The 50,938-nt window shown below is 46.3% G+C and carries 46 protein-coding genes, 2 tRNA genes and 1 riboswitch; of the genes, 38 read left to right on the top strand and 10 right to left on the bottom strand.

Annotated features, from left to right (window positions below):
• The 17 genes from ARB69_RS08890 to ARB69_RS08810 form a co-directional block, all read left to right on the top strand.
• Nucleotides 1-1,402 (top strand): complex I subunit 5 family protein (locus ARB69_RS08890; protein ID WP_055152692.1); only part of this gene is annotated, 1,402 nt, incomplete at its 5' end.
• Nucleotides 1,403-1,414: 12 nt separating this feature from the next.
• The gene (locus tag ARB69_RS08885) at nucleotides 1,415-2,887 is read left to right on the top strand and encodes a complex I subunit 5 family protein (protein ID WP_055152690.1); all 1,473 of its coding nucleotides are present in this window, start codon (nucleotides 1,415-1,417) and stop codon (nucleotides 2,885-2,887) included.
• 129 nt (nucleotides 2,888-3,016) lie between these two features.
• Nucleotides 3,017-5,047 (top strand): complex I subunit 5 family protein, encoded by a 2,031-nt coding sequence (locus ARB69_RS08880; protein WP_025657858.1) that lies wholly within the window; start codon nucleotides 3,017-3,019, stop codon nucleotides 5,045-5,047.
• Between the two features lie 460 nt (nucleotides 5,048-5,507).
• Nucleotides 5,508-6,332: an arylamine N-acetyltransferase family protein gene (locus ARB69_RS08875; RefSeq protein ID WP_055152688.1), complete on the top strand. Its 825-nt coding sequence runs from the start codon at nucleotides 5,508-5,510 to the stop codon at nucleotides 6,330-6,332.
• A gap of 1,005 nt (nucleotides 6,333-7,337) precedes the next feature.
• Complete coding sequence (locus ARB69_RS08870) at nucleotides 7,338-7,730, top strand: hypothetical protein (protein ID WP_025655705.1); 393 nt, start codon at nucleotides 7,338-7,340, stop codon at nucleotides 7,728-7,730.
• Between the two features lie 6 nt (nucleotides 7,731-7,736).
• Nucleotides 7,737-8,240 carry a hypothetical protein gene (locus ARB69_RS08865; protein WP_055152686.1) on the top strand — a complete coding sequence of 168 codons (504 nt, stop codon included), beginning with the start codon at nucleotides 7,737-7,739 and terminating at the stop codon, nucleotides 8,238-8,240.
• Between the two features lie 24 nt (nucleotides 8,241-8,264).
• Complete coding sequence (locus ARB69_RS08860) at nucleotides 8,265-10,688, top strand: ATP-dependent Clp protease ATP-binding subunit (RefSeq protein WP_055152684.1); 2,424 nt, start codon at nucleotides 8,265-8,267, stop codon at nucleotides 10,686-10,688.
• 383 nt (nucleotides 10,689-11,071) lie between these two features.
• On the top strand, nucleotides 11,072-13,768 hold the full coding sequence (gene hpdB, locus ARB69_RS08855) for a 4-hydroxyphenylacetate decarboxylase large subunit (protein ID WP_055152682.1): 2,697 nt from the start codon (nucleotides 11,072-11,074) through the stop codon (nucleotides 13,766-13,768).
• Nucleotides 13,769-13,794: 26 nt separating this feature from the next.
• A complete protein-coding gene (hpdC, locus tag ARB69_RS08850) occupies nucleotides 13,795-14,052 on the top strand; it encodes a 4-hydroxyphenylacetate decarboxylase small subunit (protein WP_050640828.1) in 258 nt (85 codons plus the stop codon).
• Between the two features lie 26 nt (nucleotides 14,053-14,078).
• Nucleotides 14,079-15,017, top strand: coding sequence for a 4-hydroxyphenylacetate decarboxylase activase (gene hpdA / locus ARB69_RS08845; protein WP_055152680.1), 939 nt, complete (start codon nucleotides 14,079-14,081; stop codon nucleotides 15,015-15,017).
• 38 nt (nucleotides 15,018-15,055) lie between these two features.
• A complete protein-coding gene (locus ARB69_RS08840) occupies nucleotides 15,056-15,784 on the top strand; it encodes a YczE/YyaS/YitT family protein (RefSeq protein WP_055152678.1) in 729 nt (242 codons plus the stop codon).
• Nucleotides 15,785-15,834: 50 nt separating this feature from the next.
• The gene (locus tag ARB69_RS08835) at nucleotides 15,835-16,257 is read left to right on the top strand and encodes a bacteriohemerythrin (RefSeq protein ID WP_055152676.1); all 423 of its coding nucleotides are present in this window, start codon (nucleotides 15,835-15,837) and stop codon (nucleotides 16,255-16,257) included.
• Nucleotides 16,258-16,356: 99 nt separating this feature from the next.
• Nucleotides 16,357-17,169, top strand: coding sequence for a tetratricopeptide repeat protein (locus tag ARB69_RS08830; protein ID WP_055152674.1), 813 nt, complete (start codon nucleotides 16,357-16,359; stop codon nucleotides 17,167-17,169).
• Nucleotides 17,156-18,166 (top strand): DUF4037 domain-containing protein, encoded by a 1,011-nt coding sequence (locus tag ARB69_RS08825; RefSeq protein WP_025655712.1) that lies wholly within the window; start codon nucleotides 17,156-17,158, stop codon nucleotides 18,164-18,166. The genes ARB69_RS08830 and ARB69_RS08825 overlap by 14 nt, the downstream gene beginning before the upstream one ends.
• A 14-nt stretch (nucleotides 18,167-18,180) precedes the next feature.
• Nucleotides 18,181-18,798 carry a DUF4125 family protein gene (locus ARB69_RS08820; protein ID WP_055152672.1) on the top strand — a complete coding sequence of 206 codons (618 nt, stop codon included), beginning with the start codon at nucleotides 18,181-18,183 and terminating at the stop codon, nucleotides 18,796-18,798.
• Nucleotides 18,799-18,920: 122 nt separating this feature from the next.
• Entirely contained in the window at nucleotides 18,921-19,571 is a 651-nt protein-coding gene (locus tag ARB69_RS08815) for a Crp/Fnr family transcriptional regulator (RefSeq protein WP_025655714.1), read from the top strand.
• Between the two features lie 17 nt (nucleotides 19,572-19,588).
• Entirely contained in the window at nucleotides 19,589-20,263 is a 675-nt protein-coding gene (locus tag ARB69_RS08810) for a Crp/Fnr family transcriptional regulator (RefSeq protein WP_055152670.1), read from the top strand.
• A 107-nt stretch (nucleotides 20,264-20,370) separates the two neighbouring features.
• Here ARB69_RS08810 and ribE read toward each other — a convergent pair whose 3' ends face one another.
• From ribE to ribD, 4 genes are read right to left on the bottom strand one after another with little or no spacing between them, the layout of a single operon-like run.
• The gene (ribE, locus tag ARB69_RS08805) at nucleotides 20,371-20,835 is read right to left on the bottom strand and encodes a 6,7-dimethyl-8-ribityllumazine synthase (protein ID WP_055152712.1); all 465 of its coding nucleotides are present in this window, start codon (nucleotides 20,833-20,835) and stop codon (nucleotides 20,371-20,373) included.
• A 1-nt stretch (nucleotide 20,836) separates the two neighbouring features.
• Nucleotides 20,837-22,060, bottom strand: a complete 1,224-nt coding sequence (locus tag ARB69_RS08800; RefSeq protein ID WP_025655716.1) for a bifunctional 3,4-dihydroxy-2-butanone-4-phosphate synthase/GTP cyclohydrolase II — start codon at nucleotides 22,058-22,060, stop codon at nucleotides 20,837-20,839.
• Between the two features lie 13 nt (nucleotides 22,061-22,073).
• A complete protein-coding gene (locus ARB69_RS08795) occupies nucleotides 22,074-22,709 on the bottom strand; it encodes a riboflavin synthase (RefSeq protein ID WP_055152668.1) in 636 nt (211 codons plus the stop codon).
• The gene (gene ribD / locus ARB69_RS08790) at nucleotides 22,691-23,794 is read right to left on the bottom strand and encodes a bifunctional diaminohydroxyphosphoribosylaminopyrimidine deaminase/5-amino-6-(5-phosphoribosylamino)uracil reductase RibD (RefSeq protein WP_055152666.1); all 1,104 of its coding nucleotides are present in this window, start codon (nucleotides 23,792-23,794) and stop codon (nucleotides 22,691-22,693) included. The genes ARB69_RS08795 and ribD overlap by 19 nt, the downstream gene beginning before the upstream one ends.
• Before the next feature lie 134 nt (nucleotides 23,795-23,928).
• Nucleotides 23,929-24,043, bottom strand: a riboswitch (FMN riboswitch).
• Nucleotides 24,044-24,436: 393 nt separating this feature from the next.
• Here ribD and ARB69_RS08785 point away from each other — a divergent pair.
• The 5 genes from ARB69_RS08785 to ARB69_RS26670 all read left to right on the top strand — a co-directional run bounded on the left by ARB69_RS08785 (nucleotide 24,437) and on the right by ARB69_RS26670 (nucleotide 32,197).
• Nucleotides 24,437-26,650 (top strand): NlpC/P60 family protein, encoded by a 2,214-nt coding sequence (locus tag ARB69_RS08785; RefSeq protein ID WP_055152664.1) that lies wholly within the window; start codon nucleotides 24,437-24,439, stop codon nucleotides 26,648-26,650.
• Nucleotides 26,651-27,062: 412 nt separating this feature from the next.
• Nucleotides 27,063-28,052 (top strand): Rpn family recombination-promoting nuclease/putative transposase, encoded by a 990-nt coding sequence (locus ARB69_RS08780; RefSeq protein ID WP_050640815.1) that lies wholly within the window; start codon nucleotides 27,063-27,065, stop codon nucleotides 28,050-28,052.
• A gap of 355 nt (nucleotides 28,053-28,407) precedes the next feature.
• Nucleotides 28,408-30,942 (top strand): ribonucleoside-diphosphate reductase subunit alpha, encoded by a 2,535-nt coding sequence (locus ARB69_RS08775; protein ID WP_055152662.1) that lies wholly within the window; start codon nucleotides 28,408-28,410, stop codon nucleotides 30,940-30,942.
• Between the two features lie 27 nt (nucleotides 30,943-30,969).
• The gene (locus ARB69_RS08770) at nucleotides 30,970-32,013 is read left to right on the top strand and encodes a ribonucleotide-diphosphate reductase subunit beta (RefSeq protein WP_055152660.1); all 1,044 of its coding nucleotides are present in this window, start codon (nucleotides 30,970-30,972) and stop codon (nucleotides 32,011-32,013) included.
• 13 nt (nucleotides 32,014-32,026) lie between these two features.
• Nucleotides 32,027-32,197: a hypothetical protein gene (locus ARB69_RS26670; RefSeq protein ID WP_154253362.1), complete on the top strand. Its 171-nt coding sequence runs from the start codon at nucleotides 32,027-32,029 to the stop codon at nucleotides 32,195-32,197.
• Here ARB69_RS26670 and ARB69_RS08765 read toward each other — a convergent pair.
• Both ARB69_RS08765 and ARB69_RS08760 read right to left on the bottom strand, forming a co-directional pair.
• Entirely contained in the window at nucleotides 32,194-32,742 is a 549-nt protein-coding gene (locus tag ARB69_RS08765) for a DUF2284 domain-containing protein (protein WP_055152658.1), read from the bottom strand. The two genes, ARB69_RS26670 and ARB69_RS08765, sit on opposite strands and share 4 nt — an antisense overlap.
• A 109-nt stretch (nucleotides 32,743-32,851) precedes the next feature.
• Nucleotides 32,852-33,481 carry an AAA family ATPase gene (locus tag ARB69_RS08760; RefSeq protein WP_055152656.1) on the bottom strand — a complete coding sequence of 210 codons (630 nt, stop codon included), beginning with the start codon at nucleotides 33,479-33,481 and terminating at the stop codon, nucleotides 32,852-32,854.
• A 295-nt stretch (nucleotides 33,482-33,776) separates the two neighbouring features.
• On the opposite strand from ARB69_RS08760, the gene ARB69_RS08755 reads away from it, so the two are divergent.
• The 5 genes from ARB69_RS08755 to ARB69_RS08735 all read left to right on the top strand — a co-directional run bounded on the left by ARB69_RS08755 (nucleotide 33,777) and on the right by ARB69_RS08735 (nucleotide 36,791).
• Nucleotides 33,777-34,877 carry a DUF3810 domain-containing protein gene (locus ARB69_RS08755; protein ID WP_055152654.1) on the top strand — a complete coding sequence of 367 codons (1,101 nt, stop codon included), beginning with the start codon at nucleotides 33,777-33,779 and terminating at the stop codon, nucleotides 34,875-34,877.
• 174 nt (nucleotides 34,878-35,051) lie between these two features.
• Nucleotides 35,052-35,123 (top strand) — tRNA-Glu (locus tag ARB69_RS08750).
• A 6-nt stretch (nucleotides 35,124-35,129) separates the two neighbouring features.
• A tRNA-Cys gene (locus tag ARB69_RS08745) sits at nucleotides 35,130-35,200 on the top strand.
• Nucleotides 35,201-35,367: 167 nt separating this feature from the next.
• Entirely contained in the window at nucleotides 35,368-36,243 is an 876-nt protein-coding gene (locus ARB69_RS08740) for an MBL fold metallo-hydrolase (RefSeq protein WP_050640809.1), read from the top strand.
• Nucleotides 36,244-36,488: 245 nt separating this feature from the next.
• On the top strand, nucleotides 36,489-36,791 hold the full coding sequence (locus ARB69_RS08735; protein ID WP_050640808.1) for a DUF6506 family protein: 303 nt from the start codon (nucleotides 36,489-36,491) through the stop codon (nucleotides 36,789-36,791).
• 99 nt (nucleotides 36,792-36,890) lie between these two features.
• On the opposite strand, the gene ARB69_RS08730 is transcribed toward ARB69_RS08735, so the two are convergent.
• The gene (locus tag ARB69_RS08730) at nucleotides 36,891-37,766 is read right to left on the bottom strand and encodes a LysR family transcriptional regulator (protein WP_055152652.1); all 876 of its coding nucleotides are present in this window, start codon (nucleotides 37,764-37,766) and stop codon (nucleotides 36,891-36,893) included.
• A gap of 126 nt (nucleotides 37,767-37,892) precedes the next feature.
• On the opposite strand from ARB69_RS08730, the gene ARB69_RS08725 reads away from it, so the two are divergent.
• The 6 genes from ARB69_RS08725 to ARB69_RS08700 all read left to right on the top strand — a co-directional run bounded on the left by ARB69_RS08725 (nucleotide 37,893) and on the right by ARB69_RS08700 (nucleotide 43,840).
• On the top strand, nucleotides 37,893-39,359 hold the full coding sequence (locus ARB69_RS08725) for a UbiD family decarboxylase (RefSeq protein WP_025655725.1): 1,467 nt from the start codon (nucleotides 37,893-37,895) through the stop codon (nucleotides 39,357-39,359).
• An 11-nt stretch (nucleotides 39,360-39,370) separates the two neighbouring features.
• Entirely contained in the window at nucleotides 39,371-39,943 is a 573-nt protein-coding gene (locus ARB69_RS08720; protein ID WP_050640806.1) for a UbiX family flavin prenyltransferase, read from the top strand.
• A gap of 89 nt (nucleotides 39,944-40,032) precedes the next feature.
• Entirely contained in the window at nucleotides 40,033-40,764 is a 732-nt protein-coding gene (locus ARB69_RS08715; protein ID WP_050640805.1) for a DUF554 domain-containing protein, read from the top strand.
• 104 nt (nucleotides 40,765-40,868) lie between these two features.
• Nucleotides 40,869-41,228: a hypothetical protein gene (locus ARB69_RS08710; RefSeq protein WP_055152650.1), complete on the top strand. Its 360-nt coding sequence runs from the start codon at nucleotides 40,869-40,871 to the stop codon at nucleotides 41,226-41,228.
• 332 nt (nucleotides 41,229-41,560) lie between these two features.
• On the top strand, nucleotides 41,561-42,856 hold the full coding sequence (locus ARB69_RS08705; protein WP_055152649.1) for an amidohydrolase: 1,296 nt from the start codon (nucleotides 41,561-41,563) through the stop codon (nucleotides 42,854-42,856).
• Between the two features lie 273 nt (nucleotides 42,857-43,129).
• Nucleotides 43,130-43,840, top strand: a complete 711-nt coding sequence (locus tag ARB69_RS08700; RefSeq protein WP_055152646.1) for an HAD family hydrolase — start codon at nucleotides 43,130-43,132, stop codon at nucleotides 43,838-43,840.
• 86 nt (nucleotides 43,841-43,926) lie between these two features.
• On the opposite strand, the gene ARB69_RS26665 is transcribed toward ARB69_RS08700, so the two are convergent.
• Nucleotides 43,927-44,091 carry a hypothetical protein gene (locus ARB69_RS26665; protein ID WP_154253363.1) on the bottom strand — a complete coding sequence of 55 codons (165 nt, stop codon included), beginning with the start codon at nucleotides 44,089-44,091 and terminating at the stop codon, nucleotides 43,927-43,929.
• A 308-nt stretch (nucleotides 44,092-44,399) separates the two neighbouring features.
• Here ARB69_RS26665 and ARB69_RS08695 point away from each other — a divergent pair, with 308 nt between their 5' ends.
• Entirely contained in the window at nucleotides 44,400-44,960 is a 561-nt protein-coding gene (locus ARB69_RS08695) for a YdeI/OmpD-associated family protein (protein ID WP_050640801.1), read from the top strand.
• Between the two features lie 101 nt (nucleotides 44,961-45,061).
• Here ARB69_RS08695 and ARB69_RS08690 read toward each other — a convergent pair whose 3' ends face one another.
• Both ARB69_RS08690 and ARB69_RS08685 read right to left on the bottom strand, forming a co-directional pair.
• Nucleotides 45,062-46,867 (bottom strand): BlaR1 family beta-lactam sensor/signal transducer, encoded by a 1,806-nt coding sequence (locus ARB69_RS08690; protein WP_070102376.1) that lies wholly within the window; start codon nucleotides 46,865-46,867, stop codon nucleotides 45,062-45,064.
• Between the two features lies 1 nt (nucleotide 46,868).
• Nucleotides 46,869-47,255, bottom strand: coding sequence for a BlaI/MecI/CopY family transcriptional regulator (locus tag ARB69_RS08685; protein WP_055152644.1), 387 nt, complete (start codon nucleotides 47,253-47,255; stop codon nucleotides 46,869-46,871).
• A gap of 330 nt (nucleotides 47,256-47,585) precedes the next feature.
• Between ARB69_RS08685 and ARB69_RS26660 the strand changes: the two genes are divergently transcribed.
• The 4 genes from ARB69_RS26660 to ARB69_RS08665 all read left to right on the top strand — a co-directional run.
• On the top strand, nucleotides 47,586-47,738 hold the full coding sequence (locus ARB69_RS26660; RefSeq protein WP_154253364.1) for a hypothetical protein: 153 nt from the start codon (nucleotides 47,586-47,588) through the stop codon (nucleotides 47,736-47,738).
• Between the two features lie 185 nt (nucleotides 47,739-47,923).
• A complete protein-coding gene (locus ARB69_RS08675) occupies nucleotides 47,924-48,754 on the top strand; it encodes an AraC family transcriptional regulator (protein ID WP_050640893.1) in 831 nt (276 codons plus the stop codon).
• A 96-nt stretch (nucleotides 48,755-48,850) separates the two neighbouring features.
• Complete coding sequence (locus tag ARB69_RS08670; protein ID WP_050640798.1) at nucleotides 48,851-49,468, top strand: DUF4867 family protein; 618 nt, start codon at nucleotides 48,851-48,853, stop codon at nucleotides 49,466-49,468.
• Between the two features lie 114 nt (nucleotides 49,469-49,582).
• Nucleotides 49,583-50,938, top strand: a 1,356-nt coding sequence (locus tag ARB69_RS08665) for an L-fucose/L-arabinose isomerase family protein (RefSeq protein ID WP_055152708.1), incomplete at its 3' end; no start/stop codon positions are given.

The following is a 50,938-nucleotide window of genomic DNA, read 5'->3' as shown; positions in this document are numbered from 1 at the left end:
GAAAAAGATGTCCTGGGCGGCGGTGGCAGCCCTGGCCCTGACCGTAGTGTCTGTGGCCCTGCTGCTGGTTTCCTATGGCCGGGGGAGCGGGGCCGGGCTTACGCTGCTGACCCTGACAGAGGGCCTGGACATCACCTTCCGGCTGGATGGCCTGGGCGCTTTTTTCCTGGGATTTATTGCATTCATCTGGCTGCTGGGGGGCATCTTTTCGGTGGAATACCTGCACCATGAACACCATAAGCGGCGGTTCTGGGGCTTTTACCTGCTGACATTGTGTGCGCTGCAGGGCTTAAGCCTTGCGGGGAACCTGGTGACGATCTATCTGTTTTTTGAAATGATGACCCTGGTGTCCATGCCCCTGGTTCTGCATACCCAAAGCCACGAGGCGGTGATGGCGGGGCTGAAGTATCTCTTTTACTCCATGTGCGGGGCCTACATGGCGCTGTTCGGGGTCTTTGTGTTTTACCACTTTGGGACCAGCATGGATTTTCTGCCCGGGGGCGTGATGGACCCGGCGGTGCTGGCCCAGAACGGGACCATCCTGCACCTGGGGCTGTTCTTCATGATCCTGGGATTCGGGGTGAAGGCCGGTATGTTCCCCATGCAGGCGTGGCTGCCCACGGCCCATCCGGTGGCTCCGGCCCCGGCTTCGGCCGTGCTCTCGGCCATCATTGTAAAGGGCGGGGTCCTGGAGGTGCTGCGCTCGGTGTATTACATTGCGGGGGCGGAGTTTCTGCGGGGGAGCTGGGTGCAGTATACCTGGCTGGTGCTGGCGCTCTTTACCATCTTCCTGGGCTCCATGCTGGCCTTTAAAGAGCCGGTGTTTAAGAAGCGGCTGGCCTACTCGTCCGTGAGCCAGGCTTCTTATATTATGCTGGGCATGGCCATCTTAAATCCCGTGGCCCTGACCGGGTCCCTCCTGCATGTGTTATTCCATGCATTTATTAAGACGGCCCTTTTCTTAAGCGCAGGGGCGGTCATTTACCAGACCGGATATACCAGGGTGGACCAGCTCCGGGGGATCGGGAAAGAGATGCCTGTGACGCTGTGGTGCTATACCTTTGTGTCCCTGGCCCTAATCGGGATCCCTCCGGCCAGCGGATTCATCAGTAAATGGTATCTGGCGGAAGGGCTTTTGGAGAGCGGGGTCAGGACCTTCTCCTGGCTGGGGCCGGTGGTGCTTTTGGTGAGCGCGCTGCTCACGGCGGGGTACCTGCTTCCGGTTACCATTGACGGGTTTCTGCCCGGCAAAGATTATAACTACCAGGAAGGGAAGAAACGGGAGCCTTCGCTTAAGATGGTGCTGCCCCTTTTCATCCTGGCCGCAGGGGCGCTGCTCATGGGCGTGTTTCCGGGCAGCCTGATTACATTTCTTGGAAACATAGCGGCAGCGGTCGTATAAGGAGGTGGGGACATGAACGAAACGTTTTTAATCATAGCCGTGGTTTTTCCGATCGTGACAGCGGTCTTTATTCCGCTCATTCCGTTTCGGAAACGCGCGCACATGGAAGTCTATATCGAAGCCGTGGTCCTGCTGACTTCGGCCCTTGTCCTCCTGCTTTTGTTTAACCGGCCGGGGGAACTGGTGCTGCTGCAGTTTTCAGAGAAGGTGTCCTTTGCTTTGAAAATCGACGGGATGAGCATGGTGTTTGCGGGTCTGGTCTCGGTCCTGTGGCCCATTGCCACCTTGTATTCCTTTGAGTATATGTCTACGGAAGAGCGGGAGCAGCCGTTCTTCATGTTTTATACCATGACCTATGGGGTGACCCTGGGCATTGCTTTTTCAGCCAACATCGTGAGCATGTATTTCTTCTACGAGATGCTGACCCTGGTGACCATCCCGCTGGTGCTCCATACCTTTACCCGGGAAGCGGTCCTTGCGACCAGGAAATATATTTATTTCTCCATCGGCGGGGCGGCCCTGGGCTTCATGGGGCTGGTCTTTTTGGTCCGCTGCGGGGGCCCCGGCGGGTTTACCCTGGGGGGGATCCTCCAGGGGCATACGGCAGGCCTTGGGATGGACCTGGTGCTGCTGCTCTATGTGGTGGCGTTTTTAGGCTTCAGCATCAAGGCGGCCATGTTCCCTTTTTATTCCTGGCTTCCGGATGCGGGCGTGGCGCCTACGCCGGTGACCGCGCTGCTGCATGCGGTGGCGGTGGTAAAGGCGGGGGCATTTGCCGTGATCCGGCTGACCTATTACTGTTTTGGCACGGAGCTTCTGCGGGGGACCTGGGCACAGAACGTGGTAATGGCCCTGGCCATGTTCACGGTGGTGTTCGGCTGCAGCATGGGCGTGAAGGAGACGCACATGAAGCGGCGGCTGGCCTTCTCTACGGTGAGCAACCTGTCCTACATCATCTTTGGGGCCACGATCATGACGCCGGCGGGCCTTTTAGGCGCGCTGTGCCATATGGTGTTCCATGCGGTCATGAAGATCAGCGCTTTTTTCTGCGCCGGATCCATCATGCACCAGACCCACAAGCACTATATCTATGAGATGGACGGCTTTGGGCGGAAAATGCCCTGGGTGTACGGGGCCTTTACGGTGTCGGCCATCGGGATGATGGGGGTGCCCGGGGGGTGCGGGTTCATCAGTAAATGGTACCTGGCAAAGGGGGCCTTAGAAAGCGGGAACCACCTGGCCTGGATCGGGGTGGGGTGCCTGCTGGTGTCGGCGCTTTTGACGGCCATCTATATGATGACCATCGTGGTAAGGGGCTTCTTCCCGGAGAAAGGGTTTGATGAGAAGGCCCTGGCGGGGGTGAAGGACCCCAGCTGGCAGATGGTCCTGCCCCTGCTGCTGTTTTCCCTTGCGATCATCGGGTTCGGGCTGTACAGCACGCCGCTTACGGATTTCCTGGCGAAGGTTGTGACGGGCGTGTATTAGAGTGGATAACCGGAAGGCTTTTGTGAAAAGGCCGGTGTGTTTTTGAAGACGGTAACCGGTGAATTTGAGGAAGCAGTAACCGGTGGATTACAGGAGGTTGAGAATGAGGTATTTTAGGAGGTGGCACGCATGAATGGAATCCAACTGGCAGTCCCGGTGTTTTATCCCATGGCCGGGGCGCTGCTGACCTATCTGATCGGGAGGAAATCCAAGGAGGGACGGAATTACTTTGCGGATTTCATCGTCATTACGGAATTCCTGCTGCTGCTCTATGGGGCATTGCGCCTGCAGGGGAGCGAGGGCATCCTGGAGGGGATCTGCGGGATGGGCCTGCATTTCAGTATGGACGGCTTCCGGGGGATCTACGCGGTGGTGGCCGGGTTCATGTGGATGATGACCATTGTATTTTCGCGGGAGTATTTCAGGCATTACCGGAACCGGAACCGGTATTACTTGTTCCAGCTGGTGACCCTGGGGGCTACCGTGGGAGTTTTCCTGTCCGCGGATTTATATACCACGTTTCTGTTTTTTGAGATCATGTCCTTTACGTCCTACGTGTGGGTTGCACAGGATGAGAGGAAGGAATCCTTAAGGGCCGCCCAGACTTACCTGGCAGTGGCGGTGATCGGGGGCATGGTGCTGCTGATGGGGCTGTTTCTGCTCTACACGTCCGTGGGCACGCTGGAGATCGGGGCGCTCTATGAGGCCTGCCAAAGTTATCCGGATAAAAGGCTGCTTTATATAGCCGGGGGCTGCCTGCTGTTCGGGTTCGGGGCGAAGGCGGGCGCCTTCCCGCTCCATATCTGGCTGCCCAAGGCCCATCCGGTAGCGCCGGCGCCGGCTTCCGCCCTGCTGTCCGGTATCCTGACTAAGGCGGGGGTATACGGGATCCTGGTGGTCAGCTGCTACATGTTCTACGGGGACGAAAAGTGGGGCAGCCTGATCCTGGCCCTGGGCGTGGTGACCATGTTTGGGGGCGCGGTGCTGGCAGTCTTTTCCGTGGATTTAAAGCGCACCCTGGCGTGCTCGTCCATGTCCCAGATCGGGTTTATCCTGGTGGGGACGGGGATGCAGTGCCTGCTGGGGGAGGAAAACGGGCTGGCAGTGCACGGGACCTTCCTGCACATGATGAACCACTCCCTGATCAAGCTGGTGTTATTCATGGCGGCGGGCGTAGTGTTTATGAACACGCACCAGCTGAACCTGAATGAGATCCGTGGGTTTGGGCGAAAGAAACCGTTCTTAAACCTGGCCTTTCTGATGGGGGCCTTAGGGATCGGGGGCATCCCGTTCTGGAACGGGTATATCAGCAAGACCCTGCTCCATGAGAGTATCATCGAGTATTCCAAGGCCCCGGTGTTTGTGTTTGTGGAATGGATGTTCCTGATCAGCGGGGGGCTGACGGTGGCGTATATGCTGAAGCTGTATGTGTCGGTGTTCTGGGAGAAGAATGCGGATCCGGCAAGGCAGGCGGAATTTGACGGCATGGGAAAGCACTACATCAATAAGCAGAGCATGGCGGCGATTGGCGTGAGCGCGGCAGTCCTGCCGGTGCTGGGGATGACGCCGGTGAAAACGATGGAAGCGCTGGCAGGTGCGGCCCAGGGCTTTATGCGGATGGAAGGGGAGGCACATATCCCCCACTTCTTCAGCATGGAGTGTTTAAAAGGGGGGCTGATCTCAATCGCCATCGGGGCCCTGGTGTATCTGCTGGTGATCCGGAGGGTGTTCCTGCGCAAGAAGGAAGGGGGCGCCAGCACCTATGTGGATGCGTGGCCGAAATGGCTGGACCTGGAGAACCTGGTGTACCGTCCGCTGATCCAGGGGGTGCTGCCGTTTATCGGGATCTTTGTGTGCCGGATCGGGGATTCGCTGGTAGACGGCCTGGTGGTGGCGCTTAGGAAGACGCTGTATAGGGATCGGAAGATTCCTTACCGTACGGGGTCGCTGCCGAAAGTGGACACGGCCATTGGGAAGCTGCTGGACCAAGGCGCGGCGTACTTAAAGAAGCAGGAGGAGAATGTGTCATACCGTAGGAAGCTGGGGATCCGTGCGCTGGAGAGGAAGGAAAGCCGGGATATGATCCGTTACAGCCTTTCATATGGGCTGCAGCTGGCGGGGATTGGGATGATCCTGATCCTGGTGTATCTGCTGCTGTAGGGCAGTGTGAAAAGTTATGGTGTTATAGGAGAGCAAACCGGGAGAACAGGCTGGAGAGTGTCTGTTTTCCCGGTTTGTTTCGTCAGGAGGGTATCTACATCCTTTGTTAAAAGGCCATTCCATATCTCGATACGTATTCCTTACAGTCACACAAGCGATGCTGCTTCCGCTGTTTGTGTGCAATATTCACTAGGCAATTATTGATATTTTATTTACATTAAAAGCAAGTGTAAATTGATGAGAAGCTGATGGTGGCAGGAGTACTTTTTTATAATAGTATACCTGATGCAGCAAGGCAGCCGGCAGGAATAAATGGGTGAAGGCCATTTATTATAAAGGGAAACAATGAAACAAGATTAGAGCGTCCTTGATAATTCATAGCGTCTATCTGACCGCCCTGCTCACCCGGGCACATGAATTATCAAACATACTCTGTCAGAGAAAGGAATGGTAGCAGAAGATGAGAGAAGTAAAAGAAGTTGTTAAGAAGTTTACTCCGGAAGAAATTAAAGAATATCTGAACCGTATAGGAATGTCTCCGGTAGAAAAACCTACCAAAGAGGCGCTGGATGAGATAATCTATCGCCAACAATGTTCACTTCCATTTGAAAATTTAGACAGTTTTGATTTACATAAGGAAGTGTGCCTTGATCCTGACTACGTATTTCAGAAAATTATTCGGGGAAAAAGAGGCGGATACTGCCTGGAACTGAATGGGTTATTATATCGTCTGCTCATTAGTCTCGGGTACGATGCAAGATTATGTTTTGTAAGGGTTTTACTGGGATCGGATGACTTTACGACTTGGGCGGATCACAGAGCGATAATCGTAACTCTTGATGGAGCAGAATATTTCTGCGACGGCGGCCTCGGAGGTCCAATGCCTGCAGGTGCATTAAAGATTGACACCGACGAGTGGCAGACTTATAAAAAAGAGTCATTCCGAGTTCTGCCCAGTATAAAGGGGTGGTATGAAGTGCATCGGAAAACCCGTATCAGCCAGCAAGTAGGAAGGGAAGATGCAGCGGAGAGAATAGAAATACTGTTTTCCGATGTCGCATGCTTTAGTTCTGATTTTGCCTTCTTGAACTATTTTCAGTCGACATGTAAAGATGCGCGTTTCTGTACACTAAGAGTTATAAACATACGTACCGAGGACGGGTACCGCACGCTTGTCAATGATGAGTATAAAGAAGTGTCAGAAGATAACGTAGTAATCGAGCCGGTTGGCGGACGCTTAAAAGAAGTGCTAAAAGAAAAGTTTGATATTGAGATTGAGTTATAGATGTAGGGAGTTTTATGGCGGGTGAGGGACGACCTGGAAAACGGACATAGGGGTGTGCGGATACGGGTTTTGGCTGTAAGCCAGAGTAAAGGAAAAAGGAAGAAAAAATGCGGCGACCGTGGCCACATCGCCCAAAGCCTTGATGGCTTTGCGAGCTGGGGCCAGGAAAAACGGTGATTCGGGATCACCGTTTTTGCCCCATTTTTTCTTCCTTTTTTCTTAACTCTGACTAACAGCCAAAAGACGCATCCGTACACCCCCATGTCCGTTTTCCAGGTCTGGCGCATCAACGCGGTAAGACGGCTACATTTTTAAGGGATCTGGGCGGGAGTGGCGGATGTGTATTTACTATAATAAAGGGTATACAAGTAAGATGTGTATTGGGGATTATCTATGGTTTTATCCTATTCTTAGCTATTTAATTATGACATAATATTTATTATCTATACATACATCATATATGGAAGAAACCCCTCAACTGTAAGGTTCGAACAAACCACACAACGGACAATTCAAAGCCCCGCTCTAAATCCCGGATAAAGTACTGCACGGTCATACACCATCCGCTGTCCCCGATTATGCATCCCGTAGGGATTGCACCATACCTGCCGTCCGGATGCGCCAAGCCTGCCAGGGAGGGAGACGGGGGCGGAGGGAGGCGTACAGCCTGTTTGAAGTGCATAGAGCAAGCTTAACAGCAGTTAGAGGAAACACGCAAAATCAGCCGGCCAAAAGTTGATACCGAATCAACTTTTGAATACGCCAGAGCCGTCTGCTCATCAGAGCAGGCGGTGAATGCGTATGGAGCCGGCTGATTTTGCGTGTTTCCTCTTACTGCTGTTTAGTGCGCGGACTGGTCAATCTCAAACAGGCTGTACGCCTCCCTCCGCCCCCGTCTCCCTCCCTGGCAGGCGCCCCCCACCCGCCAAGTGTGCAATATTCACTAAGTAATTTTAAATATTGTGGCTATACTGAAAATAAGTATAGAAAGGAGCGGAAAGTGCCATGTTATTAGATCAGAAGAAGTTTTATCAGGACATTGCCAGCTATTATGAACTTGACAACTACGAAGATTTACAGGTATATTTAGATCATAAGGAACAGGAAGTGAAACAGTCAGCTATGCCGGATCCGGGATGTGTTATGTGCGGCGGCGGTGATGTGGATGAAGACGGGATTGCGGCGGTTACAAGGAATTGGATCCAGGAGCGGAATCATGCAATTGCAGTTATCATTTATGAGAAGGCAAGGCTTTTAGAAAAGCTTGAAAAGTGGGAAGAATGCCTGGCTAAATATAAAGAAGCCGTACAGATGATGGAGCGGTGCAAGATGACGAATTTAAGTATTTATGAACCAGCGGTTGACAGTATCAGGTCAATTGAGGAAGAGAAGGAGTAGGTGCATATGAAAGATGTAGTTCTTGGTCAGTATAAGGGAATAGAGTTTCCTGCGCAGCTGAAGGGAAGAGAAAAAGAAGATTACCTCATGAAAATATTGGTTGAAAGCTCGAAGGCAAAGGTATCTGAAAGCAGTGTGAATGAAAGAGCGAAAAGAATGACCGAGGAGTATGCGCTTCGTTTAACCCAGCAGGGCCTGTCTATCGAACAGTATTATGAGGCTTCCAAAACAGATGAGAAAGCCTTGGTAAAGAAGATGCAGGGGATAGCTAAGAGTCAGCTGAAAGGGAAAATGATCCTGGAGGCGATCGCGGAAAAAGAGAACATTACTGTGACACAACAGGATGTAGACACCGAGATTAAGAAGTTAACTATGAGATATCCTTTGGATGAGAAGAAGATTAGGGAAATCATGCAGGGTGCAGAGGAACGGCGTTTGAAAAAGGACATTTTAACAAGAAAAGCAATGGACTTTGTATCAGAATATGCTGTGGAGGCTGCGACTGTTTGAAAAAAGTAAAGTGAGGTGATAGATATGCGTCCCTATTATGATAATACCGCCAGAGAAGTCCTTGCAATTGCGGCAGAAGCAGCAAAGAACATGGGGCAGGTCACTGTAGGAACAGAACACATTCTGTTGGGGCTGACCAAGGTAAAAAGCGGTATTACACAGACAGTATTAAAGCGGAACGGATTAGATGAACAACTGGTAACAGCGATGATTGAAGAGTGGGTACCGTCAACCGGGCTTACGATTCTGCAGACGGCCTGGAGTTATTCTCCGGAATGCACCAAGATCCTGGACAAAAGCCATAAGCAGGCCGCGTGGTTCCAGGCAGAGCTGACCGGGGCAGAGCATATTTTACTGGCAATATTACAGGACGAGACTATTTCCGTTACGCGGTTTTTTAAAGCCGCACAGGTGAATACTTCAGCCATATATGTAGATATGATCGCAGAGATGAAGCGGAAGAAAATCGGCCTGGCAAAATTGGATGAGTCCAAGACAAACTCCATCCACAAGCGTACGGAGCTTCTGGATCAGTTTGGACGTGATCTGACAGAGATGGCGAGGGAAGGGAAGTTAAGCCCATTGATTGGCAGGGAGAACGAGAGCCGCAGGCTTCTTCAGTCGCTCTGCCGCTGGGGAAAGAACAACCCCTGTCTGATTGGGGCACCTGGAGTTGGGAAGACAGCAATTGTAGAGGGCTTTGCTCTTGCTATCGCTGAGGGAAGAGTTCCGGGGATTATGAAGCATAAAAGAGTTGTTGCAGTTGACCTGGCAAGCGTTGTTGCAGGAAGCAAATACAGGGGAGACTTTGAGGAACGCTTAAAGCATATTATTCAGGAAATTACCGAATCAGGAAATGTAATCTTGTTCATAGATGAGATTCATACGATTGTAGGAGCCGGGGGAACAGAGGGCGGAATTGACGCTGCGAATATTCTGAAGCCGTGTCTGGCACGGGGAGAGATACAGGTCATTGGTGCGACGACCACAGAGGAATACCGCAGGTATATTGAGAAGGATGCTGCGCTTGAACGGCGCTTCCAGCCGATTCAGGTGGAAGAGCCGTCCGAGGTGGAAAGCCTGGCAATTCTGAATGGCGTAATCGACAGGTATGAGAAGCACCATTCGGTGAAGTTCCTGCCTGAGGCATTAGAAGCCGCTGTAGAATTATCCAAACGCTATATCAATGACCGTTATCTTCCGGATAAGGCGCTGGATTTAATCGATGAAACTGCCGCAGCTGTATGCCTGGACAGATCCGACGGTACGGAACTGGAAGCGGGGGAAGATAGTCCGGCAGAAGAGGCAGTGACTGAGATTGGTGCCAATGAGATTGCTCGTACCGTTTCACAGTGGACCGGAATCCCGATTATGCAGGTAAATGCCGATGAAGGCACCCGCCTGCTGAAGCTGGAAGAGATGATCGGAGAGAGGATCGTTGGACAGCAGCAGGCCGTTAAGGCTATTGCTAAAGCAATGCGCAGAGGGCGCGCTGGTATACAGAACCCGAACAGGCCGATAGGTTCTTTCCTGTTCCTAGGACCGACAGGAGTTGGCAAGACAGAACTGAGCAAGGTACTGGCAGAGTTTATGTTTGATAAGCCGGATGCATTTATCCGCCTTGATATGTCCGAGTATATGGAACCGCATTCCGTAGCCAAGATGATTGGTTCCCCTCCGGGATATGTAGGATTTGAAGACGGCGGCCAGCTGAGCGAGAAGGTACGTAGAAATCCTTACTCTGTCGTCTTATTTGATGAGATTGAGAAGGCCCATCCGGACGTATTTAATATGCTGCTTCAGGTTTTGGAAGATGGTCATATGACGGATGCGAAGGGCAGAAGGGTAAGTTTTAAGAATACGGTTTTAATTATGACCTCTAATGCCGGCGTCCAGAACCACGATATACACCGCAAACTTGGCTTTAAGACTGGAAATGAGAGTGACCAGGGAAGCAATGAAGAGATTAAGAACGAGATTCTGTCCGAGATCAAGCATGTATTCCGTCCTGAATTCCTGAACCGTATAGATGATATCATCGTCTTCAGAAAGCTGAACGATGAGGATATGAACGAAATTGTCAGTCTGCTGATCCAGGATCTGACGGCTCGGTGTGATGGCATGGGGATTACAGTTCATGTTGGCGAGGATGTGAAACAGTACCTGGTAGAGAAGTATGTAAATCTGCAGTACGGCGCAAGACCTCTGAAGAGAGCTGTCCAGTCAGAAGTAGAAGATGTAGTGGCAGAAAGAATGCTTTCAGGCGATATCCTTCCGGGAGATGATGTATACATCTGTATGGAGGAAGGAAAAGTAAATCTGAATGTGAATCCTAACATTGAGAGTGAAAAAGCCGGTAAAACGGTAAGAAACCAGAAAGCGGAAGAAATACCTGCAGTATTAGCTGCTGATTCCAGTGAAAAGGCAGAAATGGCAGAAGAAAAATAGGTATATTAAAAAAGTGAGAACGTAAGCATACCAAAGGGAATGAGATCCCGGTTTCTGCGCTCAGGTTAAAAGGGGAAGGAATCCCACATGTATTGTGGCATTCCTTCCCTTTTTCTTCATGATACAGGACTTGTAAACTTTGCTGGGATCCCAGGTAGATTTCCTTCGTTTTATAGGTTAAAGTGCTGAAATGTCCAATATCGTAAAATGCCTTCGAAATTCACTGCTTCACCCTTGCAACGCGCTAAATCAGCGGGGTTGAGAGAAATGCAAAAAGAAAATTAGAATTTTTCAAAGGTGTGCAATGTGCACTAACGATTAACCCTAAAAGAGAGTTAAGATGGCTATAACAACGAATTCAAGATTGAAAAGGAGGAAAAAACATGAATTCAAACGAAAGTAAAGTACAGGAAATCTTAAAACAGCGGGGTATTGATACGGCGGCAGTTGATGATGCTACAGAAGCCGATATTCCGGAACCAAGTGAACGTTTTAAAAAATTAATGGAAGTTTATTACACATTAAAGGTATCAGCAGATATGGAAACTCCATACTGGTACAACAGAATCTGGTGGGAGAACGATGGTGACCTTATTGAGGTTAGAAGAGCTAAAGCGGTTGCAGGCGGATATGCTCATACAACACCGACTATCCTTCCTTGGGAAAAACTCGTAATGAACAAATGTAAAAACGTTCGTGGCGCATTCCCATTCCCATGGGTTACAGCAAGTTTCTTCAATGCTCAGGCTGAAGCTCTTATGAACGAAGTTGATGCTCCAGCAGAGAGTTCAGCAGATGCTGTTTCTCAGGTTGGCGCCGGCGGCGGTAACGTAACAGAAAGTTACGGTGAGATCGTTTCTCTTGCTAAGAAGTTTGGTATGAGAAAAGAAGATATTCCTGTACTTGTAAAAGTATCAAAATACTGGGATGGAATTTCAGTAGAAGATATCAGCACAAAATATGGAAAGATGCTTCCTGGATATGATCAGTTCGAGAAAGTTATGGATTCAGTAGTTGTTATGTTCGATTCCTTCGCAATTCCTCAGGGACGTGAAGTTATGAACTACTACCTGCCATTACAGTATGGTTTCGATGGAATCATGGAACTGTGTGATGAGAAGATCGCAGAGTTCATGGGTGAAGCAGGCGATGACGGTGTTCTTGGCATGAGCCGTGGATACTATTACGCAGCAATGAAAGAAGTATGTAAAGGTTTAAGCCAGTGGTGCCAGAACTATGCTGACAAAGCAAAAGATCTTGCAGCACGTGAGCCGGATCCGGAATTCAAGAAGAATTACGAAGAAATCGCAGAGGTTATGGGAAATATCGCTCATAAGGCTCCAGCTACATTCCGTGAAGCTCTTCAGATGACTCTTTGCTTACACTATGGCGTTGTAAACGAAGATCCTCAGTCAGGACAGTCTATCGGACGTCTCGGACAGGTTCTGCAGCCATTCTATGAGAAAGATATCCAGGATGGAGTTGCAACAGATGAAGATATCATCGAACTTCTTGAGTTATACAGAATTAAGATTACATGTATCGAATGTTTCGCATCAGCTGGTGTATCCGGTGGTGTTCTTTCCGGAAATACATTCAACAACCTGTCAATGGGCGGCCTGGGATACGATGGCCTTACAGCAGTTACTCCGTTAGAGTACCTGATCGTTGAAGCGGGTATGAGAGCTCAGACTCCACAGCCTACACTGAGTGTACTGTATGATGAGAAAACTCCTGAAGACTTCCTGATGAAGTGTGCTCGCTGTACAAAACTTGGTATGGGATATCCGGCATGGATGAACAACCAGACAGGTATGAACTTCATGATGAGACAGTATGGACCAGAGGGAATGGGCGTTGTTGAAGCAAGGGCATGGTGCCTTGGCGGATGTCTTGAGTCATCTCCTGGAACATTCTCACCGTTGAACTACAATGGTAAAGTTACGATGGTTCCTGGCGGAGCTTCTCCGACATGTGGAACAGGTATCCACTTTACAGCACTTCCTAAGATTCTCGAGCTCGTGCTGACAAACGGTGTTGATGCAAGAACAGGCAAAGAGGTATTCCCACCTCACAACGAAAAGATTGATTCCTACGAGAAGATGGTAGATCTGTGGTATAAATATTTGGATCTTAGCAATCAGATCGTTAACAAGATTAACAACCTGCAGATGGATATCTGGAGAAAATACAATATGCCGGCAGTAGCTTCTCTGCTTAAGGGCGGCTTCTTCACAAACGGACAGCATATTGGAAACTGTGGAGCAAAATACAACGCAACAATTAACTTTGAGTCTTGCGGAACTATTACATTTATCAATGCGCTTGCTTCTATTAAGAAGAATGTATTTGATGACAAAGCATTCACACTGGAAGAAATGACAGACGCAATGATTAACAACTTCGGCTTCAAGACAGCTTATGAGACAGGCGTATTCTCACCTGACTTCAGAGAGAGTACAGATCAGGCTGAGAAATATGAAAAGATTTTCGCAGCATGTATAAATGCGCCGAAGTATGGCAATGCAGAAAGATATGTAGATGAGCTCTTAGTAGATTACGAAATGCGTATGAAAGAATACATACCTACTATCAGATCTTACTACGGCAAACCGTTGTATATGTGCCAGATTTCTGTATCCACACATGGTCCTCAGGGATTCATTACACTGGCAACAGCAGACGGAAGACTTGCGGGAACAACTTATTCAGACGCATCTGCATCTGCAGCACCAGGAACGGATAAGAATGGTATGTATGCAGTATTTGAATCTGCTACAGTATATGATCATTCTATGTGCCAGAACTCACAGATGAACTTAAAGATTCATCCGACGGCTGTTAAGGGATTAACTGGAACAAGAAAGCTTCTGGATGTTATCCGTGCTTACATGCGTAAGGGTGGATTCCACGTACAGTTCAACATCGTAGGTTCCGATACTCTGAGAGCTGCTCAGAAGAAACCAGAATCTTACCGTGACCTGATGGTTCGTGTTGCTGGATTTACACAGTACTGGTGTGAAATCGGTAAGGCAATTCAGGATGAGGTTATCTTTAGAACAGAATACGACGAAGCATAAAAAAAGAGAGAGATGGAGGTAGAATCATGAAACATAACAACTGTGTAAATTATATAAATCTTGACTGCGAAAAAGGTATGTGTGCACTTTCAAAAGTGATCGTTCCGATCGATGGCGAGGGAAGCGATGCCTGCCCGAAGTTTGAAGCAGCTCCGGCTTGCGGAAACTGCCAGAATTTTGAAAATCCTGATAAATACGGAATCGGAACATGCAAAGGATTCTGCAAAGAAAACTGGGCTTATTCAACATGTGGAGCATTTAGCTGCGAAAACTACAAAAAATAAAAAATAATTAATTAAGGAAGCCATATATGGAAAAGAATGGATTAATTTTCGATATTCAAAGCTATTCCGTGCATGATGGACCGGGCTGCAGGACGAATGTATTTTTCATAGGCTGTCCGCTTGAGTGCAGATGGTGTGCCAATCCGGAAAGCTGGAAAAGAAAAAAACATATAATGTTTGCAGAGAAAGTATGTAAGTATGATAAGGGTTGCAGGGCATGTAGAAATACATGCCCCAAGGACTCTATCAAATTCGATGAGAATGGGAAACCTAGCATAACATGGTCCATTTGTGAAGACTGCGAGAGCTTTGAGTGCATAAGCATATGTCCGAACAATGCCTTGAAACAGTGTGTAAAAGAGTACACAGTAGACGGTCTGATGAAAATATTAAAACGGGATTTTAGTAACTGGGGTTCCGAGGGCGGTGTTACGTTTTCAGGTGGCGATCCGCTTATGCATCACGATTTTCTGTATGATGTGCTGATGGAATGTAAGAAGTCACAGATACATACGGCAATTGAGACGAGCGGCTTTGCAACGGAAGAAAACTTTTTAAAGATATTAACAAATATTAACTTCGCTTTTATTGATGTGAAGAATATGGATGCAGAGGCTCATAAGTGGGGGACGGGCGTCGGAAATGAATTGATTCTTTCTAACATAGAGGCTTTGGTAAAATCCCCATGGAATGGACGTCTGGTACTTCGTCAGCCGACGATCCATGATTATAATGATAGTGATGAAAATGCAATGAAATTGATCGAGTTTATGAAGAGGCTGGATCTTTTTGAAATCAACCTTCTGAAATTCCATCGTATGGGAACCTCGAAATGGGAACAGCTTGGAAAACAGTATGAATACGTAGACCACGGGGATATGACAGATGAAAGAATGAAAGAACTGCAGAGTTTATATCTGGACAATGGAATTGCATGTTATATTGGTGACGACACACCTTTCTAAAGGACACGAATTCACATAAGGAAAATGGAGGGGCAGGAATGTCTAATTCTAAACCAGGAAATATCATAAAACAAAGTATATGTTATATAGGCGGATTATTTATTATTACAATTGGTATCAATATATCCAAGATGTCCAATCTGGGTATCTCTCCGGTAAGTTCTATTCCAAGAGCAACAGAACAGATCTGGGGCTTTACTCTGGGCGTAACAACATTTATTATTTACATCTTTTTGGTATTGGCGCAGCTTTTGATTCTCCGGAAGAATTTCAAAGTTAGAAATGCCCTGGGAATACTGCTGACGTTCGTATTCAGTTGGATGATCGACTTAACCGGTACAGATCCAAAGGCGCTGGGACACCTTATGCTTAATTTCCCAAGACCTCAGAATTATATTATGCAGTTTATCTATATGATTATCAGCGTAATTATTATTGGTATCGGCGTATTTCTCTATCTGCGTCCAAACTGGGTTCCGATGCCTGCAGAAGGACTGGCAGGCGCAATTGCACAGGTTTCAGGAAAGACATTTGGAGATTGTAAGACAATTGTAGATACAAGTATGATCGTTATCGCACTAATTCTTCAGTTAATATTCCTTGGAGGACTGCAGTCTTTCGTTGGGGATGGAGTTGTAGTAAGAGAGGGTACGATCATTGCGGCAATCTTTGTAGGCCAGGTAGTAAAATTCCTGTCCAAACGTTTTGCAAAGTCTATTGAAGGCTGGCTTCATGCAGGTGAAGAAAGAGCTGAAGCAAAGGCTTAAAACGTAAAATTGTATTACAGTATTGAATAAAAAAACAGGAGGATATGTGAATGAAAGCATTATTTACACCGAGTCTTTTGACCGGCAATGAGATGATTGACGCACATCATAAAGAATTATTCAAACGTGCCAACGATTTATTTGAAAGCATTGAAAATGGAGAAAGTACTGAGAAAGTTCAGGAGACCCTGGGATTTCTGGCAGATTATACGACCTACCATTTCAGTGAAGAAGAAAAACTGATGGATGAAGTACAGTTTCCAAAAACCGATGCTCACAAAGAAATGCATGCTGCGCTTGTTGAAGATGTAAAGAATCTTGCAGTAAAACTCGCAGCAGAAGGCCCTACAAAGGAGTTTGAGGAGCAGGTTAATAAGAAAGTCGTTGAATGGTTATATACTCATATTAAAGTGAATGACCAGGAACTGGCAGAGTATAAGAACGTTAGAAGCCAGATGGATAATTTACAGTAATATTTTATAATTTGGTTTCAGTTTTAGCTTATGGATAACAGAGGCGGTGAGATTGGGAGGAATCCGGATTTCATCGCTTTTTTAGAAAGAAGGGGAAATATGGAGATAAAAAAGATACTTGAAAAATCAGACGAACTTTTTGCAAAAGGAAAATCTAAAGAGGCCTGTGATTATCTGGAAAACTCCCTGAAGACGGCCCATTCGGAGAGCGATTGGGCATCACAGCTTACCATACTAAACGAGCTGATGGGATATTACAGAAGTATCAGCCATCTGGATCAGGCATGGGAATATGCTTATGAGGCATTAGAGATTGTTATGCAGCATAAACTAGATGAGACACTGGCAGGAATGACGACTTATCTGAATATAGCAAATATCTACCGTGCGTCCGGGCAGGTAGACAAGGCCATGGAACTTTATCTTCAGGTAGAAAAAGTATATAAGCGGGAAAATTTAGAAGTTGACTATCGTCTTGGCGGTCTTTATAATAATATGTCAGTAGCATCATTGGAGGCAGGCAGACTTCAGGACGCTGTGAAGTATGGTGAACAAGCCGTAAAAGTACTGGAACAGGTACCGAATTCAGCAGACGAACGGGCAACAGTATATGGGAATTTGGCAGGTGCATTTCTCAGGGTGGAACAGCCGGATTTTGAGCGTGTGCAGTCCTATCTGGATCAGGCTGTAGAGCTTTTTGAAAAGGAATGCGATAATAGTCCGCACTACTGCGGCGTGCTTGCCATGAAGGCATATACGGCGTATTTAAGCAAAGATCTGGAAGGCTCTCTTGCAATGTATGAAAAAGCTATGAAAGAGACAAAGAAGCATTATGGGGAAAATTCCGATTATAAACGTCTTGTAGAAAACTACAATGCGATCAGGAGGAAATTGGAAAATGGTACAAAGTAATGGTCTGCAGCTTGAGAAGAAGGGGCTGGAGCTCTCCCAGGAATATTATGAAACGATCGGAAGGCCTGTATTAGAGGAATTATTTCCTGCTTATATGGATAAGATCGCCGTGGGCCTGGTGGGCGAAGGTTCCGAGTGCTTTGGATATGACGATATGATTTCCATGGATCATGATTACGGACCTAGCTTCTGTATTTGGCTGACCAAGAAGGATTATGAAGTAATTGGAGAGGAGATGAGCGAAATATACGACGCGCTTCCCAAGGAGTACGGCGGGATCTCCGCCAAGACTCACCGGACCGAGGCGGAAGGGCGCAGAGGCGTTTTAGAGATTGATAAATTCTACCGGAAATTCCTTGGGGCAAGAGGAGTTCCAGAAAAACTGCCGGACTGGCTGATCATACCGGAACATTATCTGGCAGTGGCAACCAACGGTAAGGTGTTTGAGGATAATCTGGGAGAATTTACGGGTATACGCGAACAGCTGCTGGGATATTATCCGGAAGATATCCGTCTGAAGAAGATAGCGGCCCGCGCGATTACCATGGCGCACTCAGGCCAGTGCAATTACAGCAGGATGATGAGAAGGCACGACACCGTAGCGGCAGTTCTTGCCTTGTCTGAATTTATTCGTGCAGCCATATCCATGGTGTATCTGTTGAACAAAAAATATACCCCTTACTATAAATGGATGTGGAAGGGGATGAAAGGAATGGATAAGCTGACTGAAGTCAGGACAATCCTGAAAAAGCTTGTGGATGTGGGGCCGAACAGAGGCAGCTGGTATACAAACGAATGGAATACCTACCAGATTGAGCTGAACAGGAACGACAAAGTGATCGTTATGATAGAAGACATCTGCGCTCTTGTTATCGAGGAAATGAAGAATCAGGGAATCAGCAACAGCTCATCCGATTACCTGGAAGAACATGCCTATGCAGCAAGGCATCGTATTAAGGACGATACGATACGTTCCCTTCCTGTAATGGCATCATAAGAGAGGATGATATTATGGTAAGCATAGACGATATTATCAAAGAGGAATGGCGTCAGTTTCAGCTTGTGAAAAATGAGGGAGGCCGTGCGGACTGCCAGGATAATTGGCAGGAGTTTTATATTATGCGGAAAAGCCAGTTTATGGCCTGGCCAAAAGAGATTACAGACAGCTATTATATGGATTTGATGAAGGCAAAAGCGAATGGGCGTAATCTGCTGTTTGAAAAATATGCGTTTATGATGAAGGACACTATGCCGGAGCGGTTTGAAGAGCTAAAAAGCGTGCTTCCAAAGATTTCGGAGAAAAAGCGGCGCCTGATCGATCACATTGCGGATATACAGCTCCAATGGGCGGAAGATTTTAAGCGCAGATATCCTGCATATGCGGGACAGGGGCGGCCTACATACACTTCAGAAGAAAATGGGTATACAACTTCTATAGAAACTTATCTCAAAGGTGAATTATCTACCTATGGTGAGAATACTATTATATTATACGCAGCATTTCTGGAAGAATGTGTGCAGAAGGGGCTGAATCTGACAAATGTTGTCAGGAAGAATATGGCAGTCCTGCAGGGATATGGTTCTATAGATGAAGTGGAAAAAGCATTAACTATTGAGAAAAAATTGTGAAAATTAATGAAAAATTAACAGTTAATTAGCAAAAAATGTACAAATTGATAAAAAGTGTGAAAAGTTTACTACCTCTGTTTATGTGAAATAATGTAAAACTACAGTGAAAGGAGAGTGAGCTTATGAAGTTGGAACAAATCGCCATTTATGATTCTATTGAAGGTTACATGGAGCAGATTCCGGTTATTAAGGTAAAAAAAGGTGAGTATATTACGAAACGACGTTCATCCCGGGATGGGACACCGAACAAATATTACATATTAAACGGTCAAATAAGAGTCTGGAACAATGTAGGCAGCAGGAAAATCTGGGTGGATGAAATCGGTGAGGATTGGTTTGCCGGCGATTTGAGCGACGTATATGAAGAATATTTGAATTGTGAGTCATGGGCTGTAAAAGATACGATGTTACTGGAATTTAACGATGAGATATTTGAAAAGTTGTTAAATGACGTCCGATTTGCCAAGGCATTCTATTATAAGATGAGCCAAAGGGTTTATCATATGTACAAACGTATGCTTATGAACAGCATGTACAGCCAGAAAGAGATATTAGCAAGCTACATTCTTTCAAATTCTAAAAAAGACAGAATGGTCTGTCCAAATATGAACGCGCTGTGCGAGTTTTTAGGCTTTAGCAGGAGGAGCCTGTATAACACATTGAATGATCTGATAAAAGACGGAACTTTAGAGAAAGATGATAATTACATATATATTAAGGACAGGGAAGCATTGGAGGATCAGGGGAAACACGTCATAGAGTACATGCTTTAGAAGAGGGGATTAAAAACTTGGATAATCACAGCATGATCAAGAATACTATGATCTATGAACATATTAAAGATTATTTACCGGTAATTCCAATATTAGAGTTAAAGAAGGGGGAATATTTATTCAGGGCTGAACGAAAAACTGGCAATTTGTTCTATATTTTTGACGGGCTTATTAAAGTAGAAAACATCTCATATAATGGCAAAAAGCTGATTGTTGATATATTGGATGCGGACAACTTTGTGGGACCCATCAGCAGTATTCATAATGCGGATTTTCAATGCTCCGGTGTGGCGGAGACAAATGCAAAAGTGCTGGTATTGAAAAAGTCTCTTATGGATGAGTTGATGCAGAATGATGAGTTTTTAGTGATGTTTTACCAGAAAACAAGTAAGCGTGTCTATGTGATGTATAAAAATATTCTCGCGAGAAGCCTTTTCGGCGAGAATGAAATCCTGGCACATTATATATTGAAGCATTCCAGCGGCGATATTTTTAAGTATAAAAGTATCTATAATATCTGTGAAAATCTGGGGATTAGCAGAAGAGGAATATATAATATTCTATACCGTTTTGAAGAGAGTGGATGTATAGAAAAACTAGACTCAGGATATCGGATCATGGACAGGGCATATCTGGAAAATGTGGCCGATCAGATGATAAAATATATGAAGAACAGTGAGGATGAGGCGTAGCTGAGAGATTATTTCAAAATAATAAAAAGGAAAGATATACGATAAATTTTGCGGTTAAATGTCCGTACAGCTATAAACTTTTGCTGTACGGACATTTTTGCACAATTCTAATCCATAGAGCGGATCAAATTCACCATTTCGATTGCTCCCTGCGCACATTCGAATCCCTTATTGCCAGCCTTTGTACCTGCACGTTCTATCGCCTGTTCGATTGTATCAGTTGTAAGAACACCAAACATGACGGGAATATCGCTGGCCAGGCTTGCATGTGCGATGCCCTTTGAAACCTCGCTGCATACATAATCATAATGGCTGGTGCTTCCCCGGATGACTGCCCCTAAACAAATTATGGCGTCATACCGTTTACTTTTGGCCATTTTTGAGGCGATCAGGGGAATCTCAAAAGCGCCAGGCACCCATGCAATTTCTATATCGTTTTCTTTTACATTTTCGCGTCTTAATCCATCGATTGCTCCGGCCAGCAGCCTGGATGTAATAAACTCGTTGAATCTTGCCGCTACAATGCCTACTTTAATATTTTCAGAAACTAACTTTCCTTCATATGTTTTTATGTTATTTATGCCCATATGATTTTCCCTCCTCGATGTTTAATGTGTGTCCCATACGTGTTTGCTTTGTCTTTAAATAGAACCGGTCATATTCGGTTGCCTCGATTTCTATCGGAAGCTGCTTCGTAATGGATATTCCGTAATCCTCAAGCTGATATACTTTATCCGGATTGTTTGTCAGCAGATTTAGGGATTTAATACCTAAATCGCGCAGAATCTGTGCCCCGGTATAATATTCTCTAAGATCTCCCTGGAATCCTAATGCAAGGTTGGCATCTATGGTATCTAATCCATTCTCCTGTAATTGATATGCCTTCATTTTATTAACTAGGCCGATTCCCCGTCCTTCCTGCCGCATATACAGTAGCACGCCGGTTCCTTTTTCCGCAATCATTCTCATTGCCTGATCCAATTGCTGCCCGCAGTCGCAGCGCAGCGAGCCAAATACATCACCAGTCAGGCACTCTGAATGAACACGGCATAATATGTCATTTCCGCTTGATATATCGCCCATTACCAGGGCCATATGGTGTTCCCTGGTTAACTTGTTGACATAACAGTAAGCGGTGAAATCCCCATATTTTGTGGGCATACTTGTAACGGAGACACATTCTACCAAAACTTCTTTTGTTTTTCTATACTCCTGTAATTCTTTAATTGTAATGTATGGCAGACTGTATTTTTCCGCGAACTTTTTCAACTCAGAAGTTCTCATCATCTCCCCGTTGTCTCTCATGATTTCGCAGCAAAGCCCGCATTCTTTCAAACCAGCCAGACGCATAAGGTCAACAGTTGCCTCTGTGTGTCCGTTTCTCGCTAAAATTCCGCCCTCTTTTGCTATTAGAGGAAACATATGGCCGGGACGGCGGAAATCTGCTGCAGAGGCATGCTCTGATACACACATGCGGGCAGTAAAACCTCTTTCCCCGGCGGAAATGCCGGTGGTGGTATCTTTGTGGTCAATGGATACTGTGAAAGCAGTATCGTGGTTATCTGAATTTTTCTCAACCATAGGGGGCAGCATAAGCCGCTCTGCAATTTCTCTGCTCATTGGCATGCAAATTAATCCCTTTGCAAAGCTCGCCATAAAGTTAACATTTTCTGTTGTTGCGTACTCGGCTGCACATATAAGATCGCCCTCATTTTCTCTGTCTTCATCGTCCATGACGAGAATTAATTTTCCTGCCTGTAATGTTTCGACCGCTTTTTTTATTGAATCCAGCTTCATTTTGAATGCCCTCCTAATATCCATTTTTAAGTAGAAACTCTTTTGTTATCATAGATGTATCTTCTTTGCCCAGAAGCTTCTCCACATATTTACCGATACAGTTATTCTCAAGATTGACGGTATCGCCGTTCCTTTTTGTGATTAGTGCTGTATGTGCCAGAGTATGGGGGATCACAGAGACACGAAAACTGTTTCCGGATACCGCTGCAACCGTAAGACTGATCCCGTCTATCGCAATAGAACCTTTTTCAATAATGTACCGCGCGATTTTATCGGTTGTCTGAATTGTGTACCATACAGCAATCGTATCCTTTTGAATTTTAGAAATAGTCCCTGTGCCGTCAATATGGCCTGTAACGATATGTCCGCCAAACCGCCCGCCTGCCGGCATTGCTCTTTCCAGATTAACGGGACTTCCCTGCTTCAGGCCGGAGAGGGCCGTCCTGCTTAGCGTTTCGTGCATGACATCTGCGGTAAACGAGGATGCCTCATGAGCAGCGGCAGTCAGGCAGATGCCGTTCACAGCGATACTGTCTCCGGTTTTGATATCTTCCAGGATTGTTTTTGCATAGATAATCAATCGGACAGAATTCCCCTTTTTATGTATACCGGAAATATTCCCAACTTCCTCTATGATTCCAGTGAACATGGATATATCACCTCACTTTCGATAAGAAAATCATCCCCGATCTGAGAAACAGAAGACGTTTTTAGCTGAAAAGCTTCGTTCGGAAAAGCAACGCCGTTTCCACCCACAGGAGTGCTGGCTGCACCGCCGAAAAGTTTGGGGGCGATATAAATCTCTGTCTCATCCACGATCTTTTGGTCTAAGGCGCTCCAGTTTAAAGTACTGCCGCCCTCTAAGAGAACACTGTCAATATTTCGGCTGCCCAGGTCAGCCATAAGGTCTGTAAGGTCTATATGGCCGTCTATTTCCTTCACGTCTATCAGTGCGCAGTTTTTTTCCAGGTATTGTCTCCGTTTCCCTTCATCTTTGCTGCTGGTAGCCAGAAAGGTTGTGACGGAACCGGCTGTCTGGACAACATTTGATTCCAGGGGAGTCCGCAGGTGTGTGTCACAAATGATCCGGGCCGGACTCCTGCCATTTTCCAGACGGCAGGTTAACGATGGATTATCATATATGACCGTATTCACGCCCACCATAATTGCTGAAAAAGCATGCCTTGTCTGATGCACCCGCTGTCTGGCCTCCTTGCCGGTTATCCATTTTGAGCGTTTGGTGTAAGTGGCGATTTTTCCATCCATTGTCATAGCGTATTTCATTAGGACAAAGGGATTTTTTGTTGTTATGAATTTGCGGAATACCTTTATCAGTTTTCTGCAGTCTTCTTCCAGAACGCCAACCTCAACCTGGATCTGATTGTTTTGTAAGATCTCAACACTTTTTCCTGCCATGACCGGATTGGGATCCAGCGTGCCGATCACCACTTTTGCTATTCCACTGCGGATTATGGCCTCGGTGCAGGGGGGAGTTTTCCCGTAGTGGCAGCAGGGCTCCAGGGTTACGTACAGGACGGCCCCTTCCGGAGAATCCGTACAGTTACGAAGGGCATTTCTTTCAGCATGCGGCCCCCCGAAGTATTCATGCCAGCCCTGCCCGATCACCTTGCCGTTCTTTACAATAACAGCCCCGACCATTGGATTCGGATTCACGAACCCACAGCCCTTTTTTGCAAGCGCCAATGCGGATTGCATGTGTTTTAAATTATCCATATCATCACCTCCGAAAAAAATAAATGCCTTGAATAAAATCTATCCAAGACATTTAAAAAGGTAATTTATGCGATCTAAACAAAAAACTCTGAAATGATAGAATCATCTCAGAGTATATAAAAAGCATGTTTACTTTTCATCTTCTTTTATCCAGACTTTACTGTCGGCTTCGGAGTTGCACCGAATCATACCTTGCGGCTCGTGGGCTGTACCACCGGTAGGGAATTGCACCCTGCCCTGAAGATAGTTTGTTATTCAATTAAATTTATTATAGTGGGGCAGGTACGAACTGTCAATATAGTTTATGGAATTTAGAGGAAATAGGGTATTCCAATTTATCGTATGATGATTCCAAAATTGAATAAGCAGTAATGCCGAGAAGAAATAAAAAAATTGCACAGTAATGAGGGGAAAATATGATTGCATTCATTCCCGCCAGGGAGTACAATATAAGAATAATGATCTCATAGGAGATAGATACAAGGAAGATACAGAGCAAAGCTCTTTTTTGCGAGTTTCTGCCTTAACAGGCGGACGGCGTTGGAAGTTTTAGGGGGGCTGCCATAGCCGGGAGAATGATGATTACGCAGAGGTATGAGACCTATAGAGAATTGCAGTGAATTTGCGGGAGGAATAATTAGAATGAAAGCAAAAGAGTACAAAAGAATGCTGGCAGTTGTCTTGTCGGCAGGAATGATGGCTGTACAGCCGGCATCCGTTATGGCAGCCGACACAGGCCTGAACGATCCGTTACAGCAGGAAGCAGGAGCGGGACAGGACGGCGCGCGTTCGGAAGACACAGAACAGCCAAACGACACAGAACAGCCAAACGACACAGAACAGCCCGAAGAGATCCGCCAGGCAGCGGCAGTTGACGGAAGTGAAACCATGGTAGATATCTCGGAAGAAGTTCTCAAAATGCTGGAGGATGGCTCCGTTTACCAGGATGAGGAGACGAAGTTTTTATACGACAGCAAGACAGGGCAGAAGGTAGATCCGGTTACGGGAGAGCGGGTGGAAGAAAAGCCCGGGGAGAATCCAGGCGGTGACGTTTCTGATCAGCCGGGGGATAATACGCCGGACAAGCCAGGTGACAGCACACCGGAGAAACCAGGGGATAATACGACCGATAAACCGGGTGAGAATACACCGGACAAGCCGGGTAATGATGGCGAAGACGGAAAAGACAACGGGGATAAAGAAGAGAATGGCAGCACATCCGACAATGGAAATACCGGGGGCAGTCAGAATGGATCAGACCAGGAGAATGGAGATACACAGAAACCATCCGATTCCGGAGAAACTGGCGGCCAAGAAGGGAGTGAAGGCAAGCAGCCCGAAGATGCCAAGGAGTCACCTGCTGCGCAGGAGCATTCTACAAATCAAGCGTTAATTGCCGGCCAGCAGATTATTAAACTTCCCGAGATAAAGAAGGACTTCAGGTTCTGGACGGTGGCAAGAAGGTATGCCTTTGCAAAAGCTAAGTTATCCGTGCGTGAAGAGATGACAGAGGATGCAAGAGCCGTTGGCTCTTTGAACACAAACGGACTTCTGTATGTACTTCAGGAAGAGGAAGACGGCTGGCTGTATGTGGAATCAGGCACGGTTCGCGGTTTTGTGAAAGCGGATGAGGTTCTGCGCGGAGAGGATGCACAGAAGCTTTTAACAAAGTATCAGGACAGGGCGAAGAAAAAGGCCGAGAGAACAAAGACAAAGTATACCGGAATAGAAAGCGTGGTTTCTGTTGCGAAGGAGCTGATTTCCCAGAGTGAGAACAATGCGTTTTTACATACACATTCAACGGTGAACAGGACCGTTATTGACAAGAAGTATGCACTGACAACCATCGGACTGCTCAACGTTAGAGAAGGCAAAGATACGAATACCCGGATTGTAGGGACGCTGAAGGCAGACAGCCTGTGCTATGTGCTTGCAGATGAGAATGAAGAGTGGGTTTATATTGAATCCGGCGATGTGAGAGGATTTGTAAATAAAAAGTATCTTAAGACAGGGAATGAAGTGAATAGGACTGTGGAGGAGAAGGGAGAAGAGAACTTCCCGACTGCCAGCGAGATTATTGAACCGGAAAAGAACAAGGCCTGTTATTACACATTGACTTCAGTAAAATCAGGGGTTCCCGGCAGCAGTGTCAGACAGTCTGTTTTAGAGTTTGCCTCACAGTTTATCGGCAATCCTTATGTCTGGGGCGGAACCAGCCTGACAGAAGGTGCAGACTGCTCCGGGTTCGTACAGAGTATTTATAAGGAATACGGATACAGCCTGCCGAGAGTGGCGGAGGATCAGGCACAGTATGGAACCAAGATTGCCGTGGAGGATGCACAGCCAGGAGATCTGATATTCTATGCAAAGAACGGTTATATTCATCATGTCGTGATCTATGCGGGAGACGGAAAAACTGTTGAGGCCATGGGATCAGATTATGGAATCGTCCAGGGGAATGTGGATACATCCGAGGCAGTGTGGGCGGTTAAAGTCCTGGATGACAGTGTGGGCGGCGGTTTTGCCAGCAGTATTGGCGAAGTGAATGCCACAGACGATATGTATGGAGAGTATCTGGGAGATTACCAGCTGACTTATTATTGTTCCTGTGAGATATGCTGTGACGTGGAGACCGGTATTACAGCAACGGGAACTCCGGTTGTGGAAGGACAGACGATTGCGGTAGATCCGAGCGTGATTCCTTATGGAACTCAGGTTATTATTGGGGGACATGTATTCACTGCGGAGGACTGCGGAGGCGCGGTGAAAGGGAACCATATTGATATTTATGTCAATGACCATGACAGGGCTCTTAGTATGGGCGTGAATCAGGCGGATGTGTATTTGGTGAAATAAAGGATGCCTAAGGGGATCTTATCATTTTTTCTGCGGGTGAGAGAGATAAAAACCTGCTCCCAGCCGGGCAGACAGATTAGTATTTTAATTGATCTGTCTTCCAGACTGGGAGTATTTTGGGTTTGTTGAAGATAGCATAAAAAATTTAATAAAAATTTTCTTGAATTAACACTCATACCGTGTTAAATTAAATGCATTCGGAGGAATAATGACCGGGTGCATTTCAAACATTCTTTATATCTAATCATAATGAAGAATTTCATTCTTTTGGACAAATTCGTCCTAATATTCAATGTTTGAAAAAAGAATAAAGGCGTATACAGGCAGAAACAGGTGGTGCTTATGGGCTGAATAGAAATTACGAGAATATAATGTTATTTTTATACAGAAAAATCAGACCAGGAGATAAAATATGGGAAAAAGTGATGTATATATGAAACGCTGGCTTTCTAATAAAGAGCGATTTGCCGATTTGATAAACGGCTCGCTGTTTCATGGAAAGCAGATTTTTTCGGGGGATAGTCTGCGGGCTGAAGACAAAGAGCAGAGAATAATGATTCGAAAATCAGACGGTAAAGAGATTGCAGTCCAAAGATACCGGGACATCATAATGACAACGGAGAATCAAACTAGGATTGTCGTGTTGGCATGTGAAAACCAGGAGGAAATCCACTATGCAATGCCTGTGCGCACAATGTTGTATGATGCCTTGAGTTATGCGGACCAAGTGAATGAAATAAGGAAAATGAGGAGAAAAGACAGGACCTTTGAAAGCCCTGCGGAATTTCTTTCGGGGCTGAATCGAACAGATTTATTGACACCTGTCATAACGGTAATCTTTTATTATGGTGAAAAAGAATGGGATGCAAACAGGGAATTACATGGACTGCTTGGGATAGACAGAGAAGAATATCAGTTACTGAAAAGATATGTGCCTAATTACAAAATTAATCTGATTGATCCAAGAAAGCTGGACGGGCTAATGTGTTTTCAAACTGATTTACAGATCGTTTTCGGAATGCTAAAATATAGAAAAAGCAAGGAAGAGTTGCTTAATTTTGTGGAAAAGAATCTGAAGTATTTTAAAAATATAGAAGAGGATTCTTACAATGCACTGAGGGTATTGCTTGGTTCAGAGGGCAGTTTAAAAGAGATGGAAGAAAAAACAGGAGGGATAGATATGTGTAAGGCATTGGATGACTTATATCAGGATGGTGTAAAAAAAGGAGTAGAACAAGGGATACAACAAGGAGTAGAACAGGGGATACATCAAGGAATTAAAGCGTTTATCGCAGATTATCGAGAAGAAGGCTTTAGCGACGAAAAGATAAGAATTAAGCTGGTAAAGAGGTTCTTAATAACCCCTGAACAAGCTTTGGATTACTGCAAAATGATATCTTAGAGGGCATATAGGGTATCTCTCTGGCAACATCTGATCATACATACCAATTATATACCGATTCTTATAAAGTTTTCTTTTACAAGAAAAATCGCTACCAAATCTTAAGTATTCCGAATAGAATTCTCCTTCAGCAAGAAAACTAATTCCAAGATGTAGTCGTACTCTGTGAAATAACCAAACGTGGATTGCAACATTCGCCGTAACAGTTCAGGCCTGCCTGAACTGTTACTATTCGTCTCACAATGTAAGAATCTGTATATTGCTAACAACGATATGTTGTGGTAATATGTTTTACATGGCACAATAGATTGTATAAGTGTGTGAAAATATTTGGTGTGAAAGGCTTGGAAATTCTATGAAGATTTATAAGAGAGATGCAGCTCTGGCTGTGTATGACCCGGAGAAAATTAAAAATGCGATAGGGCGTGCCTTTTCCAGTGTGGGCAGTTCTATTGAAGAATCAGAAAGCAACAGGCTTCTGAATAGAATTGAGTCGAAGTTTCCGGTCGATGTAAATGCAGGAGAACGGCCCATATCGGTGGAGGAAATTCAGGATTTTGTTGAACGGACTCTGATGGAGGAGAATTATTACAGGGAACTGAAGAGCTATATCCTGTACCGGGAGGGGAGGGCGAGACGAAGGATATCCCGCCAGCGGATTGCGGCAGAACTAGAAAGTATTCCCGGAGTTACAGGCGTATTGGCCGGCATTCAGAAGGAATTTATTCAGGAGGAATACGAGCTGGAGCAGCTGAATGCCAGATTTCAGGCGCTTTTAAGCCATGGGCTGACGGATCTGGAAAAGCTGGCTGTACTCGTAAAAGCATGTGCGGAGCTGACGACACAGGAGGCGCCAAAGTGGGAGATGATTGCTGCCAGGATCAGAATGCTCAGTTTTGATCTTCAGCTGGACAGGCAGATGCAGGCATTTCATATTCACAGCTTTTATGAAAAAATATGCTGGCTTACGGAACAGGGGCTTTATGGAAAATATATATTAGAAAATTATTCCCAGGAAGAGATCGGGGAGTTTGAGACATGGCTTTGTAAGAAAAGGAATGATCTGTTTACATTTTCCAGTCTGGAGCTGCTGCTTGGGAGATATACCATCTGCAGCAGGACGGGGGAACCGCTGGAGGCACCCCAGGAAATGTTCATGGGAATTGCAATGCATCTGGCGATGAAAGAGAAGAAAGACAGAAGCATCTGGGTCAGGCGTTTCTATGATATGCTCAGTACGCTTAAAGTGACGATGGCAACGCCGACGCTTTCTAATGCGAGAAAGCCGTACCACCAGTTGTCCTCCTGTTTTATTGACACAGTGCCGGACAGTCTGGATGGAATTTACCGCAGTATTGATAACTTTGCTAAGGTTAGTAAATACGGCGGAGGGATGGGCATGTATTTTGGCAAAGTCCGGGCAAGCGGAAGCTCTATCCGCGGATTTGAGGGCGCTGCAGGCGGTGTGATCCGCTGGATACGGCTCGCTAATGATACGGCTGTGGCGGTGGACCAGCTTGGGGTCCGGCAAGGGGCCGTGGCGGTTTATCTGGATGTGTGGCACAGAGACCTGCCGGAATTTTTAAATCTGAGGACAAATAACGGCGATGAACGGATGAAGGCTCACGATGTATTTCCAGCAGTCTGCTATCCGGATTATTTCTGGAAGCAGGTACGGGATCATATAGACAGTGACTGGTATCTTATGTGCCCCCATGAGATACTGACTATTAAAGGATATGCCCTGGAAGATGCTTTTGGGGAGGAATGGGAGGAAAAGTACCTGGACTGTGTGCGGGATGAACGGATCCGCAAGCGGGTCATACCGATAAAAGATGTGCTTCGGCTGATTATCCGCAGTGCAGTGGAGACCGGGACGCCCTTTGCTTTCAACCGGGATACGGTGAACAGAGCCAACCCAAACCGGCATAAAGGTATGATTTACTGCAGCAACCTATGTACGGAGATCGCCCAGAATATGAGCGCGATAGAGCTGGAAGAGCAGCGGACCGAGGAAGTAGACGGTGAGACCGTTGTCGTGACGGTGACAAAACCAGGCGAGTTTGTAGTGTGCAATCTTGCCAGCCTGTCATTGGGGCATATACAGGTGGAGAACTATGAGGAATTGTCTTACATTACCGAGAGCGCTGTACGTGCTTTGGATAACGTGATTGACCTGAATTTCTTTCCAGTGCCCTATGCCCGGATTAATAATCTCAGATATCGTCCGATCGGTCTCGGCGTCAGCGGATACCAGCATATGCTTGCAAAGCATGGGATTCGCTGGGAAAGCCAGGAACATCTGGATTTTGCAGAAAAGGTTTTTGCGGATATTCACTATGCTGCATTAGAGGCCAGCAGTAATATTGCAAAGGAAAAAGGCAGCTACGCCTATTTTGAGGGAAGTGAGTGGCAGACAGGGGCGTATTTCCGGCAGAGAAATCTGATAGATGAAAGGTGGAAGAAGCTTGCAGACAGGGTGGCGGCACAGGGACTGAGAAACGGCTATCTTCTGGCAGCGGCACCGACCAGCAGTACCAGCATTATAGCCGGGACGACGGCAGGTCTGGATCCTGTGATGAACCGTTATTTTCTGGAGGAGAAGAAAAACGGGCTGATGCCGAGAGTTGCACCAGAACTTTCGATGGAGACATTCTGGTATTATAAAAATGCACATTTAATAGACCAGTCCTGGTCTGTGCGGGCCTGCGGCATCCGGCAGAGGCATATTGACCAGGCACAGAGTATGAACCTTTATATTACGAATGAGTACACCTTCCGCGGAGTTTTGAATCTGTATCTGCAGGCATGGGAAGAAGGGGTGAAGACGATTTACTATATTCGCTCCAGAAGCCTTGAAGTTGAGGAATGTGAGGTTTGCTCTTCTTAAGAACAATGTTGAAATCAGGAGGCTGACATGTCAGAACTAGTTAAGAAACCACTCTTTAATCCGGAGGGAGATATCGAAGTTACAAAACGAAAAATGATTGGGGGAAATACTACCAATCTGAATGATTTTAATCATATGAAGTATAATTGGGTCAGCGACTGGTACCGCCAGGCTATGAATAATTTCTGGGTGCCGGAGGAAATCAATCTGAGCGTTGACATCAAGGATTATAAAATGCTTCCTGCTGCAGAGCGCAGGGCTTATGATAAGATCCTGTCCTTCCTGATATTCCTGGACAGTATCCAGACTGCGAATCTGCCGAATATCGGAGAATACATTACTGCAAATGAGGTGAACCTGTGTCTGTCTATCCAGACATTTCAGGAGGCGGTGCACAGCCAGAGCTATAGTTATATGCTGGACACGATCTGTGAACCGCAGGAACGCAATGCCGTACTCTATCAGTGGAAGGAAGACCGGCATCTGCTGGAAAGAAATGAATTCATCGGAAAACTTTATAATGCATTTCAGGAGGAAAAAAGCCCGGAAATGCTGGCATGTACCCTAATTGCCAATTATATTCTGGAAGGGGTGTATTTCTACAGCGGGTTTATGTTCTTTTATAATCTTGGCAGGAACAGGAGGATGCCAGGATCTGTGCAGGAGATCCGATATATTAACCGGGATGAGAACACCCATCTGTGGCTGTTCCGTAGTATTTTGATGGAACTGAAAAAAGAGGAGCCATGGCTGTTTACTCCGGAGAGAACAAAAATTTACCGTAGTATGATCCAGGAGGGCTGCGAGCAGGAGATCCGCTGGGGGCATTATGTGATCGGGGATGATATACAGGGGCTGAACCGGGATATGATCACGGATTATATCCAGTATCTGGGGAACCTGCGGTGTAGAGGTCTGGAGCTGGATCCTATTTACGAAGGGCATGAGAAAGAACCGCAAAGCATGGCCTGGGTCAGTCAGTTTTCGAATGCTAATATGATAAAGACTGACTTCTTCGAGGCTCGGAGCACGGCTTATGCTAAGAGCAGCGCGCTTGTGGATGATCTTTAGGAGGGGCGCCTGTATGGAGTGTGCCTTCTGCCGCAGTCCGGGAAACTTCCCGGGCTACGGCAGGAGGCACATTCCATACAGGCTTGGTGCATCCAGGCGGAAGAACTTTATGCGGCGAGAGCTGACGGAGGCAGCGGATGGTGATGGAAATGGGGTGTGTTTTGGGCTGGAACAGGGGGTCTAAAATAGCAGGAGGCCGAAGTAGGTTACTGTGTTGGGGCCGTTTATGTAGCGGACTTTGGCTGTCCTGGAGAGGTGCTGGACGTTGATTCCGAAGCCTTCTACAGCGGGGGTGAGGGTTCCGGGCATGCGGCAGGGGGCGTCGGGGTATGTGCAGGTCTCGCAGTGGATACAACCTTCGTTGGAGAGCAGAAGGTAGGGGAAGCTGCTGCCAAGGAGTCCGCGCAGTCTTGCGGATACTTGTTCGAATTCTTTGTGGCCTTCCTGCATTCCTTCCACATCGAAGGAATCTTCCAGGTCGTATTTTCCGGTGAATACCATGCCGTTTTCAAATGCCAGACACCGTGCTTTGCATTCGCTGACGGTGCCTACGGCAGGGGGACAGGCCCAGGATTTTCCGTATTGGCCGCAGCCGTTTGACTGGCAGATTCTGCGGACTTCTTCCTGAAACAGGATGTCGGTGGTTGATATGAAACCATATTGGTAGATACCGATTTCTTTTAACTGGGACTCTCCCGGTATGTGGCAAAATGTTTTTTCTTCTGACATGATTGGTGATTCCTTTCAATTAACTTTTATTGACCCGGCAGTATGTGAATATGGCCGGATGTTACATTTTTGACAGTAGCGCTGTTGTAATAACTGTGCCTGTGGTAATTTATTCACCGGTCATTCCCTTATAAATCAGTTCCAGATACCTGACTGCCCGGTCCATCCCTAGATTGCTTATGTTCAGGATCATATCATGAGAACTGACAGCATCCCATTCATTTCCGGTATATGTCTCATAGTAATAACGGCGTTCTCTGTCAATCTTTTTCATCTTATCGGCGGCCTTCCGTTCAGTCAGTCCGTAGAGTTCCATGGTTCTCTTTACCCTGTATGCCTTGTCGGCACAGATGAAAACATTCAGGCATTCCGCCTGTTCCCGCAGCACATAATCCGCACATCTTCCAATAAATACAGCCGGTCCCTTTTGTGCCAGTTCGCGAATCAAATTACACTGTACATAGAACATTTTGTCAGTCAAAGGCTGTTGGTAATCTACTCGTCCAACATAGTCCATCATAGTTCCCGGCGGGTATGCGTATGTTGTTAAAAATCCGTTCAATGCAGTTTCATCCACGGAATTAGCCCTCTCTTCGCTGATGCCTATTTTTTCTGCTGCAAGTTCAACAAGATTTTTATCATATAATGGTAAATTCAACCGCTCCGCAAGCCGCGCACCTATTTCGCGCCCGCCACTTCCAAATTCCCTGCCTATCGTGATCATTACATTCTTTGACATAGTCTACAGCTCCTTTCTCTTATTTTAGGTTCGTCCTTTCTATCTACTTTTATTATACTTAATTTATTAGATAACAACAAGATGAATTTAAAGACTGCGAGAGGGGGCCACTGCTGCTCATACCTTTAGGATGTGTACAGTAACTGCGGGAGGATGACTGCACCTACCTCTTTATTTCGGCTCCTCCTTTCATAAGTCTAATCTTGTCTTTTGCTTCCGAATACAGTATGATTTATATATCATATATTTTTTCTGGCAATCGTACATAAAGCATAATTGCAGAGGAGCAGCAGGAATGGGAAGAGCGCGGAGAAAACGGAAGTTCGGTACAACTGAAAAACGGATGCTTACAGGCTGTTCTATGCTGGCAGTGAGCGCGGTTCTTACTGTACTCTCAGGGCAGTCCCCGGGGATGGCTGAATGGTATTCTACCCACATCTATCCGGTGATTGTGTCTGTGGTGGGGCGGGTTTCCGGATTATTCTCCTGTTCACTGGCTGAATTGTGCTTGTACGTTCTGGTGCTTTTGACAGTGGGTTCCCTGATCCATGCGGTTGTGGAAGCAGCCAGAAGCGGAAGCGGGGGCGCTGTCATGCTGCGGTGGGCTTCCGGCCTGTTTTTGACGGTCTCTGTTCTTATGCTTCTATACGTTGCAAACTGCGGCATTAATTACAGGCGGGGTTCATTCTCTGAAAAATCGGGCATTGAGACGGCTGCATATACGGTGGAAGACCTCAAACAGACCTGCCTGTGGCTGACTGAGGAAGTAAATGCAAGGGCCGGACAGGTGGAACGGGACGAGAACGGGGTGATGCTGCTGGAGAGTGCGGAGGAAAAAGATGCGGTGAAAGCCATGAAAGCGCTGGGCAGCCAGTATCCCGCGCTTGAGGGATATTACCCAAGACCGAAAGGGCTTCTCGTATCAGAGATTCTTTCCTATCAGGGGCTGACCGGTGTTTATGTTCCATTTACGGTAGAGGCGAATTATAACAAAGACATGACTGCTTACAATATACCGTTTACGGCCTGCCATGAACTGTCACACCTGCGTGGATTTATGCAGGAGGAAGAAGCCAACTTTATCGCATTTCTTGCGTGTAAAGATGCCGAACGAGGGGACTTTCAGTATAGCGGATACCTTATGGGCTGGATCTATAGTATGAATGCACTGCGACGTGCTGATGCAGAAGCATGGCAGGCGGTAAGGACGGCGCTCGATAAGAGTGTAGAGGCCGACCTCCAGGCTAACAGCCGGTTCTGGGCAAAGTATGACGGGGCAGTGGCGGAAGTGTCAAATAAAGTGAACGATACATATCTCAAGGCAAACGGTCAGGAAGACGGAGTAGAAAGCTATGACCGGATGGTGGACTTAATTGTGGGGTACTGGATGAAGTAGAATTTCTACTGGCGGTGAAGGTGTTTTTCAGGTCTGCGCAGCAAATGCGCAGACCCATCTGAACTGTTATAGTTTATAAAGAAAAATTGTTCAAAAGGCTTGATTTTTGAGGCGAGTTATGATAATATAGACAACGGTCACTGTAAAAGCGGTGGCACTTATAGAATAGATAATGGCTCCTTGGTCAAGCGGTTAAGACATCGCCCTTTCACGGCGGTAACACGGGTTCGATTCCCGTAGGAGTCATACTAAGGCGCAGTAGCCAAGCGGTAAGGCGTGGGTCTGCAACACCCTGATCACCGGTTCAAATCCGGTCTGTGCCTCTGGAAAAAGCCCGGAAATTCAAGATTTCCGAGGCTTTTTTGTTTTCCGGCAAAGAAAGACCTACCGGACGGGATGCATTCCGATCAGCTGGAAAGCCTGAGATCTTAAGATTATGCCAATGCAGCTTAAAACCAAACAATCCTGACGATACAGTGGAGGTACTGCCATGTACGAATTAAACCAAGCAGGCAAAAACAGTTATTATATCCAAAGCCCCGCAAAGATTGGGCTTTATAAGTTAAATGAGGCGGAGGTCTGCCTGATTGACAGTGGAAGCGATAAGGATGCTGGCCGAAAAGTCCGGCAGATTCTGGACAAGAACGGCTGGCGCCTGACTGCCGTCTATAATACCCATTCCAATGCAGATCACATTGGCGGCAATCAGTACCTGCAGGGACAGACTGGATGCATGATCTATGCTCCGGGAATCGAACGTGATTTTACAAATTCCCCTGTCCTTGAACCCGCATTTCTTTATGGTGGTTATCCGCCAAAGGACTTAAGGCACAAGTTTTTGATGGCAAAGCCCAGTCATGCAGAGTATCTGCGGAGAGAAAACCTGCCGGAAGGACTGAGCATAATTCCGCTGCCGGGACATTTCTTTGATATGGTGGGATTCAGGACATCCGATGACGTGGTTTATCTTGCAGACTGTCTGTCCAGCAGGGAGACGCTGGAGAAATATCAGATCGGGTTTATCTATGATGTTGCGGCTTATCTCGATACCCTGGAAAAGGTAAAAAGGATGGAGGCGTCGATGTTCGTCCCTGCGCACGCAGATGCAGTGGAGCAGATTGCGCCGCTGGCCCAGCTGAACATAGATAAGGTAAATGAAATCGCAGACAGGATTACAGAGATCTGTAAAGTGCCATGCTTATTTGAACAGGTGTTGCAAAAGCTGTTTTTGGGCTATGGACTTACTATGAACTTTGAGCAGTATGTGCTGGTTGGAAGCACAGTACGGTCGTATTTAGCCTGGCTAAAGGACGGGGGGCGGGTAGAAGTGCTCTTTGAAAACGGGCAGTTGTTGTGGAAATCATAGAGTTACTATACACGGCCTATAGGCCGTGAACAGTAACATCATAGATAAAATGGATTGTAAGGTTGATTGACATCCGGCAGGTAAAAGACTATGATAGTTTTATAAATCAGTGAAACAAATCAACCATATGCTGAAGTGTTTTGATCCTTTATTTTTCAGCTTTGCTGAAAACCTGCCAACAGGGTATGCGTTACGGTGTGCCCTTGTGCGTACTTCAGTATATAACTTAAGAAAGGAGACTTCCGATGTTTGAATGTGCATTTATCTATGTAGCAGAGGGCGTGAACGAAGAGATGAAAAAGGTAGTTATCCCATGTGCGGAGCTCAACTTGAATGTGGTCGGCGTTGAAAACTATGAGGAAGCAGAAATCGCGGCCAAAGAAATGGCGGCCAAGGGCTGTAAAGCAATTGAATTATGCGCAGGGTTTGGTTACGAAGGTGTTGCCAGAGTTAAAAAAGCGGTTGGCCCGGATATCGCGGTAGGAGCAGTAAAATTTGACTGCCATCCGGCTTTCGGATATAAAAGCGGTGACGAAATGTTTCAGTAGTTTTGACGACACGAAACTCCAGGGTAAAAGAAAGAGCGCTTTCAGCTTTGTGCTGAAGGCGCTTTGTGCGTAAGAGGCAGGCGGCATGGGTTTCGCAAGTTAATGCAATAGCCGCAAATAAAAAATAAACTCTTTTAAAGCCGGAGTAATCTCTTCGGCTTTATTTTTTATGCAGCAGACGGGAAGGTTCACTTTTGGAACCAAAGGAATTACGGCTATATTTTCACTGTGGAAGGTCTGAAAGTTTTTCTTTGGCAGCAGGCTGATACCGTCTCCGATCGAGATTGAGCTGATAATGGATTCAACCCTTCCGGTGCGCAGTATTTGAGGATTGATTTTGTTTTTATGGAACAGCCTGAGACAGAGCTGGTGAACGGTAGTGTAGGGATTCATCAGAATAAAGGACTCCTGGCTGCATTCCTGAATGGTAATTTCCTGCTTATCGGCAAGCGGGTGGCCGGAAGGCACTACAACGACCAGTTCGTCCTGTGCGACTTCCCAGGTACGGTGCAGTTTGGTATCGGCAAGGCCTTCTCTTGCGATAATCACATCGTATTTCCCCATTGCAAGACCTTCCAGAAGTTCATTTTCCTCCAGCTCGTCAAGATGAATCATAATATCCGGATGGAGCTTGGAAAATTCCCGGAATCGGGGGATAAACTGATACTGGTTCAGAATCGGCAGTATCCCGATGTGAAGTTTGAGCTGCTTGGATTGCTGATAGGTTCTCAGCTGTTTCATCAGCTGGTGGTACTGAGTGGCGAGCGGCAATGAATTTTTATAGAAAAACTGACCCGCATCCGTCAGATGTGCTGTTCTTTTACTTCTGTCAAAAAGCTGCACGTCCAATTCTTTTTCAAGCTTTATAATCTGTTTGGAAAGTGAAGATTGAGAGATATGTAAGGATTCTGCCGCGTCAAAGAAAGTTTTGTGTTTTACAATCTCAATAAAATAATCCAATTGTTCAAATGTCATATGATCTCTCCTTTGATTCATTCCATTCTGGAATGAATTATAACACAAGTTGAATTGATTCACCAGATAAATAGCATTAAAATGAAATCAATCTAAAAGCAATATAAAAGCAAAGGAGAGAATGAAATGGAGAAAAAAGTAGTGGATCTCAGAAGCGCGTTGGAATTGTTGAGGGAAATGCCCGGACAGTTGATTGAGACGGATGTACCTGTTGAGCCGATGGCAGAATTGTCAGGAGTATACCGTCATGTAGGAGCAGGCGGTACGGTAATGCGTCCGACAAAAGAAGGTCCTGCGATGATCTTTAATAACATTAAAGGCCATCCGGATGCACGGGTAGCGATCGGGGTTATGGCAAGCCGCAAGAGGGTGGCAGCACTGTTCGGATGCAAACCGGAAGAGGTTGGCAAGATGCTATACAAAAGCGTAGACAATCCGATTCCTCCGGTTCTTGTAAAAGATGCACCGTTATGCCAGCAGGTAGTACATAAAGCAGAAGATCCTGATTTTGATCTTTTTAAACTGGTTCCGGCTCCAACAAACACACCTGTAGATGCGGGTCCTTACATCACACTTGGTATGTGCTATGCAACTCATCCGGAGACTGGACTGAGTGATGTTACCATTCACCGCCTCTGCATTCAGGGAAAAGATGAACTCTCTATTTTCTTTACACCTGGTGCACGTCACATCGGCGCTATGGCAGAGCGTGCAGAAGAACTGGGACAGAAACTTCCGATCTCCATCAGTATAGGTGTAGATCCGGCCATTGAAATTGGTTCCTGCTTCGAGGCTCCTACAACACCAATGGGATATGACGAACTCGCAGTAGCCGGTGCACTGAGAGGAGAACCTGTAGAACTGTGCCAGTGCCTGACTGTAAATGAGAAAGCAATCGCTAACGCAGAATATGTAATTGAAGGCGAGATCCTTCCGAATGTACGTGTAAAGGAAGACCAGAACAGCCATACAGGCTATGCAATGCCTGAGTTCCCGGGATATACAGGACCGGCATGTGATCAGTGCTGGACAATCAAGGTAACAGCAGTGACTCATAGAGAGAAACCAATCATGCAGACCTGTATCGGACCAAGCGAAGAGCACGTATCTATGGCCGGCATTCCAACAGAAGCAAGTATCTACGGAATGGTAGAAAAAGCAATGCCTGGCAAACTCCAGAACGTGTACTGCGCATCTGCAGGCGGTGGAAAATATATGGCGGTAATGCAGTTTAAAAAGACCGTTGCAAGTGATGAAGGAAGACAGAGACAGGCAGCATTGGTTGCATTTACGGCATTTAGTGAATTGAAGCATATCTTCCTTGTAGATGAGGATGTGGACTGCTTTGATATCAATGATGTGCTCTGGGCCATGAACACCAGATTCCAGGGAGATGTAGATATTATTACCATCCCGGGCGTAAGATGCCATCCGCTGGATCCATCAAATGATCCTGCATGCTCACCGAGTATTAAAAACCGCGGAATCGCCTGCAAGACAATCTTTGACTGCACCGTGCCGTTTGACCAGAAAGAAAGATTTAAGAGAGCACAGTTTATGGACGTTGATCCAACACATTGGGTGAAAGACTGAGGATATAAGCTATGGAAAAGAAGAGGATTATAATAGGAGCCACAGGGGCAAGCGGACTTCCTATACTGCATACTTGCCTGGAATTAATTCGGGAAGCCGAAGATTACGAATCTTACCTGATCATGAGTGATTCGGCAAAAATAACGCTGAAGCAGGAGACTTCCTATACGGTGGAAGACATATGCCAAAGCGCGGATCATGTACTGAACATGACCGAGATCGGAGCCGCTCCTGCGAGTGGGTCCTTCCGTACAGAGGGGATGCTCATTGTACCCTGCAGTATGAAGACAATAGCCGGAATTCACGGCGGGTATGCAGATAATCTGATTCTTCGGGCAGCAGACGTAACAATAAAGGAGCAGAGGCCTCTGGTGCTGGCGGCAAGAGAGACCCCCTTAAGCCCGATCCATCTGAGAAATCTTTACGAACTTTCTATGATGCAGGGAGTCCGGATTATCCCGCCAATGATGACCTTCTATCACAGGCCGGAAAATATTGACGAGATGATCTATCACACTGCAGCAAAACTGGTAGAGCCATTTGGAATAGATGCCAGGAAATTTCGAAGATGGAATGGACTATAACATTATAACATTAAATTTTACAGAAATACAACAGGCTGTAATAAAATCGGTGCAGTCCTGCAAATTTGAGAGGAAGAGGAGTAAGTGACATGCCAATAGGAGTAATTATAAATGCATTGTCCGTCGTAATCGGCGGAGTATTAGGAACGGTACTGAGCAAGAAACTGTCAGCAGAATTCAAAGCACAGATTACGATGGTATTCGGAGTGTGTTCCATGGGAATGGGAATCAGCACCATCGGATTAATGGAAAATATGCCCGCTGTAATCTTTGCGATTGTAATCGGAACAGGGCTTGGACTTGTCATCCATCTTGGCGCCGGCATCAATAAAGGTGCAGCCGGTATGCAGAAGATGATCAGTAAGTTTGTAAAAGGTTCCAACAGCTCATTGCCGGAAGAAGAATTCATGAGTACCCTCATTACAATTATTGTACTGTTTTGTGCAAGTGGTACAGGTATCTATGGATCTATCGTGGCGGGAATGAGCGGAGACCACTCCATTCTGATCTCCAAATCAATCCTGGACTTATTTACAGCAGCTATTTTTGCATGCAATCTGGGTGCAGTGGTATCCCTGATCGCAGTGCCGCAGTTTATAATCTTCGCTTTACTGTTTTTCGGAGCAACCATCATCTTCCCGCTTACTACACCGGCGATGATTAATGACTTCAAGGCTTGCGGCGGATTTCTGATGCTGGCAACCGGTTTCCGCATGGTAAACATAAAGAAGTTCCCAACAGCAGATATGATACCCGCGATGATTATTGTAATGCCGTTGTCCTATCTGTGGGTGACGTATATAATGCCGCTTGTTTCTTAAATTACGGACTATTTAAAAACGCAGATATGGTAAGGGAACATAACAGTTAAGACCGGCCTGGACTGTACCGTAGGAAATAAAATAGATACATAGGAGTATGTAAGATGGAATGGATAATTATACTGTCATTTGCAACGTTAAAAATTCAAGTGAAACGGCTGGGAGAGGATTATTTTATCATCATGCAGGGCGGTGACAAGCCGCATATCGGATGTACGGTTCTCTCCATACCCAGACCCTCTCTGAGCGGAGATGGGAGCATCAGCGTTACATCCTCCACACTGAATGTGACGGGGCATAAAGACGACATTATCTGCCGCTATGTGGCGGAAGAGGTATGCCGGAAAAAGAATGCAGTAACGGTGTGCAGCGGTGGTTTTCACACAGACGGAATCACAGAAAAAGAGATTATAGAAGTACAGCAGACCGTGAAACAATTTGCAGCAGACCTGGAAATTCCCTAGTACATCGTAAAATAAGTAACTGCCTCATAAGCTGAGATAAATTTTCAAGAGTGCTGCTCTGCAAACGCAGGCGTAGTGTGGGCTACGCTGAGGCTTGTGGAGCAGTGCTATCGGAAATTTAGGTCGGCTTATGTGGCAGTTAATTATTATACGATGTACTAGTACATCAGTGTATTAATATTTCGGTAACAAGTGTCTGATACCTGCGTATACCGGATCGGCCATATAGTTACAGATTCAGAATAAATAAGCTCTCTTCGTAAATACTTTATAGGAATATGTTTTTAAAGCGAAACGTATCTGAAATCGTATTTTTGGAAGGGGGCTTTTTTATGTGGATCATTAACGGAAAAATCTATACCATGGCAGGGAAGGTATATGAAAATGGATATGTAAGAATCAAGGGGAAAATCATTGATGCAGTCGGACCCATGGAGCATGCGGTCGAAATAGGGCTGCCGGATCTGGGAGGCCTGAAGAAGGATGAAACTTCTTCCGGTAAGAGAAGTTTGTCTTCTTTATCCGGCGGGACCCGACGGACAATTTCGGATAAAGAGGGCGGGGGTACTGCAGAGGATGAATATGACGAAGCGGTACTGGATGTACATGGTGCATGGGTGCTTCCCGGTCTGATCGAGGCACACGCACACATAGGCCTGACGGAAGAGAAGAGCGGGACCATCGGGGATGACTGCAATGAGATGACGAATCCTGTCCTCCCGGCAATCCGTGGGCTGGATGCGGTGAATCCCATGGATCCGGCATTCCACGATGCGATCCAGGCGGGAATCACCTCAGTAATGGCCGGGCCCGGCAGCGCAAATGTCGTGGGCGGTCAGTTTGTATTTATGAAGACACATGGGCGCTGTGTGGATGAAATGATTGTCAAAAGCCCGGCGGCTATGAAGGTAGCATTCGGGGAAAACCCAAAGACAACCTATGGGGAACAGAATACATGTCCTTCTACAAGGATGGGAACAGCCTATATGCTGAGGAAAGCGCTGTTTGATGCCAGAAAGTATCTGGAAAAACGGGAGAGCGGCAATCTGGAGGAACAGGATTTTGATATGGAGCCGTGGATTCCCGTGCTGAAGAAGGAAATCCCCCTGAAGGCTCACGCACACAGGGTGGACGACATCTTTACCGCCATACGGATTGCAAAGGAGTTTGATGTGGATATCACCATAGATCATTGTACCGACGGGCATCTGATCGCGGAAGAGATCGCAGCGTCGGGATATCCGGTGATTGTAGGGACGGATCTGACTTCCCGATCCAAGGTAGAGGTAGAGTATATGAGTTTTAAGACGGCCGGGGTTCTCGCTGACGCGGGAGTGAAGATTGCGGTGACAACGGATCACCCGGTCGCTTTGATCCAATATCTCCCTATTTGTGCGGGGTACTCTGTAAAATACGGGCTGCCTATGGAAGAAGGGCTGAAAGCGCTGACCATAAATCCGGCGCAGATCTGCCGGACGGATGACCGCGTAGGCAGTCTTGAGCCAGGAAAGGATGCGGATATTGCGGTGTTTGACGGAAATCCTATGGAGGTATTTACGCAGACTTTATATACAATCGTGGATGGGGAGATTGTCTATGATAAGGAGAGCAGTTCCTGTCAGGGATAATCCGGATGATTCGAGGTGCCGCAGTGTTTCAGGCAGAGACGCCGGCCTGGTTACACAAAGTAATTTATCATAATTTTATAGGGCTGAATTCCGCTTAGATATAAAGGGAGTCAGTCCTTTTATCTGCTCAGAAATTCCTGTATATATTTCATACTAATGAAAGAATACACATCCCGGTCCAGTTGATCCTTAACACAGATTACTACATAGACGAAACAGCTTTTACAGGTTATAATGTGATTTATATCAAATTGATTATGGAGGAAAAAGAATATGGATGCGCTTTTGTTTGATATGGATGACACGCTGTACGATCACCTGGAACCCTTTGCTCTGGCATATGAGGATATGTTTGCAGGGACATACGCGATTTCCGTGGAGCATTTATTTTTTATAAGCAGAAAATACAGCGATAAAGCCTTTGAACGTCTGCAGTGCGGCGGGATTACCATGGATGAATTATGCATTTACAGAATACAGAAGGCCTTTCAGGAGCTTCATATAGAGATCCCGGCAGGGCAGGCCCGGGAGTTCCAGCGACGGTATGCCGGGTATCAGATGAAAGTCAGTATATCCGAAAAGATGAAGGGAATTCTGTCTTTTTGTAAGGAAAGAATTCCGATGGGAATCATAACAAATGGCACAGCCGACCACCAGAGGCCCAAAATAGAGCAGCTTGGTATCAGGCAATGGATTCCAGATCAGAACATCTTCATATCGGAAGAAATGGGAATGGACAAACCGGACAAGCGCATTTTCTGTAAAGCCTGTGAACGAATGGGTATTGCCCGGGAAAATGTGTGGTTTGTAGGGGACTCCTACGTTAACGATATAGAAGGCGCTCAAAACGCCGGTCTTCATACCATCTGGATCAGGCGCAGAAGCCACAATCAGCAGACCGGAAGTGTGAGCCCTGACCACTGCGTAAAGACTGAAGAGGAACTCTACATGTTATTGCAGAAGCTCCTCGCTGCAGGAAACTAACCCCCACGCCTCCTGCCAGCGTACAAAAAAAGCCTTCCGTCCCTGCATATCCAGTGCGGGAACAAAAGGCTCTGTTGCGAAAGCCATTAGAGCAAAATATACAGCACAAGAAGCAGTGCACTGGTAATCACAAAAGGCTTTTGAATTTTCTGAGCAATTCTATTCGCCTTCGGACTGGAAATCCAAAAAAGCGTCATATAAACAACCGAGCATATCAAAGCGGCGATCAATACCATAAATTTCAACATCATTTGTCCTCCCACAAGTATTACATACCGTTCTTATTATAAACAATTCAAAGCAAGAAAACTACTTCCATTTTATGTCAGACAAATTAATATTCCCAGCCTCGTTACTATTTACGGCCCAGGGGCCGCGCATAGTAACCCAGCCTCACAGACTTGGGCTGTTCTCCGGCCCGGCCTGTTCCGCATATCCAAAAGGTTGGAAATCACGCTGATAAATACAAGATTTTCAGGCTCTCGGATTTGTGGTAGAATGAAAGAAACAGTAAACTGACAAGGAGGCCATAGAAGGCGTACGAAAGGAGGAGCACATAATGAGTGACATAATGGAATTTGCAGACAGAAAAGAATTCAGGCAATGGCTTTCTGACCATTACCTGTCAAATGCCGGCGTTTGGCTTCTGTTTGGAAAAGCGGGAGGGCCGAAAACAATAAAGGCAAGCGAAGCGCTTGAAGAAGCCCTTTGCTTTGGCTGGATTGACGGACAGATGCAAAGCATTGATGACAAAACATACAAGAAATATTTTTCTTTACGCAGGAAGAACAGTAAATGGTCGGATAAGAACAAGGCGTTGGTTAAAAGCCTTGAAGAACAAGGACTTATGACCGATTGGGGCAGGAAGAAAATAGAGGAAGCGAAAGAGAACGGACAATGGGATGCTCCCAAATCCCCGACGGGGACAGAGGAACAGATCGCCTTTTTATCTGATTTGCTAAAAGTCTACGAGCCCGCTTATGCAAATTTTCAAGCAATGCCCTTATCAGTCAAGAAAACCTACACGCGGGCATATTTTGACGCAAAGACAGATGCCGGACGGGAAAAGAGAATCGCCTGGATGGTGGATAGGCTCAATAGAAATCTAAAACCGATGTAAAGGTTATGTACGCCTTCTTGGGTATAAGCCGCACTTGCATAACTGGGGAAACAGCAAAGCCAGCCGAGGCAGTTAACGAACAAGACGAACGGCTCTTTTTCTCAATACTTCCCCATCTTGTCCAGCACATCCAAAGCGATTTCGGCCGCCTTACTGCCGGATGCATTTTTTTCATTTTGAATCTGAACGGCGAAGAAAGACACATGGCCGTCCTGGCTGACAAATCCTGTAAACCATCCGTTTATTTCCTGACCGTCCACTGCTCCGGTCCCGGTTTTTCCATAAAGTGAGGCGTTGCCTTTGGATGCAAGATACATCGCATTTTTCACCGCATCTATATTTTCTGAATGAAATCCAAATTCATTGTAGTAGAATTTTTTCAAAAGAGATACTTGCTCAACGGGGGAGATTTTGAGTGATGATTCCATCCAGTAAGAGTCCGTCCCTCCGCTCACATCCTGATTGCCATATCCGATTCTTCGAAAATAGTCTTTCACCGCAGACTGACCGGCCTGTCGGTCGATCGATTGAAAATACCAGTTAACGGAGTTTCGCATAGCAGAATTCAGGTTCTGGTCTGTATTCCATGCGTCAAAAGGCCATTTGGTTCCATCCCAGCCCATATGTGTATGCCCGGGCGTGATGATCCCGGTTTCCAGCCCAAGGAGCGCATCGAATATTTTATACGTGGAGTTGGGAGAGACTCTGCGCGAAGCCATTTCCTGATTGTAAATCTGCCAGATATTTGTTTCGGTGTCAAACAATACAAAACTGCCATCATATCCCTGAAAATAGGATTCGAGATCTATATATTCTGTGGTTTCTCCGGTATTCTGGAAGGAATCATACTCCTGTACGCCGGCGTTGATAGATAAAATGGGAGAGAGGCCCAGCAAAACGACGGACGGAAGCAGGCATAGCAAAACCCCTTTGATTTTAGCGGATCTGGACTGAGGGCGGTAATCAGCGATGTGCAGAATTCTTCTTGTAATTTGTTTTTTGTTTCCTGCCATGGGGGCGGAATAGGAGGGGGGAGCACAAGTAAGTCTTGAGGCAAGGTTGATCAGGGTGATTCCATATTCTGTATACTCTTCTTTAGCGAGCATCTGCAGAACAGCGGCATCGCAAGCGATCTCCCGGTCACACTGCATTTTTTTCATCGCATACCAGACCAGGGGGTTAAACCAGTATACGAACTTTGAAAGATTTATAATATGATTTGCCAGGGCATCTCTGTGCCGGTGATGCTGTAACTCATGCAGAAGCATAAAACGCAGTTCTTTCCCGCTTATCGTGCCGCTGTGAAATTCTGAGACCAGATGAAGGGGAAGATATATGCGGGGGTGGATCAGACCTGTAGTAATCGGGGAACTCAGGTATGAAGTACTGTAGACTGGGAGCGCCTTTTTCAAATGCATTTCGTTTACACAGTTGTGATAAAGTGCGAGGATGTTTTTATTTTGGAGCAAAAGTGCAGAACGTTCCAACCGACAGAGGCGTAATCGGGAGCGAAGAAAATATAGAGCCATTGCCAGCATTCCGGCAAACCAGACGGCAGAGAGAGCTCCGGCAATAACAGCCCCCCTATTGTGGGAAACAGACATGGCGAAATCATTCATCCAACCTGCTGCGGTGGACACTGCATTTCCTGCATCGGCAGCATCAATGCGGCCCCCGGAAAGTTTAGAGGGGGAGCCGGATCCCAACAGGGAAAGGATCTGGCTGAACCCAATGGGAACCGGCGGCAGAAAGGGTACGGCAAATATTGCCTGCAGAAGAAACCAGAGGTTGTACTGCATGCGGGCTGAAATATGATTTTTGAGAAGCCGCTTCGCGGCGAACATGATACATATAAAGAGAGCGATAAAAAAGTTACAGATAAAAAATCGGATGCCAAAACCGGTCACATTACTTTCCTCCCTCTTTGGATTGTTCTGCGAGCAGGCTGCGCAGGGCTTCGATATCGGATTCGGTTAAGTTATCATGTTCCAGATAAGAAGATACCATGGCGGTAATATCCCCATGAAAGTAGCGCTCTAAAAAAGAAGTGCTTTTTTGGTTGATATACTCTTCTTCCATCACAAGCGGGCTATAGATAAATACCCTGCCCTTTTTTTCAAAAGAGAGTGCGCCTTTATTCACCAGGCGTTTCAGCAGAGTCTGTATTGTTTTGGGGCTCCAGGTGGTATGGGCTGTTAAATAGTCGGTCACTTCATTTGTACTGACCGGTGCACGTTTCCATACGACCTTCATTACTTCAAATTCTGCTTCTGAAATCTGAGGCAGTACCGTCATGTTTATTCCTCCATTAACTCTTACGTATGTAATATAAACATTATAATCTTCCGGGGGGGAGTCTGTCAAACAATGCAGAGACGGCAGGGGCGTATGCTTGCGGCTGCAGGGGTGAAGCAAAGGGGTCAGACCCCTCTGCAAAAGGGACGATCCCTGGTGAGGCAGTGTGTTTGTATGCCTGAGTTTGAATCGGGAGCCTTATCTTGCAAAAACGTAAGGTTAAGCCGTTTGATTGAAAGACTTATGCAAGGCTTTCACAAATTTACTGTGATAGAATAAAAGTGTATTTAGGCGCAAAGAGTTTTCTTTTATCAGACAGGAGGCCGGTCTATGATAAAGCAAAAGACAGTGGAGATACTGGGTAAATTAGTGACAGGGATTATATTATTATTCCTTGGGACTCTGTTTGTGGTGGTGGGAGTCTTCCTGGGATTTGCAGACAGTTTACTGCGAAAATTTGATAAATGCAGTTTGAAGAAATGAACTGTTTTATAAATAATAAATATTGGTAAGTCTTTCTGCCGGTGTTTACAAAATCACCTGAAACATACTATAATCAGGGCAGCGTTACATCTCCCTCCGGAAGATTGTAATTACCCCTGAAGCTAACGGAATAGGAGAGACGTGGAATGTTTAATCCGGAAAGGATCAGTAAAGGAGGCGGCAATATGGAATTCAGCCATGAGTTGATTGTGCCGAATGAAGATTTACCTTTTAAGGTATTTGTCTTTGAGGGCAGGGAAGGCAATTATTTCCGTGATAAGCACTGGCATCGTTCGGTGGAAATATTTGCGGTATTTGAAGGAGAGCTCTCTTTTTATATAAATGAGGAAAAGTATCCTCTCAGACCGGGGGAATTCATGCTGGTGAATTCCAATGAGATCCATTCCGTGGATTCTCCGGAGCCCAATATGACGGTTGTTGTACAGATTCCGCTGAAGGTTTTTGAGAAATACTATACAGGAGAGCAGTTCATCCGTTTTACCCATGATTCAAAATCCCAGGATGAGAGGGTGATGATCCTGATTTCTTCTATTTACCGGGCATATACCGAGAAAAAGTGCGGATATGACCTGAAAGTACAGGGGATGTTTTATGAGCTTTTGTACTTACTGGTAACCAGATACCGGGAGATGGAAGTGAGCCGGGAGATGGTAAGGAAAAACCGTAAACTGAACAGGCTGTCTGTCATTACGTCCTATGTGAAAGAGCATTACACGGAAGAGATTTCGCTGGAACGGCTGGCGGAGATCTTTGGCTATTCTCCTGCTTATCTCTCCAGGATGTTTCAAAAGTATGCGGGAATCAATTATCTGACCTATCTGCAGAGCATTCGGGTGGAATACGCATACCAGGAACTGGCAAATACGGAACGGACGATCAGTGAGATTGCGCTGGATCATGGATTTCCGAACAGCAAGGCTTTGGCCAAGGCGTTTCGCAAAAAGTACGGAATGCTGCCAAGCGAGTTTAGAAAAAAGACAAAAAAGTGCCATTGATTAGATAAATATTTGGTCGAAAAGTACAGAATATGCTGATAAAATTACCTCATAAGGATAAATATGAATAAATTTTTGTTTTTAGGAGGGATAATGATGGATATTCAAAAAGTAACGGATTCTTCGTTTGGCAAATACGGAAGAGTGCTGCAGGGCTATTCTATCTGCAGAATTCTGAAGGAGATGGAGCACACGCCTCTGCCGAAAGAAGTAATTTACGTAGCATCTGTAGAAGAGATGGAGGCCCTTCCGGAAGCGGAAGCCTTTAAAAACCGGGCATTTGGGGGACTCCCGATCGAAATCGGATACTGTAATGGAGATAATCATAAGCTGAACGGGCTGGAGTACCACCGTTCATCTGAGATTAATATTGCGGTGACCGATATGATTCTGCTGCTCGGTTCCCAGCAGGATGTGGGAACGGATTTTACGTATGATACTTCGAAGGTGGAGGCGTTTTATGTGCCTGCGGGAACGGTGGTGGAGATGTATGCGACCACGCTGCACTATGCGCCTTGTACCGCACAGCCGGGAGGATTCAGATGCGTTGTAATTCTGCCGGAGGGCACCAATACGGATCTGACATTCACTCCGGGCACCGAGGGCGAGGATTGTCTGATCACCGCGAAGAATAAGTGGCTGATCGCCCATGAGGATGCAAAGATCGAGGGTGCTTTTTGCGGACTGAAGGGCGACAATATTACGTTGGATTAAAAACAGACTGTACATATAGGCCGGAAGAACCGGGTTCATGCGGAGGGATCCTATAATATTCTGTTATTAAAGAAACGAATAAATTTATTTATAAAGAAAGGTAGGTACATGATTATGAATAACATGCCGGAATTGAAAATTGGAGTTGTAGCTGTCAGCAGGGATTGTTTCCCGGAGAGTTTGTCGGTAAGCAGGCGCGAGGCGCTGATGAAGGCTTATCACGAGAAATACGGGGAAGAGGGAATCTATGAGTGCCCGGTCTGTATCGTGGAGAGCGAGCTCCACATGGTACAGGCGCTGGAAGATGTGAAGAATGCCGGATGTAATGCACTTGTTGTTTATCTTGGGAACTTCGGGCCGGAGATTGCAGAGACATTGCTTGCAAAGCACTTTGACGGGCCGAAGATGTTTATTGCAGCGGCGGAGGAGCGCGGAGACAATCTTGTACAGGGGCGCGGGGATGCTTACTGCGGCATGCTTAATGCAAGCTACAACCTGAAACTGCGCAATATTAAAGCATATATCCCGGAATACCCGGTTGGCACAGCAGAAGAATGTGCTGATATGATTTATGAATTCAGGCCAATCGCGAGGGCTGTTGCAGCGCTCAATGATTTGAAGATTATCAGCTTTGGACCGCGTCCGCTTAATTTCCTTGCATGCAACGCACCGATTAAGCAGCTTTACAATCTGGGCGTTGAGATAGAAGAAAATTCTGAACTGGACTTATTTGAAGCATATAACAAACATGCAGGGGACGAGAGAATTCCGGCTATTGTAAAAGAGATGGAAGAAGAACTCGGTGCAGGGAACAAAAAGCCGGAGATCCTTGCAAAGTTAGCGCAGTATGAGATCACCCTGAAGGATTGGGTGGAGGAGCACAAAGGTTACAGAAAATATGTGGCAATTGCAGGCAAATGCTGGCCGGCGTTCCAGACACAGTTTGGCTTCGTTCCATGCTATGTAAACAGCCGTTTGACCGGACAGGGAATTCCGGTATCCTGTGAAGTCGACATTTATGGGGCTTTAAGTGAATTTATCGGAACCGTAGTAAGCGAAGATGTCGTTACCCTGCTGGATATCAACAATACAGTACCGGCAGATATGTACAAAGAGGAGATTGAGGGCAAATACAACTACACACACAAAGATACTTTTATGGGCTTCCACTGTGGAAATACCGCATCCAGCAAGCTTTCCTTCTGTGAGATGAAATACCAGATGATCATGGCAAGAGCGCTGCCGGAAGAAGTGACACAGGGAACGCTCGAAGGCGATATCGTACCGGGAGATATTACATTCTTCAGACTTCAGAGCACAGCGGACTGTAAGCTGCGCGCATACATAGCCCAGGGAGAAGTACTTCCTGTAGCAACCCGCTCCTTTGGGGCTATAGGCATCTTTGCAATTCCGGAGATGGGAAGGTTCTACCGCTATGTATTAATTGAGGGCAACTACCCGCATCATGGT

Origin of the sequence: Faecalicatena contorta (genome assembly GCF_001404335.1) — a bacterium.
GTDB classification, from domain to species: domain Bacteria; phylum Bacillota; class Clostridia; order Lachnospirales; family Lachnospiraceae; genus Faecalicatena; species Faecalicatena contortus_B.
The sequence above is the reverse complement of the archived record's forward strand: the minus strand, read 5'-3'. Positions and strand labels throughout refer to the sequence as shown.

Coding starts and splice junctions, on each gene's coding strand:
- ARB69_RS08865 (WP_055152686.1), top strand. CDS start 7,737: ATGAAAGATGTAGTTCTTGGTCAGTATAAGGGAATAGAGTTTCCTGCG.
- ARB69_RS08765 (WP_055152658.1), bottom strand. CDS start 32,742: ATGTCAGAAGAAAAAACATTTTGCCACATACCGGGAGAGTCCCAGTTA.
- ARB69_RS08675 (WP_050640893.1), top strand. CDS start 47,924: ATGGAATTCAGCCATGAGTTGATTGTGCCGAATGAAGATTTACCTTTT.
- hpdA (WP_055152680.1), top strand. CDS start 14,079: ATGGAAAAGAATGGATTAATTTTCGATATTCAAAGCTATTCCGTGCAT.
- ARB69_RS08795 (WP_055152668.1), bottom strand. CDS start 22,709: ATGTTCACTGGAATCATAGAGGAAGTTGGGAATATTTCCGGTATACAT.
- ARB69_RS26670 (WP_154253362.1), top strand. CDS start 32,027: ATGGAGTGTGCCTTCTGCCGCAGTCCGGGAAACTTCCCGGGCTACGGC.
- ARB69_RS08710 (WP_055152650.1), top strand. CDS start 40,869: ATGGAATGGATAATTATACTGTCATTTGCAACGTTAAAAATTCAAGTG.
- ARB69_RS08830 (WP_055152674.1), top strand. CDS start 16,357: ATGGAGATAAAAAAGATACTTGAAAAATCAGACGAACTTTTTGCAAAA.
- ARB69_RS08775 (WP_055152662.1), top strand. CDS start 28,408: ATGAAGATTTATAAGAGAGATGCAGCTCTGGCTGTGTATGACCCGGAG.
- ARB69_RS08880 (WP_025657858.1), top strand. CDS start 3,017: ATGAATGGAATCCAACTGGCAGTCCCGGTGTTTTATCCCATGGCCGGG.
- ARB69_RS08700 (WP_055152646.1), top strand. CDS start 43,130: ATGGATGCGCTTTTGTTTGATATGGATGACACGCTGTACGATCACCTG.
- ARB69_RS08780 (WP_050640815.1), top strand. CDS start 27,063: ATGGGAAAAAGTGATGTATATATGAAACGCTGGCTTTCTAATAAAGAG.
- ARB69_RS08720 (WP_050640806.1), top strand. CDS start 39,371: ATGGAAAAGAAGAGGATTATAATAGGAGCCACAGGGGCAAGCGGACTT.
- ARB69_RS08735 (WP_050640808.1), top strand. CDS start 36,489: ATGTTTGAATGTGCATTTATCTATGTAGCAGAGGGCGTGAACGAAGAG.
- ARB69_RS08695 (WP_050640801.1), top strand. CDS start 44,400: ATGAGTGACATAATGGAATTTGCAGACAGAAAAGAATTCAGGCAATGG.
- ARB69_RS08825 (WP_025655712.1), top strand. CDS start 17,156: ATGGTACAAAGTAATGGTCTGCAGCTTGAGAAGAAGGGGCTGGAGCTC.
- ARB69_RS08870 (WP_025655705.1), top strand. CDS start 7,338: ATGTTATTAGATCAGAAGAAGTTTTATCAGGACATTGCCAGCTATTAT.
- ARB69_RS08715 (WP_050640805.1), top strand. CDS start 40,033: ATGCCAATAGGAGTAATTATAAATGCATTGTCCGTCGTAATCGGCGGA.
- ARB69_RS08730 (WP_055152652.1), bottom strand. CDS start 37,766: ATGACATTTGAACAATTGGATTATTTTATTGAGATTGTAAAACACAAA.
- ARB69_RS08770 (WP_055152660.1), top strand. CDS start 30,970: ATGTCAGAACTAGTTAAGAAACCACTCTTTAATCCGGAGGGAGATATC.
- ARB69_RS08755 (WP_055152654.1), top strand. CDS start 33,777: ATGGGAAGAGCGCGGAGAAAACGGAAGTTCGGTACAACTGAAAAACGG.
- ARB69_RS26665 (WP_154253363.1), bottom strand. CDS start 44,091: ATGATGTTGAAATTTATGGTATTGATCGCCGCTTTGATATGCTCGGTT.
- ARB69_RS08760 (WP_055152656.1), bottom strand. CDS start 33,481: ATGTCAAAGAATGTAATGATCACGATAGGCAGGGAATTTGGAAGTGGC.
- ARB69_RS08725 (WP_025655725.1), top strand. CDS start 37,893: ATGGAGAAAAAAGTAGTGGATCTCAGAAGCGCGTTGGAATTGTTGAGG.
- hpdB (WP_055152682.1), top strand. CDS start 11,072: ATGAATTCAAACGAAAGTAAAGTACAGGAAATCTTAAAACAGCGGGGT.
- ARB69_RS08875 (WP_055152688.1), top strand. CDS start 5,508: ATGAGAGAAGTAAAAGAAGTTGTTAAGAAGTTTACTCCGGAAGAAATT.
- ARB69_RS08885 (WP_055152690.1), top strand. CDS start 1,415: ATGAACGAAACGTTTTTAATCATAGCCGTGGTTTTTCCGATCGTGACA.
- ARB69_RS08785 (WP_055152664.1), top strand. CDS start 24,437: ATGAAAGCAAAAGAGTACAAAAGAATGCTGGCAGTTGTCTTGTCGGCA.
- ARB69_RS08815 (WP_025655714.1), top strand. CDS start 18,921: ATGAAGTTGGAACAAATCGCCATTTATGATTCTATTGAAGGTTACATG.
- ARB69_RS08670 (WP_050640798.1), top strand. CDS start 48,851: ATGGATATTCAAAAAGTAACGGATTCTTCGTTTGGCAAATACGGAAGA.
- ARB69_RS08740 (WP_050640809.1), top strand. CDS start 35,368: ATGTACGAATTAAACCAAGCAGGCAAAAACAGTTATTATATCCAAAGC.
- ARB69_RS08685 (WP_055152644.1), bottom strand. CDS start 47,255: ATGACGGTACTGCCTCAGATTTCAGAAGCAGAATTTGAAGTAATGAAG.
- hpdC (WP_050640828.1), top strand. CDS start 13,795: ATGAAACATAACAACTGTGTAAATTATATAAATCTTGACTGCGAAAAA.
- ARB69_RS08705 (WP_055152649.1), top strand. CDS start 41,561: ATGTGGATCATTAACGGAAAAATCTATACCATGGCAGGGAAGGTATAT.
- ARB69_RS26660 (WP_154253364.1), top strand. CDS start 47,586: ATGATAAAGCAAAAGACAGTGGAGATACTGGGTAAATTAGTGACAGGG.
- ribD (WP_055152666.1), bottom strand. CDS start 23,794: ATGGATAATTTAAAACACATGCAATCCGCATTGGCGCTTGCAAAAAAG.
- ARB69_RS08840 (WP_055152678.1), top strand. CDS start 15,056: ATGTCTAATTCTAAACCAGGAAATATCATAAAACAAAGTATATGTTAT.
- ARB69_RS08820 (WP_055152672.1), top strand. CDS start 18,181: ATGGTAAGCATAGACGATATTATCAAAGAGGAATGGCGTCAGTTTCAG.
- ARB69_RS08800 (WP_025655716.1), bottom strand. CDS start 22,060: ATGAAGCTGGATTCAATAAAAAAAGCGGTCGAAACATTACAGGCAGGA.
- ARB69_RS08835 (WP_055152676.1), top strand. CDS start 15,835: ATGAAAGCATTATTTACACCGAGTCTTTTGACCGGCAATGAGATGATT.
- ARB69_RS08860 (WP_055152684.1), top strand. CDS start 8,265: ATGCGTCCCTATTATGATAATACCGCCAGAGAAGTCCTTGCAATTGCG.